Below are 56,974 nucleotides of genomic sequence, written 5' to 3' on the forward strand. Positions count from 1 at the left end.
TTAGCCATAATAAGAATAAACTCAATTTTATAATTCTAAAATGAGTACATTTTAGCTAAAAATAAGTTACAATTTCAAATATGCGTTGACTTTACTACAATTTTGTAGTATCATTTTCTATATAAGAATGTTAGTGTTACCTTGTTGTAATGCGGCATAATGTGTGTTTTAAGAAAATGTAATATATTTGTGGATATACTATTATCTAAAGAGTAGTTTGGCAGATACTCATTTTTACAGCAATTACAGTTGCTGTCTTTTTGCACGCACTTTATTTTATTTAGTTTTAGATTATGGAAACTCACATATTCGTTATTGTGAATGTGCAGTATATGGAATTGGAGTGTAACAGTTTGGAAAAGTTTGTAGTAAACGGCGGTAAGCCGCTTTTTGGCGAAGTAAATATAAGCGGTGCTAAAAATGCCGCAGTAGCAATTATACCGGCAGTAATTCTTTGTGACGAACCTTGTCAGATTGAAAATATACCAAATATCAGCGATGTTGCCCTTATCAGCAAAATTCTTCAGCAGATGGGTGCGCAGGTAAGACGAATTAATAAATCATCACTTTATATAGACCCAACACATATTTCAACACACTCTGCTACAACAGAGTTAGTAAGAGGTATGAGAGCATCTTACTACCTCCTCGGCGCTCTTCTTGGCAGATGTGGCAAAGCTCAGGTGGCTTTACCGGGCGGCTGTAACTTTGGCGTTCGCCCTATTGACCAGCATTTAAAGGGCTTTGAGGCTATGGGCGCAGTTACTCAGCTTGTTGACGGCGCTATTATTGAGGCAAATGCAGATAACCTCCATGGCGAGCACATTTACCTTGATGTAGTTTCAGTCGGCGCAACAATGAACATTATGCTTGCGGCATCTAAAGCCGAGGGTATGACAATCATTGAAAATGCCGCAAGAGAGCCGCATATTGTTGACCTTGCAAACTTCCTTAATTCAATGGGAGCAGATGTAAGGGGCGCAGGTACAGATGTAATTAAAATTCGTGGTGTAAAGTATCTGCACGGAATCACATATTCAATTATTCCTGACCAGATTGAGGCAGGCACATATATGTGTGCCGCAGCTGCCACAAGAGGCTGCATTACAGTAAACAACATTACTCCAAAGCACCTTGAGTCAATTACAGCCAAGCTGCGTGAAATGGGTGTTGTAATTACAGAGTATGACGAGGCTATTAAGGTTGACGCTACTAAAAACCCTTTAAAGCGCTGCAACATTAAGACTATGCCTCACCCCGGTTTTCCTACCGACTGTCAGCCACAATTTGCGGCGCTTTTAGTCAGCGTACCGGGTACAAGCATTATTAACGAAAATGTATGGGATAACCGCTATCAGTATGTAAGCGAGCTTATCAGAATGGGCGCACATATCTCTGTTGAGGGCAGACTTGCAATTATTGAGGGTGGCTCACCGCTTACAGCAGCACCTGTAAAGGCTACCGACCTTAGAGCAGGCGCAGCAATGATTATTGCAGCTCTTGAGATTAACGGTGTAACTGAGATTTCAAGTATTCAGTACATTGAGCGTGGCTATGAAGATGTTATCGAAAAATTCAGAGCCTTGGGTGCAGACATTAAAAAGGTTTACTATGCAGGTGAAAACGACGAGGAACTTCGTGCTTAAACCGAATAAATAATTTGCTAAAATAATTTAACCGCTTGAGTGTAAAACTCAGGCGGTTTTGTTTTGGAAAGTTTATTTTTTTCCGCTCTCCCCCATTACCCCACCAAGCACAAAAAAGCACCGTAATTAAACGGTGCTTAAAATACTGATATTTTATTGATTAGTCAGCTGTGTATGGGAGCAAAGCAAGGTGTCTTGCACGCTTAATTGCAACTGTAATTTCACGCTGATGTCTTGCACAAGTGCCTGTTACACGGCGAGGAAGGATTTTGCCTCTCTCTGACATATAACGGCGAAGACGAGCGATGTCCTTATAATCAATGTGTTCTACCTTATCAACGCAGAAACCGCAAACTTTCTTGCGAGCTTTTCTACCACGGTTAATTGGTCTGTCAGCCATTGTGAGAACTCCTTTCAATGAATTATATTATAATTCAGTTAAATTTAAAATGGTAAATCATCATCAAGTGGCATATCCTGAAAATCTGAATTTGAACCACTCTGATATGACTCAGCAGGAGCTTGTGCCTGCTGATACGGAGCTGAGCCGTAAGACTGGTTAGAGCCATAAGACTGCGCACCATATGATTGATTGTTGCCGTAAGACTGATTATTGTATCCGTTTGAATTGTTATCTCGGCGTTCGCCTGTGAACTGAACATTATCTGCAACAACTTCAACAATGTAACGGTTTGTACCGTCTTTTGCCTGATAAGAACGGCTCTGGAGCTGTCCCTCAACGGCAATGAGCGAGCCTTTGCCGAAATATCTGCAAACGAACTCGGCTGTTTGACGCCAGCAAACAATGTTAATAAAGTCTGCCTTGCGCTCTTCTCCGCTCTTAACATATGAGCGGTCAACAGCAATGCTGAATGATGTTACGCTGACACCGTTTGGTGTAGTTTTAAGTTCTGGATCGGCAGTTAATCTGCCCATTAAAATCACTCTGTTAAGCATTTTTAATTCCTTTCGTGTTCGGGAATAACCCTACCATAGATTCATTCGTTAATTATTCTTCGTCTTTTTTGATGATGATTGAACGCATTACGCCATCTGTAATCTTGTAGATACGGTCGAGCTCTGCAGGGAACTCAGCTGTGCTTTCAAAATCAAAGAGAACATAGTAGCCTTCGCTCTCCTTGTTGATGAGGTAAGCGAGCTTTCTCTTGCCCCATTCGTCAACATTCTTTAAAGTGGCATTGTTTTCGATGAGAGCCTTGAATTTCTCTACGATTTTCTGAACGTTCTCTTCGCCGTTCTTAAGAGAAATTACCATTACTGTCTCGTAATTAGCTGTTACTGCCATTATATTGCACCTCCTTCTGGACATTATGGCGGCTTTCGCCGCAAGGATTGTTATACTCTTTATGTTGCATAACAAGATAATTATATCATCTTTTCGGGGTTTGTCAATAATTTTCAGAAATAAATTTGCTGAAATTCCGCAATTCTTCTTTTAATATTGACATTTTTCTTCCTTATGATAACATATTATTAATAGCACAGGAGGAAATTATGGCAAAAGTAAAAATTTGCGGACTTAAAAATCCCGATGATATAAAATGTGTAAACACCCTTTCGCCCGATTTTGCCGGGTTTGTTATGTTTTTTGAGAAAAGCCATAGGAATATCTCGCCCGAAAAGGCGCAAAAGCTGCTCTCTGCTCTCGACCCAAAAATAAAGAGCGTAGCCGTTACGGTGTCGCCCACGAAAGAACAGCTTGAACAGATACACACCCTCGGCTTTGACTATGTGCAAATTCATGGCAAAATCAGCGAAAAGCTTTTGAGCGAGTGCAAAACCCCCGTTATTCGGGCAATTAATGTGAGCGGAATTGAAAGCATTGGCGATATTGAAAATCTTGACAATGTAAAAGGAATTTTATTTGATTCGGCAGTACCCGGCAGTGGCAAGAGTTTTGAATGGTCTATGCTTGAAAAACTCCCGAAAAACCAAAAAATGCTTTTCCTTGCAGGCGGACTTACTGCCGACAATGTAGCCAAAGCCGTTGCTCAGGTGCGCCCCCTTGCGGTAGATGTCAGCTCAGGCGTTGAGCTTGCCGACAAATCGGGCAAGGATTTTGAGCTTGTCAGAGCATTTATTGAAAATGCGAGAAATTCTAAATAATCACAAATAATCAAACATTATTCAAATCCACTTAAATATAATTACAAACAGGTGACTGAAATGAAAGAACACAATTATAAAATGAACATATCGCAGGCAGAATTTTTTAATATTCTCGGCAATCACGCCCTAAAAGATATGCCGCTTTCAAGCCTGAACAGAAACACCGCAAGCGATACAACACTTTACGGCTCTGTAAACGGTAAATCCGCAAAACTCTGTCCTCGCCCTGCCGACAAATACAAGCCTTTTAATCCGATAAATGAAATTAGAGCCGAAGAGCGTGGAACTCAGCTTGATGTATGCGTTAAATCTTACACAAACAAAAAAGATATAATATTTTGGATCGGTTTTCTTGTATTGGTTACGGTTTCAACCTGCCTTGTCCTTTTCCTGAGCTATCCCGAAATCTATACAGAACTGCCGTTTATATGGTTTTTGCCCGTATTCGATATAATTGCTGTTTCACTGCTATTCGGCTTTATGATAAAAAGCAGCAAAAATGTTTTCTTTAAACGCTTTGAAAAGATTTTCAAGGACTACATAGTGCAATAAAAAGTAGGTTCTATGGTAAATTTTATAAAATCAAAATTTAGTTCAACCCTTTTTAAAAGGTGCTGTTTTGAGCAGAGCCAACAAAAGGCAAGTGTAAGTTTAAAAAGGAAATAATTAAATAACTTATTTTGCCAAGTACAAATTTTATCAGAAAAATATAAGTCAGAGGTTTCAAGGTCACTGACCTTGGTCGTCTGAGGAAAAGGAATACTTAAGGGGAAAGGGACTCGAAATCTCTTTCCCCTTAAGCGTGCTTTCTTTTGGAGCTTTTCTTTTAACGCAAAAGAAAAGCGGAATGGCAGGCATTTTATTATAATGTATAAGTAGTTTACAGGAAACAAACTTATAAAATAATCTTTCTGACTTATTCCTACTTACGCAATTAAAAGGCTCTCGCCATTGTATTCAAGCCGCAAACGGCAAGCCATTTGGCTGTCAGACATTGTATAAAAGAAAACTATTTGCGGGCGTCACCCACAACCTTTGAAAAGGTTGACCAGACTTTTAACCTCGGGCAGAAAATTTTTCTTTCTCTTAACTTTGTTGTCCGACCGAAAGTCGGCTAAACCATATTCACCCCAACTTTTGAAAAAGCATCTTATTTTAATCAAAATAAAATCTGATAAATTTTATATTATAGAAATCGCAGGTTGTGAGGTCGTTGGTATCAAGCTCGTTTATGAGGATATAGTTGGCGGCAACTCCGAGCAAATATCCCGACTTGGTAACGATTGTGTTTGAGCCGACAAGAAAATCAATGGATACTCTCCTGCCGATTTGGGTGCGAATAAAGCCGTTGAGATACTGCACGCTTTCGGCTGTGACCTCGTACGGATTTTTAATATCGGTAAGCAGGCTCGCCGATGACATTGCAGTCTGATTGTTTTGCATATTTTGCATATTCTGTTCGTTTATCATTGCGGGGGTCGGCAATGTTTCGGGATTGTACGGCTGGGTTGCGTCTATGTTCTGAACTTCACGAACAGCCAAATCCTGTGCCGCCTCGTTGTACTGACTTTGTGCGGGACCGGTTTGTGTCGGCTGATTTTGAGCGGAATTTCTCATATTCTGCGCCTGCTGAGTAGGACTGAAACTATAATAATTCGGGCTTGTGGGGCTTACCAAGGTTGCAAGGTCGAGAACCGACGGAATTTCGTATCCGTATTGCTGTATGGTATTTGGAATCTGGTTGTTTATACAATTATAATTATTGCAGGCTGAGGGATTGGTGTCGAGATTATACAGAGTATTTGGGTTGAGCTGCAGCGCCTTTTTATTGTTGATGTAATTTACCAAAACGAACCACTCCTATGTGTTGTTGTAAGCCTGAGTCGGAGAGTAAAAGCAATGATTTCCGACACGATTGTAAATCACGCCGATATTTGTCGGAAAAAAGTTTGGGCAGGTTGAGGAATAGGGATTGAAAAAGAATAACGAATTGCCGACCGAGCTGTCGGTGTTGCCGGCAAGCGCCCAATCTGCAATTTCGTAGTGTATATCTTCGGGGACAATGTTATACACATTTTGCGGATTGTATTGTCCGCCGACAGTTGTTTTTAAGCAGGTAAACTGATTTGGCTGTTCAATAATTGCCCGCACATTTCCGCCGTTGCTTATTCGGGCAAACTCACCGTTAGGCACTGTTGACCTGTTGATGATAACGGACGCAACCGCCCTCATTCCCTCTACTCCCTCGCCGCCGCTCTCGCATTTTAACAACCGAGCAAACAATTCTCTTGTGTCAAAAGCCATAAAATCACCCGCCTTGCATATATTAACTCAGTATTGCTTATTCATTTCATTTTATGACAGCGTAATAATTTAGTTACAGCTCTTGACAATTTTCAGTTAAGCCGTTATAATAATTAAATGTAATATTTATTTGGAGATGTACCCAAGTGGCTGAAGGGTCTGGCTTCGAACACCAGTAGGTCGGTAACTCCGACGCGAGAGTTCAAATCTCTCCATCTCCGCCAAAAGAGACAAACAAGTCTAAAAAGCTTGTTTGTCTCTTTTTTATCCCACGAATAATCAAATATTATGTGTTTTGGAGCGATTTTAATAGAAAATCGCTCCATTTTTATGTTTAAATCAAAGATCAACTGAACTAACTCACTAATATGTAGGTTTTGCTTTTTTGCAATCCCACTAATATTTGTGTTTTATATTGAAACCTTACTTCAAACATATTATAATTAGAAAGGAAACAAAATCTATGAAATTATCATTAATCGAATCCCGACTTTTCGGAAGAATCTGTTATGGCTTTAAGAGAGACAAATATGGATTTGTTGAAATCGTGCCCGAACAGGCTGAAGTTGTAAAAACTATTTTCAGAATGTACAGAGAAGAAAATAGTTTAGAGGATATCCAAAAATACCTATTAAGCCGCTCCATTTTCTCTCCGTCCGGAAAGGTAAAATGGAGCAGAGATGTTCTCAACAAACTTCTTAATAATGGGAAATACACAAGAGGTATTATTGATTTTGAAGAATACTGCGAAGTGTATTTTTTAAAAGAAGGAAATTGTCGGAATCCTAACAAAGCGAGCGTGAAGAAAACATATGCCGAGAGCAACGAAAGAAGAACTGGAATGGGCATACGCAGTGACACGGGAGAAATTTTTAGAGCGTGTGAATAAGAAGTTTCCCATCAAGGCTGATGATTGGAACCGTTATTTAGACGGCATCTTTGAACTGATTTCAAATGACGAAGCACCACTGTATGAGCCAAAAATGAATGCGTATTTAGAAGAAACTGTAGCAAAGTATCTGCATCCGTCCGATGATTATGTTTCATTAACGGAAATAGCACGAAAATATGATGCAGCCAATCCGAGTTACCTAATACAAAGCTGACTGAGAAGCCGCAACACGGTTGAGTTTCTGGCAACATGGGAAAGAAAACATAATTCGAATTTTAATGAAGATGCTTTTCGAAGAATAACAGTCGATGCCAAAACTCCGCAGTTCACCTTGACGCCAAAGAAATGGATTGACCTGACAAATGCTATTGGCATAATATCCAAGCAAGGTAAAAGCGGCGGGACAATGGCACATCCGTTTATTGCTTGCGATTTTGAGATGTGGAATGATGCAGAGTTCAGATTTGAAGTAGTGAAGTTTTTCACAAGTTCCGAAATGGAGATTTTTGATTCAGATAATGCTGAGTAAAAGCTGATGTACCGTATTTGGGATTTACAGGATTTTATTAAGGAGTTGATAATAATGTCTGACTATCTATTTCCGGCATTGCAAAAATACTATAGTGCGCTAAATTCCCTGGAGCGATTTAACAAGGAAGCCAATTTTTTTGATAATATATCTGCCCTCGATAGTTTTTTCTCTGAGTATAGGAATGTCACATTTGTATTGCAAAAATCTATTGCACACACAGATTATAAAACTATTTATGAAAAGAACAGAGAAGAATACCTTTCATCTTGTAGGTGGATGATTGATAAAAGAAATGAAACGACGAAAGAGCACCCGTTTCAGCTTGTAAAGCAAATTGATATTCTAGTTTTCTTCCCGTTTGCTGGAATGCATGTGTTAAGTAAGACCTTTTCCGTTGAAAATGATGTGAAATTATCCGACCTCTTGGATGACTTGAAAAGTTTTTTTGTCAGTGTTAATCCAAATGAAATTTTTTTCTCTTCCGAGTTTTCTTTCTATGATAAAACTAGTAAAGAAGATGTATATGAAAAAATAATTGATGGAATACATAGCATGTCATGTTTTTTGAAAGCTATGTATAAAGAGGTAGGAGAACATAGTAAACTATCTGACATGATTATAGAAAAAATTTCCAAATTAAAGTTTTCACAAATCCCAAGAGACATGTATTTAATTAACGATTATGTATATTATCCTCAAAAGAATAAATTCGAGCGAGCAGAAAGATATGCAATGATAATGCATTCTGGTGATAAAAGAGATCGTGTGCGTATTCCGCTAAGCAATTTTAATCGCCATCCACTGTATTCGAAGATGGGAGACGATTATTTCAACAAGTTTGTATTAATGAATGTCGTAATTGGGACAACGAATCTTATGCCAACTTTTATGATAGTTTTTAGCGATAGTACGTTTGAACTTGACTCCTTCAATGGTGGACTTAAAACAACAATATATAGAAAAGTTAATGAGGTTGCAACACGTATTGCCAAAGAGGATATCGTTGCAGTATATTTCATGATGACATATACAATGCTCCCTTTGAAAGAAGAATATCTGCAAATGACTTCCAAAGAGCGTTTGGCTCTTAGTAATGATGATGTGCTGACTTTTATGGAAGTTACTATCACATCGAGTGAGAGGGAGTGCTATTTTGAGCAAACTAAAATTCAGGACAGGAAATATATATTTAACCAGATATTTAATCATGCTTCCTCATTAAATATAGGGAAAATGAATATGAGACCAATAGTAGAAGCTTTTAAAGCTAAAAGCATAGAATGAAAAAGCTTACATGAGTTCAAATCAAGACAGCGAAAACGCAAAAACATCTCTATTGTCTTGTCTTCACAAAAGCACTCGAGCAATCGGGTGCTTATTTTTTTTGGTAAAATGCGAAAAACGGCTTATTTGCTATGTTTTTCAATCACTCAGCCGATGCTTTTTGAGTGCCGTCTGTGCCGTTTCAAGCTGTGATTTGTAATTATCTCTTGCGGTTGTGATTTTTTCAACCTCTGCAACAGTCTTGTAATTTGCAAGCACCGCCTTGTCAAAATCCGCTTTTTTCTCTTCGGGTACGGTAATACCGATTTCAGAGAGAAGTGTGTGTATATTCTTCATAATAAAATCCTTTCTGCATAGCTTGTATTCCGCTTTGCCTGCGGTAGAAATTCAGCCGTATAAACCTGCGGCAGGGTAAAATAAAAGCACCTGTGCAGTCACAACACAAGTGCTTAATCAGCAATATTTTTATTTTTGGTATCCTGTACAGCAACCGCAAAGCCTCTGCCCATAAGGCTTTCCGCTCGTTCCTTGGTACATTCAAAAACCTCGTTTACTGGTCTGTTTATAGAGCCGTTCATCTTATCGTTGAACGATACTACTACCTTTACTTTCATTTTATCACCTCATTTCGGATTTAGGGTATTAAAAAAGCACTCAGCTTGTGCTAAGTGCTAATAATAAACTTATAAACCTGGTGTAATTTCTTTTATTCCCTTTGCGGTTTTATACATTCTTTGCATTATTGTATTTTCCGAAAGATATTCAAGTCCTTTGAGTGTAATGCGAATACCCTGATTATCAACTACTGTTCCACCGGTAACATCTTCATACACTCTAATTCCTTTTATATAGCCAATATCTGCCATCATTTCAAGATACCTTGCCCAACGCTCTTTGCTTATTTCAAGCGTATTGTGGTCGATTTGTGCTAAATCAAACTCCGGACAATCCATTGCTTTTTCCAAAGTTCGCAGTATCTTATAAATGCACTTAAAATTATCGTTCATTATAAATCCTCACTGTTTTTATGTATTAACTCTAAGGTAAATCTTCCTCGTATTTATAACCATTATTGCATTCTCGAAGTTTTTTCACATCGACAGGTCCCCATATATATTCCTTAGGGATTCCATCTGGAAATGCTTTGCAAATCAACGGGGCATTTTTATCTGTCTGTTCAATGCAATTTTTGCAACATGGACAATCAGCAATTATTACAGACACTATTTTTTCCACCTTTCAATAAATTCATTTACAAGATTTTGTTCATCTGCGTTTAAGGCTCCGCCACATCTTTTTTTAGCAAAAGCTTCAGCAATACATTCAGAGCCATCCAAAGACGCATTTGCATACTTGGAAACACCAAAAATATATCGTTCTGCAACCTCTTTGTTTCTCAACAAATAACCTGTATATGTACTAACATCTTGAAATGTCATAATATGAGCGAGCTCGTGTGAAATCAAACCCTCTACGCTATTTGAAGCCAATACTCCTTTGTCATAATTTTTTAAAATTCTCTTTTGGAAATTCTCTTGTGAGCCCATAAAATCATAATTAGTGTTAATGACTAAGTGTTTTATTAAGCTACCGTCACTACCACGAATAGGCTGAAATTGGAACGGTACGTTTTTATCAGATTCTCCAAGGGGCTTTGATACAATTTCATCTATATGAACATCATACTCTGCAGTTACCGAATCAATAGATTTAGATATTAATTCTTTTGTTTCAGGGGACATAGATTTAATTGTATTGGTTTCCGTCGGCAATTCTACTTTTTTTATTATACTATATTTAGAGAATTTTGCAACATTTTTAGCGGTGATTTTATTAACACTCTCTGCCTTTTTCGGGAGCTTTGAGCCTAAGGCGTTTTTGCCGCCAACCGTTACCCTGTCCCATTGTTGAGAAAGTCCGACGCTTTTTGAGAAGTTCACATATTCATCGGAAGTTTTTACATATCTTGCACGAGCGTTAATTATTGCTTGCTCGTCAGCCCCGCCCTCCTCAAGCAGTTTTATTTTCTGCCGCTGTGCCCGGCACATCTGCCCAAAACTTTTCGCATATCTCGCTTGCCACAAGTGCGTCATCTGTCCAAAATCCGCAGAGCGTCATACAGCCTTTGAGTATTTTTTGTAGGTTATCTGTGCCAGGCTTTGTAATACGATACTCACCGTCTTTGTGTCTGCCTTTTGGAAAAAGCCGACTTACCCTCAGCCTTACACCGCTATCATACGGCTTTGACGGTCTGTGCTGTTTTAGATGAGCCACAAGTAAAGCCTTAGCCGATTTTATTCTCGGTGAATTGTAAAATACCGGCTTGCCCCTAACGACCCTCACTCTGCGTTTCTGAACCGTTACAGTCGGCACTTTTTCCATTTTCATAAAAAATTATGTTACTGCTTTATCCATAGTAAAACCTCTGATTTTTGCTTTTATCCTTTGAAATGTAAATCTTATGCGTTCTTGTCATTTCGGCTATGCGGCTGCCTAATGCCTCGTCAATCGCCGCAATTTCGTTTATGGAAAGCTCGGAGCTTATCACTGTTGGCAGCTGCTCGTTGTAGCGGTGGTTTATGATTTTAAAGGTTGTATTCACATCGGCATTGCTTATTCCCTCGCCACTGCGTGTCTTGAAAAAATCGTCAATATACAGCACATCGGCATTTTTTACATTGCTCATAAGTTTTTCGTACTGCTCGGCGTTTGTCACCGCCTGCTTGATTGCCGTTATGTCGTCGCCCCAAAGCATATACCTTGCCGTCCTGCCCTGCTTTAACAGCGAACCGACTATTGCTGTGCAGATATGCGTTTTTCCGCAGCCCGACTGACCGCCGATGTAAAACCAATCTACGGGATTTGTTGCGAAATCCTCGGCGCATTTCTTTATGTAAGCCTGCCATTCGCTCTTGACAATATATGTTCCGAAATTGTACCTTTCAATCAGCCTTGCAAGTCCGCTTTTCTTAATTCTCTTAAGCTCTACTCTCACCTTTAAGCACTCGCAGGGTCGGCTAACCACCTCAAAGGTTTCTGTACCGCAAAAATCCCTTTTTACTGTGCTGTATATCGTACCCTTGTTTTTGCATTTATCGCAGTCATAGCCTGTCAGCCTGCCTGTTTGCGCATTAAAAATATCCGCCTCTCGCTGTGCCTTTTCCTCTGCCGTAAGCTCAGAGTACAACCTCGCCTGTGTTAAACGCTCCTGTGCTCCGTCTTTTGGCAGGTACTTTTGAATTATTCTTTCGTATGCCGTCAACCTCATCACTCCTCTTTAATAACCAACGGTCTATATAGTTTTTTATATCATCAAGCGATTTTCTGCTGTCGGGGTGCAGTTCAAAATACTTAGACATCTTTACGAGTTCGTTTTCAACATCAATCAATGTGTAAATATTTTTTAAATTATTCAACTGAGAAAATGTCACTTGATAATCACTTTCATCTTTCAACAATAAAGAAATAAAAACATCGGTTTTCTTTTCTTTTTCTTTTATTTTATTTACTTTTATTTGTGGCATATTTGTTGCAGAAACTTCGGTTTCTGTTGCAATAACCTTAGTTTCTGTTGCAGAAACACCGTTTTTGGGTGCATTTATTAAAGCCGCCTCGCAATTTTCTTTTCCGAGCAGCCAAAATTTTGATTTATCCACCTTGTTCCTAACAGTCACTGAATCGTAGCGTCGCTGAATTCCGACAGAGGTCATAACATTTTGCCGCAGGAGGTCTTTGTCAAATAAGCCTATATCCGCACAATAATCTATAACTTGTCCCACAAGGTTTTTGTTTTTAATCCATTTAGCACCAATGTCCCTGCACAAAGTCAAACACACCTGTTGTAAAGGCACATCAAGAAAATACCCGTTTTCGTAAACATACTGCAAACAGAAGTCGTATATCGTGTATCCCAACGGCCCGTATTGATTTAACAGATCCATTATTTTAAAATCGTTTCTCCTGTTTGTGTCTGACGGGTAATAGTCCAAGCCTTTTTTAGCCGGTCTTGCCATAGACATCAATCCTATTCAATTTAGTTTTTTAGTTTAATTTTATTTGTTTTAATTTTTATTTGCTTAATTATTCGCTCGTTTAATTCGTTCATTCGTTTTTATTTATGATTTGGATTTATAATTAAAAATCCCCCTATATCTATTATAGAACATTTGTTTGCATATTTCAAGAGCAACTTTTTCGCCCAAATCTTACCGTAACGCAGATAATCGGCATAAAACCGCACAATGATAATTTTGAAAACTATTACGAAAACATTGACATTATCAGCAAGGTTTACCCTGTGTTTTTAAGCGATACCGATTATCATGCTTATTACTACTATGACAAGGTAATGGAAAACTCTATGTTCCCACTTACCCTGGTAAGCGACAACTATACGCTTATGATTTCTTATGACCTGAAATACGCAAGCCGTCAATTTTCAAACTGAACGAATGTGGCTTTGCAAAACCGTTTTATGATTTTGCCTCGCATTTATGCGATACGGATATGGTGCTTTCAAATGACGAGAGCATAGAATTTATTGAAAACTGCATAAAAGACATACTATGACAAGCGGGTGTTGCTTTTTCGGCAACACCTTTTTTATTATAATTTTAAATAAATAAATCATAATAACAGCATAATGCTTAATTTGCGAGAGCATAAATATTTTGCAGAAATTTTGAAAACATATGCAAATTTTTGTGTAAGTTGATTGATTTTTTTAAAAAAATATGTTATAGTCTAAGAATAGATAACAAAACAGCGGATTTTATTAAAAATATTTTATATACATTTAGCAAAGGAGGATATGAATGGCAAAGGATATGCTGGAGGCTGTATATCAAGCCGAGGAGGAATGTAAACAGCGTGAAACCAATGCAAAGGCTAAGTCTGCGCAAAGAATAGAGCAGGCAAAAGCCGAGGCGGCACAGGCGGTACTTCTGGCAAAGGAAAATGCTCAGAAAAGCGCCGGGGTTCTTTTTGAAAAAACTATGAGCGAGAACAGACAGGAGCTTAAATCAGCCTGCGAAAAGGCTGATTTTGATTGCGAAATACTCTCGCAAACCGCAGACAAAAACCGCAGTCGTGTAATAGACGAGGCTATTAAAATACTTGCTTTATAGCTAAAAAAGCGTGGTGATAAACATTGGCAAAACTTAAAATGAAGTCGGTTCAGATTATTGCGCTGCGGCAGGACAGAAAGCGACTTCTCGAACATTTGCAGGATTCGGAACTGATGCAGATTGAAAAAACCGAAACCTGTAAAAAAGGGTACGGCAAAATTGATATGACCTCACAAATTCAGATTTTTGAGAGGAATGTTAATCTGAGCGAAAACGCTTTGAAAATTCTCGACAGATATTCTCCCGAAAAGAAAAGTATTCTTTCGGCTTTCAGCGGCAGACGAGAGATTGACCCGGACGAAATCGGAGTTATAGCCTCTCACGCAGGAGAAGTGATTGATGTATGCAACAGAATCTGCGAGCTTAACAAGAAAATTGCCGACAACGAGGCTGAGCGAATACGAATAAAAACCGCCCTTGCTCAGCTTGAGCCTTGGAAAAATCTTGACATACCCATAAATACGCAGGACACAAAGACGACCGCCGTATTTATCGGCACAATTCAAAAGGAATACAACGAGGTATCGCTTTCAAAGGCGCTTGCCGGGATTGCTCCAAAGCTTGACTTCGACATTGAAATTGAATTTGCAGGCGAGGGTCTTACCTGCCTTGTGCTGTTTGCCCCCGTTGCACAAAGGGAGCTTGCGGAAAGCACACTTCGTGACATTGGGTTTGCCAAGCCGATTACAAGCGGAAATCTTACACCGCTTGCCGAAACAAAACGGCTGACGGAGCAAAAACAAAAGCTGAGCGAAAGCAGTGAAAACGCAAAGAAAGAGATAATTTCTTTTGCAGACAGGCGCAAGAAAATTAAAGACACGCAGGATTACTTCAGAATACGAGCCGACAAGTATGCCGTTATCGGCGAGCTTTGGCACTCACGAAATGTATTTGTCATTACGGGATATATTCCTGAGGAGGACTGTCAGAAATTGGAAAGGCTTTGCGAAAGGGTTTCCTCCTGCTATATAGAATTTGGCGAGGCTGACGAGGAAAAAGCACCTGTAAAGCTGAAAAACAACCGCTTTGCCGCTCCTGCGCAAAGCATTGTCAATATGTACTCTCCGCCGTCACACTATGACATTGACCCTACCCCACTGCTTGCGTTTTTCTTTTACTTTTTCTTTGGAATGATGTTCTCGGACGCAGGCTACGGACTTCTCATGGTGATAGGCACGGCACTTGCAATTAAAATTTTTAAACCCGACACCCAAATGAAAAACAGCCTTAAACTCTTTCAGTATTGCGGAGTTTCCACCTTTATATGGGGACTTATTTTTGCAAGTTTCTTTGGTGACGCTCCCGCCACTCTCTACAACTACTTTACCGGCGGAAATATTACAATGAAAGAGATTTTCCCATGGCCCACCATTGACCCGCAAAAGGACGCACTTATGCTTATGATAATCTCCATAGCGTTCGGACTTGTTCACATTCTCGTGGGTATGGGCTGTAAATTCTATGTCTGCCTTAAACACAAGGATTACGGCGGCGCATTCTTTGATACAGGCTTGTGGATGCTTATGCTCGCAGGCTTTGCCGTTCTCGCTGTGGGTATGGCAGTGGGTCAAACCCTCATTTACATTGGCGCAGGCATTGCCATTGCTTGTGCTGTGGGACTTGTGCTTACTCAGGGCAGGCACAAAAAGGGATTTGGCAAGGTTATAGGCGGACTTGCTTCCTTGTATGACATTACGGGTTACATCAGCGACCTGTTAAGCTACTCAAGACTTCTTGCGCTCGGACTTACAACGGGCGTTATGGCGCAGGTGTTCAATATGCTGTCAACTATGTTTGGCAAAAGCTGGTTTGGCATTATTTTACTGATTATTGTGTTCGTGATAGGACACGCAATAAATATCGGACTAAACGCACTCGGTTCGTATGTTCACACAATGCGACTTCAGTATGTTGAAATGTTCGGAAAATTTTACGAGGGCGGCGGCAAGGAATTTAAGCCGTTTAAGCTCAACAGCAAATATATAAAAATCAAGGAGGATAAATCAAAATGAATGGAATATTTTTCGCACTTTTAGGCGCATCAACAGCAACAGCACTTGCAGGAGTAGGCTCGGCAAAGGGTGTAGGCTCTGCCGCACAAGCCGCAATGGGAGTTCTCTCCGAGGACTCGTCAAAGTTCGGTAAAATGCTCGTGCTCACACTTCTCCCGGGTACTCAGGGACTTTACGGCTTTATCGTAGGCTTTCTTATTCTTGTAAGCGGCGGTGTTCTCGGCGGCGATATGCCAACCCTCGGTCAGGGACTTGCCTACTTTGCCGCATCTCTTGCTATCGGCATCGGCGGTATGATTTCAGGCTTTGCTCAGGGCAGGGCTGCCGTATCGGGTATTGCACTCAGCGCAAAAGATGACTCCAACTTTTCAAAGGCTATGGTTTCCGTAACCCTCGTTGAGATTTACGCTCTTCTTTCGTTTATAGTTTCACTCCTCGTTGTTATTACTGTTCCAAGCCTTAATATTTAACAGCGATATGATTATTACGATAGAAAGGTGGAATCACTTTGAACAGCGGTGACAAAATTTTAAATCGCATAAAACTTGACTGTGACGCAAGGATTAGCGAAATTAATGCCGAAACAGATAAAAAATGCGCACAGACAGCGGCGCAGGCAAAGCTCGATTCCGATAAGATTTCTGCTGAAATTGCCGACAAAGCACAACTAAAGGTCAAGCAAATGAGGGCGGCGTCCAAAAGCCGCTGCGAACTTGAAACACGCAATGCCTTTCTGAAAAGGCGGCGTGAGGAGATTGACAAAACATACAATGAAATTTTAAATAAAATTAACAATCTTTCAGATGAGGAATACTTTGAACAGATTTACACATTTGCCAAAAAGCTCAGCGGCAAAAGCGGAGTTGTAATGCTCGGCAAAAGGGATTTAAACCGACTTCCCAAGAATTTTATCGCAAGGCTTGCAGACTGCGGCGTAAAGGCAGAGCTTTGCCCCACTCCCTGCGACATTGAAAGCGGCTTTATTCTCAAATGCGGCGACATTGAAGAGAATATGGATTTCTCGGCGATTTTGTCTGAAAAACGGGATATTATCGAGGATTTTATAAATCAAGAGCTGTTTAAGGCATAAGGAGGGTAAGGATGGCATTATCTTATGAATTTTCCATCGGCTCCGTCCGTACAAAAGAAAAAAATCTGTTTACAAACGGCGACATTGAGCATATGCTTGCCTGCGAAAGCGAGGGCGGGCTTTGCCGATACCTGAGCGACAAGGGATACGGTGACGGCAGCGACATTGAGGAAATTTTAAAGTCGCACAGCCAGAGCGTGTGGGACTATATAAGGCGAACCGCACCCGACTTTGCGGTATTCACTCCGTTTTTGTATCTTAACGATGTTCACAACATTAAGGCGGTTTTAAAGGGTACGCTTTCGGGCAGGGAGTATGCGCATCTCATTACAGAGCCGAGTGTTTTTTCGGCTGACACACTCACAACCGCAGTTGAGAACAGGAAATTTTCGCTCCTCGGCGAGGATTTAAGCGCCCCTGCCGACAAAGCCTATGAGGTACTCGCACATACGGGGGATGCAAGGCTCAGTGACGCAATTCTTGATAAGGCATTTATGGAGCTTATCATCAGGACGGCGGAAAAATCGGGCAGCGAATTTATGGCTCAATATTTTAAAACAACCGTTTTCTACAACAATGTAAAAATAGCCATAAGAGGAGCTAAGGCGGACTGCGACAGAGATTTTTTTGAAAATGCAATATGCGGGGTGCAGGATTTCCCTCGCACAAAGGTTATAGACGCAAGCGTAAAGGGAGTGGAGCCGCTGCTCGATGTTCTGAGTAAAATTTCTGCATACGGCTGCAGCAAGGCGGCAGAGGAATACAAGCACTCGCCGTCAGCCTTTGAACGATTTGCAGACAACACGCTTATGAGCCTTACAAAAGAAAAATGCAAAGTAAGCGGTGACGGCGCAGACCCCATAACGGGATATCTGATTGCGAATGAAACCGAAAAAAAGGTAATTCACATCATAGCAAGCGGTATACGCACCAAAACCGACTATCAAACTATAAAAGAAAGGCTGCGTGAGGTTTATGGCTAAAAACATTGCCGTTATGGGCGACAGCGAAAGCATTAAGGGCTTTGCGGCAATCGGTATGGATATTTATTCTTGCGATGACAGCGAAAACGCTCCGCAGCTTTTCAGAAAGATTGCTGACGGTGACAACTATGCGGTAATTTTCATTACCGAAGAAATGTTTGAACTTGTTGAAAAAGAGCGCAAAAGATATGAAGAAAAAATGCTGCCTGCCGTTATCCCTATCCCCGGTGTGAGGGGCAATACGGGCATAGGCACAAAGAGGCTGTCGTCTTTTGTAGAAAAGGCAGTCGGTTCGGACATTATCTTCAATGATTGAGGTGTAAATTTTGAAATCAGGAATTATAACTAAGGTGGCAGGCCCTTTGGTAATTGCCGAGGGTATGCGTGACGCCGATATGTTTGATGTTGTGCGTGTAAGCAGTCAGCGACTTATCGGCGAAATAATAGAAATGCATGGCGACAAAGCGTCAATTCAGGTGTACGAGGAAACTTCGGGACTTGGCCCGGGCGAGGCAGTGGAGTCCACAGGCGCTCCGCTTTCGGTTGAATTGGGGCCGGGACTTATCGGCTCGATTTACGACGGTATTCAGCGACCGCTAAACGAAATTATGAAGATTGCAGGCACTAACCTCAAACGAGGTGTAGAGGTTGCGTCACTCGACCATAAAAAGAAATGGCACTTTACTCCGCTTGTGAAAAAGGGCGACAAGGTTGTGGCAGGCGACACACTCGGTACAGTACAGGAAACTCACGCTGTACTGCACAAAATACTTGTGCCAAACAAGGTAAGCGGTGTGGTGGAAAGCATAAGCGAGGGCGACTTTACGATAGACGAAACGGTTGCCGTTCTTAAAACAGACAAGGGCGCTACTGATGTGACAATGTGCCAAAAATGGCCTGTTCGCGTGGGCAGACCGTACAAGAGAAAGCTCTCGCCCGATATTCTCCTTACAACGGGACAAAGACCGATAGATACACTCTTCCCACTTGCAAAGGGCGGTGTGGCGGCTGTACCGGGGCCTTTCGGCTCAGGCAAAACGGTGGTTCAGCACCAGCTTGCAAAATGGGCGGCGGCAGATATTATCGTATATATCGGCTGCGGCGAGCGTGGCAACGAAATGACGGATGTACTGAACGAATTTCCCGAACTGAAAGACCCACGCACAGGCAACTCGCTTATGGAGAGGACTGTGCTGATTGCAAACACCTCGGATATGCCGGTTGCGGCTCGTGAGGCATCCATTTATACAGGCATAACCATTGCGGAGTATTTTCGTGATATGGGATACACGGTTGCGCTTATGGCGGACTCAACCTCTCGCTGGGCAGAGGCACTCAGAGAAATGTCGGGCAGACTTGAAGAAATGCCGGGTGAGGAGGGTTACCCTGCTTATCTTGGCAGCCGACTTGCTCAGTTTTACGAAAGGGCAGGCAGAGTTATTGTAAACGGCAGTGATGACACAGAGGGGGCACTTTCGGTTATAGGTGCGGTGTCGCCTCCTGGTGGTGATATTTCAGAGCCTGTATCGCAGGCAACGCTTAGAATTGTTAAGGTGTTCTGGGGACTTGACGCAAACCTTGCGTACAAAAGACACTTCCCCGCTATAAACTGGCTTACAAGCTATTCGCTTTATACGGATCAGCTTGCCGACTGGTTCGCTAAAAATGCCGCTCCCGACTTTATGGAGCTGCGTGGCAGAATAATGTCGCTTTTGCAGGAGGAGAGCGAGCTTCAGGAAATCGTAAACCTTGTTGGTATGGACGCACTCTCTGCTCCCGACCGACTTAAACTCGAAACCTCAAGGTCTATCAGAGAGGACTACCTGCACCAAAATGCCTTTGACCCGACCGACACCTACACCTCGCTTAACAAGCAGGTGCTTATGATGAGGGCAATTCTCACCTACTATGACAAGGCAAGAGAGGCGCTTGCAAACGGCGGCGACATTGAAATGCTTGTTAATCTGCCCGTTCGTGAGCGCATAGGCAGATATAAATATGAGCCTGAGGACAAGGTTCATGACGAATTTGAATTTATTAAGGCTCAGCTTGAAGCCGAAATTAAGGAAGTTCTTGAAAGGAGTGAGGACTGATGCCAAAGGAATACCGCACAATACGAGAGGTTGCAGGCCCACTTATGATGGTAAGCGATGTTGAGGGCGTAACATATGATGAGCTTGGCGAAATTGAACTGCCAAACGGAGAAACCCGCCGCTGTAAGGTGCTTGAGGTGGACGGCACAAACGCACTCGTTCAGCTTTTTGAATCCGCCGCAGGCATTAACCTTGCCAATTCAAAGGTGAGATTTTTAGGCAGGTCTATGGAGCTGCCCGTTTCTCCCGATATGCTTTCAAGAGTTTTTGACGGACTTGGAAATCCGATAGACGGCGGCCCTGCGCTCATTCCCGAAAAAAGGCTCGACATAAACGGCACACCTATGAACCCTGCCGCAAGAAACTATCCGCAGGAGTTCATTCAAACGGGAATTTCTGCCATTGACGGACTTAACACCCTTGTACGAGGACAAAAGCTGCCGATTTTCTCGGCATCGGGTCTGCCCCACGCTCAGCTTGCCGCTCAGATTGCAAGACAAGCTGCCGTAAGAGGCAAAGACGAGCAGTTCGCCGTAGTGTTTGCCGCAATGGGCATTACCTTTGAGGAATCCGACTACTTTGTGCAGTCCTTTAAAGAAACGGGAGCGATAGACAGAACGGTAATGTTTGTAAACCTTGCAAACGACCCTGCCATTGAGCGTATAGCAACTCCGAAAATGGCGCTTACCGCCGCAGAATATCTGGCATTTGACAGGGGTATGCATGTACTTGTAATAATGACCGACATTACAAACTATGCCGACGCACTCAGAGAGGTTTCGGCGGCACGCAAAGAAGTGCCGGGCAGACGAGGCTACCCCGGATATATGTATACAGACCTTGCCACCCTGTACGAGAGAGCAGGCAGATTAAAGGGCAAGGAGGGTTCAATCACACTTATTCCTATTCTTACAATGCCGGAGGATGACAAAACTCACCCTATCCCCGACCTTACGGGATACATTACAGAGGGACAGATTATTCTTTCTCGTGAGCTTTACAGAAAGGGAATTACTCCGCCTATTGATGTTCTTCCGTCGCTTTCAAGACTAAAGGACAAGGGCATTGGCCCTGACAGAACCCGTAAAGACCATGCGGCAACCATGAACCAGCTTTTTGCCGCATATGCACGAGGAAAAGACGCAAGAGAGCTTATGGTTATTCTCGGCGAGGCGGCGCTTACGGATATGGATAAAAAGTATGCCGAATTTGCCGAGGCATTTGAGAGAGAGTATGTGTCGCAAGGCTATGACACCAACCGCTCGATTGAAGAAACGCTTGATATTGGCTGGAAACTTTTGCATATTCTGCCGAGGAGCGAGCTAAAGCGAATAAAGGACGATATGCTCGATGAATTTTACGGAAAAGAATGACGCATTGAAGGTGTTTACAGATGGCAGTTTTAAATGTTAATCCCACCAGAATGCAGCTTAGCAAGCTGAAAAAGCAGCTTGCAACGGCTACTCGTGGTCATAAAATGTTAAAAGACAAGCGTGACGAGCTGATGCGCCGTTTTCTTGACCTTGTAAAGGAGAACAAGGCACTCAGAGAAAAGATAGAAAACGAGCTTGCTGAGTGCGGCAACCACTTTGTGAACGCAAGTGCGGTTATGTCTAAAGAGGCGCTTGACGCCGCATTGATGTCGCCAAAGCAGAGAATAAACCTTGAAATTTCATCAAAAAATGTAATGAGCGTGGATATTCCGCAGTTTACCACAAGCACACGAACGAGCAGCGAGGGAGATATTTTCCCCTATGGCTTTGCTTTTACTTCGTTTGAGCTTGACGATGCGGTAATGAGCCTGAACGACCTATTGCCCGACCTTATTCGTTTGGCAGAGATTGAAAAAAACTGCGAGCTGATGTCGGCAGAGATTGAAAAAACACGCCGCCGAGTAAACTCGCTTGAGCATGTTATGATACCGAGGTATCAGGAAACGATAAAGTACATTTCAATGAAGCTTGAGGAAAACGACCGCAGCAGCCGAACAAGGCTTATGAAAGTAAAGGATATGCTGCTCGATAAGGCGCACCACTATTCAGAACATTAGAATTTACAACAATAAACCGCACTTATGTAATTGCATAGGTGCGGTTAGGTTTTTGATGAATTAATGCGCAAAGCATAGTTTTATAAAATATTTTACACTTAACATTGTGTAATAACAAAATAAAAGCCAGGCATTACAAAACTTTCTGCAATGTTTGGCTTTTATGTTATGTCAGCAAAAATCTGTTTACCTGCATAGTGCAAATTCGGTACGCTTTTTCATATCCTTTGCTCTTTCGTCCGAAACATAAATTCGTGAGCGTATTTTTGCCACGCAGTCATCATTGCAGGCATCAACAAACACGCTGAATACATTTGATTCATCTCTGAGAATGTAGTCGGCACATTTGCCGAGGATTTACCGCTTACATTAGGCGAGGCTGAAAATCCCTTTAAATCAACATTCATAATGCTTTTTATGGTGTTGATAGCCGCAAGTCCGTCTGCGCCTGCCTTTTCGCAAAGAGAGGCAAGTTTTGTCCACTCGTCTTCGTTACTGCCCATAATAGAGGCAATAATTACCTTGGTGGGATAATTTTCCTTTAGCTTTTTGAAAAAATCAAGATTTTCTTCAAGAGAATAGGTTGATATCTGTTCAATATTTTTAAAACCGACAAAAGCCGTGTCTTCCTTGTCAAGCTCTGAAAATCGGGAAGAAACCTCGTTTGGAGTAAACACACCGATTGTTTTAAACGCTACTCCTGCCCAGCCCTCGTCAAAAGCCTTGGCTACCATTTCGTAATTACTGCCGACTACCGAGGACGAAAGGAAAAATGGATTTTCACACCTTACTCCGCAAAGGTCTGTGCTCAAGCACAATGCGTAAAACGACAGCTATGTTTTGCCGACATTATTTTGTATGTTTTTATTTACAACAGACAACTTGCGCATAATATTGCCGTTGCTTAACGATATTTTACTATGTTTTGCATACAAAAAATTACGAACCTGTTTATCAGCTAAAAACAAGTCCGTAATTTTAAAAATCAAATCAGATTATAAATTGTTTTCCTTTGTCTTTCTTCTCTTATGCTTTTTCTCTGTGAGGGGAGTCATACTCTTGGCACAAATAAGCATTGTGGAAGAATTGTGGAGCAATGCCGACATTGACGGAGAGATAATGCCCAAAAAGCCCGATGCCATTAATGCCGAATTAAAGCCGACGATAAATCTGTAATTTCGGTTAATTCTGTCCATTAAGGCTGTACTTATGGTTCTGATTCTTGCAAGCTCTGTAAGGTCTGTACCCTTGATTGTAATGTCTGCGGTTTCCCTTGCAATATCCGAGGCATCTCGCATAGCAACCGATACATTCGCCGCCGCAAGTGCAGGGGTATCGTTGATACCGTCACCAACCATAATTACGCCCTTGCCGCTCTTTTTAAGCTCCTCAACATACTTATGCTTGTCCTCAGGCAAAACCTGACATCTGTATTCTGTAATGCCGAGCATTTCTGCGGTCATTTGTGCGGCTTTCTGGCTGTCGCCCGTAAGCATAATAACCCTTTCTATGCCCTGATTTCTGAGCATTTCAATGGCTTTTGCCGCCTCTGCCCGTGGTGGGTCGCTAATGCACAACGCACCCACAAGCTCGCCGCCTATGGCAAGATAAAGCACCGAGCAAGCGCCCGACTTTTCATCAATAATATTCTGCTGTTCCTCGGTTACGGTAATCTGCTCGTCCTCAACCACAAAGTGCTTGCTGCCGATTACTGTCTTTTTGCCATGGAGTGAAGTGGCTATTCCGTGAGCTACAATATATTCAACATCTGTATGCTCTTCTATGTGAGAAAGTCCTCTTTCGCTTGCGGCATTTACAACGGCATTTGCCACGCTATGCGGAAAATGCTCCTCAAGGCAAGCGGCTATTGTGAGAATTTCGTCCTCCGAATAATCGCTGAAAGAAATTACCTTTTCGAGTTTTGGCTCTGCGTTTGTGAGCGTACCTGTTTTGTCAAAAACAATGGTGTCAGCGTGAGCGTAAGCCTCAAGATACTTGCCGCCCTTTACTGTAATATCGTGGTCGGCAGCCTCTTTTATCGCCGAGATTACGGCTATCGGAGTAGACAGCTTAATTGCACACGAATAGTCTACCATAAGCAAGGATACCGCCTTGGTAATATTCCTTGTGAGAATTAATGTTGCCAAAAATCCCAAAAAGCTGAACGGCACAATGCGGTCTGCCAAGGTTTCGGCTCTGCTCTGCACTCCTGCCTTCAGGTTTTCGGAATTATCAATAAGCTCAATAATCCTGCTGATTTTTGTGTTTGACGAAAGCGCCTTTACATTAACAACAATGTTGCCGTCCTCAATCACAGTGCCGGCAAATACGGTTATTCCCTCTCGCTTGGCAACAGGCAGAGGCTCGCCTGTCATAGACGCCTCGTTTACGGTTGCCTCACCCGACACAACAACACCGTCAACAGGGATAACATTGCCTGTCTGCACTCTGATATTGTCGCCCTCCGAAAGCTCGGAAATAGGAATAAGCACATCCGAATTATCGGCGGTTACAAGCCACACCTTGTCGGTTTTAATTGCAAGGCTGTCGGTAAGCACAGCCTTTGTGCGAGCGTGGGTATAATCCTCAAGCATACCCGATACCGAAAGCAAGAACATAATAGTGCCTGCGGTCTTAAAGTTTCTTTGCAGCAGGCAGGTTGCAATAGACGCACCGTCAAGCACATCTACATTGAGCTTGCAGTTCCACAAAGCCTTTAAGCCTTTCTTTATGTATCGGATACTTCTGTAAATTGTAATTACAGTTCTGATTGGTGCAGGCAAAATTAAATTTTGCAAAAATCTTTTTGCAATGCACGAAATCAGATTTGTTTTAAAATTATTGTCAATATCCTTAACGCTGACAGTTTTCTTTGCCTTTACAGGCACAAGCGAACTGCGCTCTATTGAGGCAACCACATTGATTACATTCTGACGATAACCGCTGCTGTACATAACAAGGATACCGCCGTTTTCGGCATTTACCTCAACCTTTTTTACATAGCTTTTTTCAATTAATAAATTATAAATATAACCCTCATACGCCTTATCAAAAGCATATGCGCCGCAACGAAATCTGATTCGCTGCGGCTTATCATACACAATAGAATATTTCATTATTCTTCAACTTCTGCTTCAGTTTCTTCTGCAATGCCTGCCTCGGTCTTTGCGTCGTAGCAAAGGTCGGCTGCCTCATCCTTCATACTCTGGAACTTAGCTTTTGCGTCCTTCTGGAGCTTCATACCCTTGGCAAGACCTGTTACTGCTGCGCTGCGGGTCTTTGGTGAAGTAAATACTTTTTTACCAACGATAACTGCTGCCGCACCTGCAACAACACACCATAATTTTTCATTTTTTAAAAAATTCTTCATAACTGTTCCTCCTAAGATTTTGATAATTATATTATACTCATTTGTCGAAATTTGTCAATAATACAGACGAAAAATCATCTGTCTTTTGTAGACTATCCCAAACTGACATCTAAAATCATCATAATTACAAACCCAACGGCAACACCTATTGTGCCGACATTTGAGTGGTTTCCGCTTTGCGATTCGGGAATAAGCTCCTCTGTAACAACATAAATCATTGCTCCTGCCGCAAATGACAAAAGATACGGCAATATTTGCGTTACAATTCCTGCAAAAATCAGTGTAATTATCGCACCTATCGGTTCAACAACACCCGAAATCACACCGTAATAAAACGATTTTATTTTGGAACAGCCGCCGTCCTTGAGCGGCAAAGATATTATTGCGCCCTCAGGGAAATTTTGAATTGCAATTCCTATGGCAAGCGAGATTGCGCCCGCAACGGATATGCCTGTATTCTCGGTAAGTGCTCCTGCAAGCGTTACGCCCACCGCCATACCCTCCGGAATGTTGTGCAGGGTAACCGCAAGCACAAGCATGGTGTTTTTGGAAAGCCTTGTTTTTACGCCCTCGGGTTTGTCGCTGTTTAAATGCAAATGCGGAATTACGCTGTCGAGCAAAAGCAGGAAAACTATGCCGAGCAAAAAGCCGATTGCAGACGGCAGCCACGCAACTGTATTTTGCTTTTCCGCCATTTCTATTGACGGAATTATCAGCGACCATACAGACGCCGCTATCATAACGCCTGAGGCAAATCCGAGCAAGAATTTTTGGAATTTCTCGTTGATTTTATTTTTGGTAAAGAAAACCATTGCAGAACCCAAGGAAGTGCCCAAAAACGGAATTAAGAGTATTGCTGTTTCTTGTAAAAGCATTTTTCACCGCCTTTCACCTAATTTTATGCTAAAAGATAAGCGAATATCTTTTATTGCTAAATTTTCCGGCCTGCCGCCTGCTGACGGGCATTAACAAAGCTCCTGTAAATGCCGCCCTCCTGCATAAGCTGAGTGTGTGTGCCGAGCTGAGCAATTTTGCCGTTTTCCACAACTGCGATTTGGTCTGCGTTGCGAACGGTTTTTAGCCTATGCGCAATCATAATGATTGTTTAGGGCTTTGGTTTTTTCGACCGCATTTTTAAAGTTTTCTTCATAGCCGATAAACATTCCAAGGGTTGAGCAAAAGCCGAGCACGCTGAAAGTAGCCTTGTGCGAAAATGCCGTTGAAACTGAATGAAAAATCTCAGCTATAACAAACGAGCCTGCAATCATTGCAATTTCAATAAGATAGGTTTTTAGGTCTTTTTCACCGTTTATCAGCCTGTTGATAACATCGCCGATGATAAAAAACGGTATCAGCTTGAACAGTACATTAAAAACCGCAAGCACAATGCTGAGCGCATAGAGAATTTTTTGCTTGCCTGCCCACTGCATAATCCAAGCTGCCGGGGATTTTTCTTTTTCCATTATTTCACTCTCCTTTAAATTCAGTTAGTTTGAGCTAACTTTTTGTTTAAAAAAATTCGTATCAGTAAGTAGATACGAAATTTTTTATTGATTTAAAACGAAATTCCAAAAAGTTTTTCCCAACCGCCGGTATAAAACTTTTTCAGCATTTTTACACGCTCAACAGCCTTGCTTTTTTCCATATCGTGAGCCACAATCTCAAACATTGCCGAAAACATTCCGCTTGACACCATATGGACAAAGTCTTTGTCAAGCCTCGGAATATTTGTACCGCTGTTTCTCATATCCTCAATAAACCTAAGTGTTGAGTCGGTTTCCTTTTCAACAAGATTATGAATAAACGAAGTAAAAGGTGTGCCGTCTGCCTTGCACAGCAGCAGCTTAAAATTATCATAATGCTCGTAAATGTAATCAAGCATTTCGGAAATAGAATCGGTAGAAACCCTTATCATTGCTTTTTGCTGTTCTTCGCTCGTTAAGGTTTGGAAATTCTGCAATGTAACATCGTAAATTGAATATATTTTGTTTGCATACGGTTCAACAAGGGCGGCAAAAAGCGATTCTTTAGTAGAATAATACTTGTAAAAAGCACCCGTAGTCAGTCCTGCATTTTTAACTATCTGCCTTAATGAGGCATTGGCAAAGCCTTTGTCCATAAACTCAGCAAGCGCCGCCTTTTCAATTTTTATCTTTGTGTCTTCATTGCCTGTCATTTACTTTACCTCACAACAAAAAGATAACAGCGTTATATAACACTGTTATCTTAACATCAATTTATTGATTTGTCAATATGCAGTCTAAAAAATATTGTTGTAAAAAACAAGCGATAGCTGAAAACTACCGCTTGTAAAAATATGCTGTTAATTATTTATAATAACAGTTATGTATAATAGGATATATATTGCAGTCTGTATTAAATATCCATTGCAATGTATAATTGAATCTCGGTTGCATCAAAAATTGTGAGCTTACCGTCGCTGTTCATATCAACACAATTAAAGAGTTCTCTGTTTGTTTCATCTATATAGGCCGAGCCGTCATTATTTAGCTGATCAACCAAGTGTCTTTGCAAATATGTAACATCGTTTACATTTACAATGCCGTCTTGGTTTGCGTCGCCTTTTAAATATTGCTTATTCTGAACAAGAGCATATACACTCAAATGGTTGGTGGTAAATACATAACATCCGTCTATATATTCTGCGTTCATATCTTCGGCTGTGCCGTCATCCTTTAGCCACATTACCTTGCAATCTTTTACATCACTTGGAATTTTTATTGTTATTGCTCCGTCAGGCTGTATAGCTATGCCGTCCTTTTGCAAAGTAATGTCATATGTAGCAACTGATTTTTCATAGGTATTTTCCAGCTTACTTACATTTAAATCGGCATTACTATTTACCACACCACTGACTGATATGCTTGTAGCTTTGTCGGTTAATGTTCTTTCCTCAGCAAGATTTATAAATTCAAATCCATTATTAAGAGCATATTCTTCTGCAGCTGTATTTTTGTAACCGTAAATTGTTAAATTGTCGCAATACATAAACGCACATTCCCCAATGCTTGTAACACTATCAGGGATTGTTATGCTTGTCAGACTTTTGCAATTTCTAAATGCTCCTTCTCCTATGCTTGTAACACTGTCCGGAATTGTTATGCTTGTCAGACTTTTACAACCGTAAAATGCTCCGTTACCTATGCTTGTAACACAATCAGGGATTGTTATGCTTGTCAGACTTTTACAACCATAAAATGCCTTCTTCTCTATGCTTGTAACGCTATTTGGAATGGTTATATTTTCTAGACTTGTGCAATTTTCAAATGCACTCCCACCTATGTTTGTAACACTGTCCGGTATTGTTATGCTTGTCAAACTTGTGCAATTTTCAAATGCACTCCAACCTATGCTTATAACACTGTTTGGAATGGTTATGCTTGTCAGACTTTCGCAATATTCAAATGCACTCTGGCCTACGCTTTTAACACTATCCGGAATTGTTACGCTTGTCAGACCTTTGCAACATTGAAATGCACTTTCTTCTATGCTTGTAACACTGTTTGGAATTGTTATACTTGTCAGACCTTCGCACCATTCAAATGCACTTTCTTCTATGCTTGTAACACTGTTTGGAATTGTTATACTTGTCAGACCTTCGCACCATCCAAATGCACTTTCTTCTATGCTTGTAACGCTGTTTGGAATTGTTATACTTGTCAGATTTGTGCAATCATAAAATGCTCTGTAGCCTATGCTTGCAACACTATCAGGAATGACTATATTAGTATTAGCAGGCATATCGCCTTTATATCTATATAATATTTTTCCAATATATACTATACCATCCGGCTTAGAATCATACCAAGGTGTATTATCGAAAGCCTCTAATCCAATACTTGTAATACTATTTGGTATTGTTATACTAGTCAGACTTGCGCAATCATAAAATGCACACCAGCCTATGCTTATAACGCTGTCTGGAATGGTTATGCTTGTAAGACTTGTGCAACCGTAAAACGTATAATTTCCTATGCTTGTAACGCTGTTTGGAATGGTTATGCTTGTAAGACTTGTGCAACCGTAAAACGTAAAATTTTCTATGCTTGTAACGCTGTTTGGAATGGTTATGCTTGTAAGACTTGTGCAACCGTAAAACGTATAATCGCCTATGCTTGTAACACCATTAGGGATTGTTATGCTTGTCAGACTTGCACAATAATAAAATGCATCATCGCCTATGCTTGTAACGCTATCAGGAATTGTAATATTGGTCAAATTTTCACAGAAGCAAAAAGCTTTGTAGCCTATGCTCGTAACGCTGCACGGAATGGTTATGCTTGTCAGACTTTTACAACCGTAAAACGTATAATCTCCTATGCTTGTAACGCTGCACGGAATGGTTATGCTTGTCAGACTTTTGCAATTTCTAAATGCTCCTTCTCCTATGCTTGTAACGCTATCAGGAATTGTAATATCGGTCAAATTTTCACAATCACCAAAAGCATCGTTGCCTATGCTCGTAACACTATCAGGTATTGTTATACTTGTTATACCTAAACCATCAAATGCGCAGTCACCAATTCTCGTAATACCGTTGGAGATATTTACAGTATTTATATTTAATTTTAAATACCAAGGACTATTATAGTTGTATGCAACATTATAATCTTCAATATCGCCCTCACCAGAGATATATAATTTTCCGTCGCTATAAAGAGTCCAATAAACTTTATCTCCACATTCTCCTTTATCTATTACAGTAGACGGTAAGTTATATCCAACATTTACCGTCTGCGTTGCGGTAAAGCCGCCGTCTTCTGTTGTTGCGGTTACAATAACCGTACCTTTGCCCTTTTGTGAGGCAAAGCCTCCGTCGGACGGAACACTGAGTATAGACGGGTCAGAGCTTGTGTACACTACTTTTTTATTGGTAGCATTTTGAGGATAAACATCAGCGTTAATTAAACAGATATCCTCTGTACTGTTTAAAGTAATTTCAGCATTTTTAAAGGAAATACCCGTAACAGGGATATTTACTTCCGAGTCACCTGATTGAATAGCATCAACAAGCTCGTCAAGTCCGGTAGATTTATAATAATTATCGGCTGATTTTTCTAACAATTCAAGAAGTTTTTTTCTGTTATTTATCTGAGTGTCGCAAAAATTATTAAGCTCGGCGGCATTTTCTATGTTTTCCTTGAAAAATATCTGCTCAACTATGCTATGAATCGGTCCGCCGTCAACAATACCGTCAATAAAGGTTTTTGTATAATCCAATCCATACACCTGATACTCTATGTATGCTTTGTAACACTGAATAAGAATTTCTGCATTTTCAACGGTTCCGTTGCTTTTATAATCGTTATACGATTTATCTAATGCACTTCTGAAATATGTATCAACTATATACAATACAAGTAATTTGAAATTATTTGAGGCAGTTTCGCTGGAGTTAAACAATACATCCAATGTCATTTTTTCAATATCTATCGCAGCTAATATCGGAGCAATCGGACTGTCTTTTACAATTAAGTCCCAGGCTGTATCCAAAAAATTATTCCAGATTTTTTCCATTAATTTACCGCTTACATAATCTATTGATGTTTCTTCCATATGTGCTATTATATCATCAACAGCCTTTGTAAAGTATTCATTGTCTGTAACTTTTGATTTCGCCAATTTTAACATCTCAATGCGCTCAGATTTTGCATTAAGCAAAACTTGATATTCAGAAACTGCTTCAACTAACTCAACAGCATTTGAGCAGCCTGATGACAATGTACCCAATAGCTCTTTACTTATTTTTATGTCATCAATATTTGAAATAATGTTTTCATACTCATCTTTTGGTATTTCTTTTAGCTGTTTTAAAAAATCCTTATATGACGGATTTTCAAATTTATCAATATATTTATCAGCTAACTTGTCATATATTGATGTAGCTAAACTCATTTCCTGACTGTTCAAAACTCCGGAAGTATCTAACTGCTTTTGATCATATTTTAAAAAGCCCATAAGCATAACTTCATAAAAATATGATGGATTTCTTTGAAAATCAGAATTAAATGCAGCATTCCAAAAGTTTGAAGTCCAACAAAGCACACCATCATCTAACATAAGCTCCGTTAGAGTGTAGTAAAGCGGATCCTGCATACTTTTTAATAAGTTATAATAACTATCTCCATCATTGTTATAACCGTTTGCTATAATATTTGCCTGAAATAATGGTACACCGGTTTTTTCAACACCGCTGCTTTGAACATTCGTTGTAGTTTCTGCGGCATTTACTGATGTAGGAATAAGCCACATACTACTGAAAGTAATTATTCCGGCAAGTAATATTGATAATATTTTTTTCAAAGTTAATTCCTCCTTAAAATAATATTAAATAAATTAGCCTTTTGTTGAAATATAAATCTGAAGTTCGGTTACATCTGCAACTGTGAGCTTGCCGTCCTTGTTCATATCAATGCAGTCAAACAACAGCTTGTTTGTTTCGTCAATAAAAGCCGAACCGTCGGTGGTTTTTTTGCCTGCAATGTGCATTTGCAAGTATGTAACATCATTTACATTCACAATGCCGTCTTGGTTTGAGTCGCCTGTAACGGCTTCATCATCCAATGCAATAAATTCAAATCCATTATCCAGAGCATATTTTTCGGCAGCAGTATTATTGTAGCCGTAAATTTTAAAATCATTTACATGTATATTTCCACCCATTCTAAACAAGTATCCAAATGCGTCAGAATCGATAGTTGTTAATTCTGTTGGTAAAGTCACCTTTACCAAATTAGGGCAATCCATAAACGCACCGTAGCCCACTGTTGTTATGTTTTGCGGCAACGATATATACTGTAAATTTGTATCATCTCTGAACGCATATGGCAATATGTCAGTAACGGTATTTGGTATGTCATAAGTACTTTGCATTTTATTAGGATATTTTACAATTTCTGTTTTATCTTTATTAAGCAAAATTCCATCTACGCTTGAGTAATATTTATTGTTGCTATCAACATTTATACTATAAAGCTTAGTATCGAGCAAAAAGCAAAACACACCAATATATGTTACGCTTTCCGGTATTTCTATACTTTCAAGATTACAGCAATCCCAAAACGCATAATTTCCAACACCTGTAATACCCTCACCAACTATAACCTTCTTAATTCGATTACGGTCCTCATACCAAGGTATTCCTTCTTCGTCATAACCTGATTCATCTTCGTTGATAATTCCGCTTCCACTAATGTGAAGTGTTCCGTTTAAATCAATATTCCACTTAATATCGTTTTGACTTTGGAAATCCGCCAAAGCAACAGGTGCATTGCTGTCAACAGTAGCCGCACTTACTGATAAAGCCGAAAATGCACTTACGGTCATTAATGCTGATAATATTATTGCTGTTATTCTTTTTGTATTTTTCATTGTAATCTCTCCTATCAGTTATTTTTTGAAATATAAATTTGTAAAGCAGTAACATCTGTAACGGTGAGCTTGCCGTCCTTGTTCATATCAATGCAGTCAAACAACAGCTTGTTTGTTTCGTCAATAAAAGCCGAACCGTCGGTGGTTTTTTTGCCTGCAATGTGCATTTGCAAGTATGTAACATCATTTACATTCACAATGCCGTCTTGGTTTGCGTCGCCTGTGAGAATTGTTTTATTAAGTACCAATGCGTAAACGCTTAAGTGGTCTGTGGTAAATACATAACAGCCGTCTGTATATTTTGCGTTCATATCTTCGGCTGTACCGTCATCCTTTATCCACATTACTTTGCAATTTTCTGCATTGCTTGGAATTTTGACAGTAATTGTGCCGTCAGGCTGAATAACAGCACCGTCCTTTTGCAAGGTTATGTCATATGTTGCAACTGAATTTTTAAATGTGTTTTCAAGTTTAGTTACATTTAAAACAGCATCATTTTGCATAACACCACTGACGGTTATACCTGTAGATTTATCAGAAAATATTATATCATCTGCAAGACTTATAAATTCAAAACCATTTTCTTTTGCATAAGTTTCAGCATCTGTACCTTTATAACCCTTGATTGTAAAATCATCAATTTTTATATAATTACCTGTTTCAGTATCTTCATAATATCCCATAGCATAGCTAAGAATTTTTACTACATTTTTAGGAATCATTACACTTTTTAGATTCATACAACCCATAAAAGTATCACTGTTAATATAAAGTACTTTTTTGGGAATGGTAACATTTGTAAGGGTGCTACAATTTTTAAATGTGCCTGCACCTATAGTTATTATATCATCTGGAATTGTAACACTTTTTAAATTTTTACAATTTGAAAAAACATATTCTCCAATTTCTTTAACACTATTTGGTATAGTAATATTTGTTAAGTTTGAACAATCAGAAAAAGCATAGGTACCAATTTCTTGAACACCATTTGGTATAACAATATTTTTTAAACCTGTGCAACCTGTAAATGCAGCTCTGGAAATAATTGTTACACTGTTTGGAATACTAATACTTAAAAGATTTTTACAGTCATAAAAAGCACAGATTCCGATATTTGTTGTTCCTTGTTTTAATTCAATTTTTGCATTTTCAGGCATATTCCCTTTATATGTATGTGCCATTTTCCCTATATATATAACACCATTTGGTTGATTATTATACCATTTTGTTTCTTTAAAAGCATCACTTCCAATATATTTAATATTATCAGTATTCAAAAATCTTATATTAGAAAGGTTACTACAGTTTTTAAAAGCATTCCAACCAATTAACGCAACATTCTTTGGTATTGTAATATCAGTAAGATTTAAACAATTTTCAAAAGCGCCACTAAATATATTAATCACACTATCCGGTATGGATATACTTGCAAGACTTTCGCATTCTGAAAAAGCTCCACTGTCAATTTCAGTAACACCGGCGGGGATTGATATATTTGCAAGATTTTTACATCTATAAAATGCATTATTTGGAATCCATTCGATACCGTTTGAAATCATTACATTAGTTAAATTTTCACATTGACTAAAAATACTATATCCAATTTCAGTAACAGTGTTTGGAATAATTATGCTTTTAAGATTTTCACAATAAGAAAAAGCACCTTCTTTGATAATAATTACACCATTAGAAATGTTTACAGTAGTTATTTCTGTACAAGACTCAAAAGCCCATTCACCAATACTCGTAACCTTTTTCCCGTCAATCTCTTCAGGAATAGTTACATCACTATCATTACCCACATACTTAGATATCTCAACTGTACCATCATCAAGTAATGAGTATTCATAGTCACCGCTTGTTACAAAAGTATCATTTGCCGAAACAGACGAAATATTACTTTCACTCACAGCCGCACTTACGGGCAATGCAGAAAAAGCACTTGTCATCATAAGTGCAGACAGTATTACGGCTGTTATTCTTTTTGTATTTTTCATTGTAATCTCTCCTATCAGTTATTTTCTGAAATATAAATTTGTAAAGCAGTAACATCTGCAACGGTGAGCTTGCCGTCCTTATTCAAATCCAAGCAGTCAAATAATGCTTTGCTTGTTTCGTCAATAAGAGCCGAACCGTCTGTATTTAAGCTGCCGGCAAGATGTCTTTGCAAATATGTAACATCGTTTACATTTACTATACCGTCTTGGTTTGAGTCTCCTGTAACGACTTCATCATCCAATGCAATAAATTCAAATTCATTATCTTGTGCATATTTTTCTGCAGCTGTATTTTTGTAGCCGTAAATTTTAAAATCAGCAATTTTAGATGCCTCAAAGTACATACTATTAGGATATAAGTCATTATAGCCCAATGCGTATTCATTAATTTCAGTTACGCTTTTTGGCAAAGTAATTTGTGTTAAACTACAATCGCAAAAAGACATTGCGCCTACAATTTCTAAATTATCCGGAATATTAATATTTGTAAGACTTGTGCATCCGTTAAATGCATATATTCCAATCTCTTTAAGTGATGACGGAAGATTTACTTTACTTAATTTTTCACAGTCCTGAAATGCCTGTGTATCAATCTTAGTTACCGTATTCGGAATATTTACATTTTCTAATTCGTAACACTGAGAGAACAAGTTATCGGGAATTACATTAAGTGATTTTGGAAGTTTAGCTGTTTTTAACTTTTCACATCCCGAAAAAGCTCCCCCACCTAAGTTGCTTACACTATCAGGTACTACAATGCTTGTAATGCCTGTATTGCAAAATGCCCTAACTCCAATGTAGGTTACACTGTTTGGAATTGTAATATCGGTCAAATTTTCACAGAAGCAAAAAGCATCGTCACCAATATTTGTAACGCTGTCCGGAATGGTTATGCTTGTCAGACTTTTACAACCGTAAAATGCTCTCGAACCTATGCTCGTAACGCTGTCTGGGATTGTAATATCGGTCAAATTTTCACAGTTGCTAAAAGCATCATCGCTTATGCTTGTAACGCTGTCCGGAATGGTTATGCTTGTCAGACTTGTGCAATCATAAAATGTCCAACTACCTATGCTTGATACTACTTTTCCGTCAATTTTTTCAGGTATGGAAACATCTGTATCACTACCCAAATACTTAGCAATTTCAACTGTACCGTCATCAAGAACAGAGTATTTAAAATCTCCACTTACTAAATTATCATCTGCCGAAACAACAGGTGCATTGCTGTCAACAGTAGCCGCACTTACAGATAAAGCCGAAAATGCACTTACGGTCATTAATGCTGATAATATTATTGCTGTTATTCTTTTTGTTTTTTTCATTACAATCTCTCCTTAGAAAAATAATAAAATATTAATTTTATTTACACAAATATTAAATCTGCTCATTAATAATTATACAATATTTACAATGTATTGTTTCAATCAATTGTTACATTAAATGTATTATTTTTTACATATTTCTACAAAAATAAATAAATTCTTTTATTTTCTATTCAAATATGATATACTTATTGCATAATTAATTTGTTTAGGGAGTGAAAGCGCATGAATGTTTTGATATGTGACGATGATATATTAATTAGCAAAAGTTTATCAGATTATATTTGCAATAAATTCAATTACAAAACATTTATTTCCTCAAATCGTACTGATACTATTGACATTGTAAAAAATCACAACATTGACTTGCTTATTATTGATATTATTTTGGGTAATGACAATGGAATTGCTCTTTCAAAAGATGTAAAAAATATTAATCCGAATGTTCAGATTATCTTCATAACAGGCTACGGAAATACATATTACAACGATATTTTTGATAATATAAATCCTCAGGGATTTCTTGAAAAACCAATTCAGTACAATGTCTTAAACTTTTTTATAAAGCAGATTGAGAATAATTATAAAAAGAAAAAAGCAAAGTTAAAAATCTCATATGATTTTAAGGAATATATTATCCCCACAGATAAAATTTTTTACATTCAAAGCTCAAAGCGAATTTGCGAAATAATCACTGAAAGTGAAACCTTCCGTTGCTACAAAAAGCTTTCCGAGTTTTCCGAAGAACTTCCGGATTTTTTCATAAGGTGTCACCAAAGCTACATTGTAAATATAAATTATGTAAAATCACATGAAATCGGGCAATTCACTCTTATAAACGAAATAATTGTCCCGATAAGCAATTCTTATGCTAAAGAGGCTAAGAACCTATATCTTATGAATTTGGGAGGATAAGCAATATGTTACTTGTTTGTCAAACTATATTAGACCTGATTACAACAGTTACATTTCTTCAATTTCCGCTACAAATGCTCAATTTGAAAAAGGACAAGCCTATCTATAAAATAATACTCACAATGTTCGTTGTCTTAACAATGGTTATCTCCTTTTTATCTCGAATAAATGAAGAAATCAATCGAAATCCGTTTAAACCAATTATTATATTTGGTATGTTAGCAGTCTTATTCTATGTATGTTTCAGCAATAAAATATCTCAAAAAACAATTGCTTATGTTCTTTTTCTTGCTTCAATGTGCATAACTGAAATTACTGTAATGGCACTGTTTACATTTATTGGCTTTTCTTTGCGTTATGATAAGGTTGCAAATGCTTGCAGCAATTTTGTCGCAATTCTGGTACTTTGGATTTTCCTTGTAATATGCAAAAAACTTTTCAATAAAAATCTCAAAAACAAAAATTATTCATCAAAAATGTGGCAATTTGATATTATTATTATTTCACAACTCATGTGCAGTTCAGCCATAGCAATATCGGTATACAATAATAACAATTTCGAACTTACAAGTGCCAATATTACATTATGGATTTTTATTTTTGGAACAATTATATGTATGATTATCGGAGACATAGCTCTATACAAGATATTGCTTGTAAATTCAGAAAATCACGAATTGAAAGAGGCTTTGGAGCTTTCTAATTTAAAAAATGTGTTGGAACTTGATTACTATAACAAACTGAAAACAAATATCGCAGAAACAAGAAAAATAAACCATGATATAAGCAATATGGTTACGGTTATGAAAACATTGGTCGACGGTAACGAAAGCACAAACAAAGAGCAGGCAAAAGTGGTAATTCAAGAATTAACAGATACACTCGAAAATAATAAAATCAGAAAATTTTGCGAAAACGAATTGGTAAATATCATTATAATAAACAAATACGATAAAATTAAATCCAACAACATTGAGTTTTCCTGCAATCTGAATATTCCGAATAATATAAATATCAAAAGCACTGACCTTTGCAGAATGTTCACAAATATAATTGACAATGCGACTGAGGCCTGCATAGCTGCAAAAGATAAATCTAAAGCATTTATTATTCTTTCTGCGCAAATTAAAAGCAATAATTTTGTTGTAAAATGTATAAACTATTGCGACACTAATATTCCCAAAGATACTGAAAATCTAACTTCGACAAAGCCAAACCACCATGGACTCGGTATTGAAATATTAAAAAACATCGCCAAATCTTACTCTGGCGATGTTACGATAAGCTGCAAAGATAATACTTTTACAATAGTTACATTACTAAAAATCTAAATAAATACATTATATAACTAACAAACCCGTTTTCTAAACTAACAATAAATTAGCCTTATGAAACGGATTTGTTTTATTTTGCTCAATTTACTTTTTGACTTAATTTCATTCCGAAATCGTTTTTACAAAGAATATAAAATAAACCAGGTGGCAAAGCCATACTGTTGCTAAAAGTATGCAAGGGACGAGTATGCCCTTTATCAGCATTAGCACAAAGCCGAATGTCATAAGTACAGTGACCGAAGTTATGATTTTTACCTTTGTTTTTGTGGTCATTCCCTTTTTGTTTACAAATGACTCAAGGTTCTTTTTATACATTTTTGTATTAACAAACCAATTATGCAATCTTTGCGATGAATTTGCAAAGCAGAACACAGTTGCCAAAAAGAACGGCACTGTCGGCAAAATCGGCAATACTATTCCCACACAACCGAGTGCAAGCGATATACAGCCTAAAACTAAAAATAATATTCTTTTTATTTTCATCTTCTTTCCTCCGAATTTAATAATTTTTGCATAAAGCATTAAAGCCGATATGTTATTGCAAAGTTAGCTTTGGCTAACTTTCAGGTATATTATTGCTTGTTTTTATGCGGCGGTACGGTGCATAAGCAAAGCCGCCGCACCGCCTTAGTTAAATATGGTTCTATAATAAATATAATGGGAATGATGCTGTCTTAAAAATTTTAGCATACTTTAAAGTTTTCCCCTATGTGAGGGGAAAACTTGATAAATTCGTTCTTAACCCAACTTTTGATAAAAAGCCATTATTATAAAATCAGTCTTTATTTGCGAGATTTGCAAGCTGTTTTTTCTCTTTGCCGCTCTCTATAAGGTGGCTGACCGCCATAACAGGGTGATAAAAAATCATTCTCGGGCCTGAAAAACGCATAACCTCTCTTATCTTTTCACGCATTTGCGGCTTGTAGCAATGCACCTTGCAGTTTGAGCAAAAGGTTTTGGTTTCCATAAAAGGGCATTTACTGCTCCTAAGCTGAGCATAATCCTTTAAAGCCTTGCAGTCGGCGCAAATCTCGCCCTTGGTCTTATGCTTTTTATGGCAGTACAGGTCAATCATTTTGGAAACGACCTGCTTTTCTCTTTCCCTTTTTTCGTCAACACCGAGTTTTCTGCTCATCAGCTTGTCCTCCCGTTCTCCACGCAATAAACGGTGTCGGCAATCTTCATTGTTGACTCTCTGTGCGATACAAGCACTACGGTTTTATTTTCTCTTTCCTCATTAAGCGATTTAAGAATAACCGCCTCGTTAAGGCTGTCGAGGTTGCTTGTAGGTTCGTCAAGGAGCATAAGCGGCGCATTGTGCAAAAACGCCCTTGCAAGTCCTATTCTTTGCTTTTCGCCGCCCGACAGAGTGTCGCCGAGTTCTCCTACCATGGTATCGTAACCGTTTGCCAGGCTCATAATAAAATCGTGAACAGAGGCTTTTTTGCAGGCATTAACAATTTCCTCATCTGTTGCGTCAAGCTTTGCAATTCTGAGATTATTCTTAATGCTGTCGTGGAAAAGGTGGGTATCCTGCGTAACATAGCTTTCTATATCCCGTAAATTCGAGGTGTTTATATCCTCTATGCTTGCGTCTGAAATTTTAATATCACCCTTTTGCACCTGCCAAAATCTCATCAACAGCTTTAGCAAGGTTGACTTGCCACTGCCGCTCTTGCCTGTAATTCCGACAACGGTATTTTCTTTAATATCAACCGATACATTGTCAAGTATTACCTCATCGCCATACGCAAAGGTAACATTCTCCGCCTTTGCGCCATTAAAATCAATATCTTTCTTCCCTGTAATCTCCTCAACAACAGGCGACTCGTCAAGAATATTAAGCACTCTGTTGCCTGCCGCAAATGTATTCTGCAATGTACTGCCAAGGTTTGCGAGCGACACAACAGGGCCAAACGAGCTCATAAGTGCAAGTACGGGGATAATTACACCGTCAAGACCCACCATATCTTTTTGATACAGAAGTGCCGCCGCAACTAACAGCATAATATCAAAAGCAAAGATTACAGTATTGGTTACAGCCGTACTTGTGCCTGTTTTTTGTTTCATTCTCTTTTCGGTTGCAAGCAGTTCTTCGGTTTTTTCATTCATCTTTTGCGCACGATTTTTTCCGCCGCCAAACTGAATTAACTCCGAAATGCCGTACAGGCTGTCAAGCACAAAGGCGCTTAGCTCGCCCGATTTTTTGCGGAATTTTTCGCCGTCACTGCCACTGCTCTTTGAAACCGCAACCGGCACTATTACCCCGACAGTGATATATGCCGCAAGTGCGAGCATACCGAGAATTACACTGTACGAGCCGATAAACACAACCATAATAATGCAAAAGATAACAGCTATTGCAATCGGAGAAATTGTGTGGGCATAGAATACCTCAAGCAATTCAATGTCTGAGGTTATGATTGAAATAAGGTTGCCCTTGTCCTTTCCCTCAAGCTTTGCCGGGCAAAGTCTGCGCAAGGCTATGAACACTTTATCTCGGATAAGCGCAAGCAATTTAAAGGCTATGTAGTGATTGCTCGCCTGCTCTGCGTACCTTAAAACACCACGCAAAAGTGCAAATACACCTGCAAGAATAAAGGTGGTGAGCATTGAAATACCCGTAGAAATATTGAGCGCATCAAGGATAGCGTATCCGCCGAGTATTGTTATAAAGGCGGCGCACAAATTACCGATTATGCCCATTGCTATTGCAAGCGCCATAAAGCCTGCGAGCGGCTTTACAAGTGCCGAAAGTCTGAACATAATGTTTAAGTTACTTCTCTTTTTCATTGCTCACACCCCCTTTGTGTAGTTTTCAAGCTGAATTTGCGAATTATAAAGATTTGCGTACACGCTGTTGTTTTTCAAAAGCTCTGTGTGTGCTCCGCTTTCTATTATGTTTCCGTCCTGCATTACATAGATATTGTCGGCATTCACAACATTTGCAAGCCTGTGCGAAATAAGAATAACTGTTCTGGTTTTGGCAAGTTTAATAATCTGCTCCATTATATCGTTTTCGCTCTCAATATCTATGTTTGAGGTTGCCTCGTCAAAGATATATATGTCGCTGTTGTGCAGTAATGCTCTTGCAAGCGCAAGTCGCTGGCGCTGACCGCCCGAAATATTGCTTGCCTTTTCATTAATAAAGGTATCGAGTCCGTTTTCGCTCTTTAAAAAGTTTGCGAGATTAACCTGCTCAAGCACCCGCCAAAGCTCTTCGTCTTTAACATTCGCCGCCATTAAAAGGTTCTCCCTCACCGTACCCTTAAAAATATAGCTGTTGTGACCGATATATGTAATAGATTTCATCAGGCTGTTTTCGTTTATTTCTTTTATAGAAATACCGCCAATCGTCACACTGCCGCCAAAGCCTTTATTCTTTCCTGTAAGAATTGAGGCAACAGTAGATTTACCGCAGCCGCTTTTGCCTACAACAGCTGTAAAACTGCCCTTTTTAAAGCTCATATTTACACCATGCAAAATCTCTCTGCTTTCATCATACGAAAAGCTGAGGTTATTACATTCAATGTCGGTATTATCTGTGATTTTTTCTTTTGCGGAATTTTCTTCTTTAATATCAAGAAGATTAAAGATTTTATCGCTTGCCGCCATACCATTCATTGCTATGTGGAAAAAGCTGCCGAGCCGGCGCATTGGAATAAAGAAATCTGCCGAGAGAAGTATTATAAAAAGACAGCCCGAAATATCAATGTGACCGCCTGCAAACTGCGTTACGGCAAGAATCATTCCGACAGCCGCACCGCCGTATGCAATCAGATCCATAATTGTAATTGAATTTAACTGCATAGTGAGGACTTTCATTGTTATTTTTCTGAACTTTTCAGCCTCTATATTCATCTCGTCATTTTTAAATTTATCGGACTTGTAAATTTTGAGAGTTGTAAGTCCCTGCAAATTTTCGAGGAAAGTATCACCCAAGGCAGTGTACTGACCCCAATACTTTGAGAGTAATTTTTTCGCCCATGTTTGTACGGCGGCAATCGCAACGGGAATAAGCGGCACACACACAAGCAGTACAACTGCCGACAGAACATTTACAAAACAGGTTACGATAAACAATGTAAGCGGCGCTATCATTGCATAAAAGAACTGCGGAAGATATGCGCCAAAGTAGGTTTCAAGCTGTTCTACACCCTCTACCGACACCTGCACGATTTCCGAGGTTTTTACTTTTTCGTTGTACGATGCTCCGAGCCTCAGCACCTTTTCAAAAATAAGACTTCTCAGCTTTTGCTTAACTTCCTTTGAAGAGAGAAAGCTCATTTTTGAGGAAATTTTAGTGCATACAAATTGCACAGCCACGCACAATAAAATTACAGCGACAAGAAAAACAATATCGCCTGCCTGCGGTTTTGCATAGGCAAGTTTGCCCACAAAGGCTGCGATACTGCCCATAATTACAACATTGGAGCAGAGTGAAACCCATTGGCTCGCCACATTGCCTGCAATATATTTTTTGCTTTCTGCGACTGTTGCAATAAGCCGTTTATTTATCATCATAAGCATACCACCTTTTTAATTAGTTTTAACTAACTTATTAAACCACAAATCTGCAATTTTTTCAAGTGGAAATTATGTTTAGCGATAAAAAGTGTAAATGATATGCAAGTGTTTGCAGTAAGGTGAAAATTTATTGGCTCTTTGTCAAAAGTCGGGATTAAGAACAAAGTTATCAAGGCCTCCCCTCAAGCGGAAGGCTTTTTAGTTTGATAAAATTTTTAAGATAGCATCATTTCACAACATTTATAATAGAACCAAATTTATTTAACTAAACCCTAAAACCAAAAAAACAGATGCAAAGCATTAAACTCTGCATCTGTTTATGTATTGGGGATTATTATAATTTTTGAATAACGATTTTTCTGTATGTGTTAAACTTAACCCACTTTGCGAAAAATTCGGAATCGTTAATATCTTCAAGATTTTTGTATTCGTCAAGCATAGCCTTGATTTTTTCATCGCTGTCTGCAAGAATTTCAAAGCCTCTGCCGTTAATAACAGGAACACCGCTGTATTTGTAATCATCAACCGAAGTAATGGCTGTAATCGCCTTATTGCGAACGCTCACTGCCACCAAATCACGAAGTACAATAATATCAAAGCTGTCGGGGTATGAGTAGCTGTCGCCGCTTGTAGAAATTTCGTCACCGACAGTGTAGGTTTCTCTTACAGGCTGATATTTAAGTACATTAAGGCTTGTGGTATCGTAATAAAATTCCTCGAAAATGTCGCCTCTTGCCTCAAGATTTTCAAACTTAAACGATGCCTTTTCAGAGCCTGCTACACACTTCTGGCTTACCTTTTCAACCACACCGCATGCCGAAGTCATATTTGTTACACGATTTATAAGGATAAGCTCGCCCAAGGTTTTGTGAGCAGAGAATAAGTCGGCAACAATCGGCTCGGTAAGCAAAAGATTACATACCGCAATGCCGTTTTTATTTAAGGTGTCTGCCTTGATATGCTCGCCTGTATTTACATCAACAGCATATTCAATGCCTGTAATAATACCGCTGATTGTCTTTGTACCGAGCTTTACAAGGTAGTCTGTACCCACTGCGAGCGGCTCATCGTCCATCCAAAGAATTGACACATTGAGTTTCTGATAAGACGCAAGTTTTGTGTCCTTTGCAATTACACAGCCTCTTGAAACATCAACCTCTTTATCAAGTGTAATTGTAACAGGCTGACCCTTAAATGCGGTTTTTACATCTTTGCCTGCCGCAAGCAACTGCTTAACCTTAGCTTTTTCATTGCTCGGCAATGCAATAATTTCATCGCCTACATTTACACTGCCCGACTCAATCTGTCCCTGAAAGCCTCTGAATGTGTGGTCAGGACGGCAAACTCTTTGAACAGGCATATAAAAGCCCTCTTCCTCCTCCGAGGCTGATACATCAACCTTTTCGAGGTATTCAAGGAGCGGCACTCCGCTGTACCAAGGAATATTCTTTGACTTTACGGTTACATTGTCGCCCTCTGTTGCAGAAAGCGGAATAATGTAGATATTCTCAAGCGAAAGCTCTTTTTTAAGCTCGTCAATCTGTGCTACGATTTCGTTAAAACGCTGTTCACTGTAATTTACAAGATCCATTTTGTTTACTGCAAAAACAAAATGTCTTATACCCATAAGTTTGCAGATTCTTGCGTGTCGTCTTGTCTGCACAAGCACACCCTGAGATGCGTCTATAAGAATTACGGCGAGGTCGGCAAATGACGCACCAACCGCCATATTTCTTGTGTATTCCTCATGGCCGGGAGTATCGGCTACAATAAAACTTCTGTTGTCTGTTGTAAAATAACGGTACGCAACATCTATTGTGATACCCTGTTCACGCTCTGCCATAAGACCGTCAAGCAAAAGCGAATAGTCAATGTCGCCGTTACGGCTGCCAACCTTGCTGTCAAGCTCAAGTGCCTTTTCCTGATCGGCATATATTAACTTTGCGTCATACAGAATATGACCTATGAGTGTGGATTTACCGTCATCCACACTTCCGCAGGTAATAAACTTTAATAAACCTTTCATTAGAAATAGCCCTCCCTTTTTCTGCGTTCCATACTGCCTGCCGCCTCGTTGTCAATAACTCTTGAGGTACGCTCGGAGGATACGGAGCTTAAAGTTTCGTCTATGATTTCGTCAAGGGTTGTGGCGGTTGACTCTATGCCGCCTGTAAGCGGATAACAGCCGAGTGTTCTGAAACGAACCGACTTGTACTCCGGTACTTCGCCCTCTTTAAGCGGAAATCTGTCGTCATCAACCATTATAATATTGCCGTCACGATATACAACAGGTCTTTCCGCCGCAAAATAAAGCGGAACTATGTCGATATTTTCTCTCTTTATGTACTGCCAGATGTCTTTTTCTGTCCAGTTTGAAATTGGGAAAACTCTTATGCTTTCGCCCTTGTTGATTTTAGTGTTGTAGAGTTTCCACATCTCGGGGCGCTGATTTTTAGGGTCCCAGGCCTGCGCCTGATTTCTGAAAGAGAAAATTCTCTCTTTTGCTCTCGACTTCTCCTCATCTCGTCTGCCGCCGCCGAATGCCGCTGTAAAGCCGTACTTTGTAAGTGCCTGCTTTAAAGCCTGCGTTTTCATAATATCCGTATAAGCAGCGCCGTGGTCAAACGGATTGATACCCTGCTTTATTCCCTCTTCGTTGGAATAAACAATCATCTCAATGCCAAGTTTTTTTGCTGTATCGTCACGGAATTTAATCATATCCTTAAACTTCCATGTAGTGTCTATGTGCATAAATGGGAACGGCGGCTTTTCAGGGTAAAAAGCCTTCATTGCGAGGTGGAGCATAACAGAGCTGTCCTTGCCTATTGAATAGAGCATAACAGGCTTTTCGCACTCTGCGGCTACCTCTCTGATTATATATATAGCCTCTGCTTCAAGCTCATCTAAATGTGAAAGCTGACTCATTCTTATTCCTCCTCAGTACTTATTCGATTCCTTTTGGTTAATATCTATCTTAATGGTTTCACCCTCGGGCTTGTCGATTATCCAGCTGAGAATATCGCCGTTTTTCTCGGTATGAACAAGACTGCCCATACCGCCGATATCTGCGCCAAGATAAAAGCTGATTGCATATGCAGGACATTCCTTAATACATGAAGTACAACCCCAGCAATCCTTTGGATACTTAATGTATGCACGGTTGTCGCTGTCGAGCTTAATAAGACTTCCAGGGCATACATTGCGGCATCTTCCGCAACCTATGCACTTTTGCTTGTCAATCGCAATGCTCATAGCTTTTACCTCCCTCTACCAAATCTCGGATAATAATTTTTATCTCGCCGTTTTCAAGGCGTGAATTTACATATTTATTAAAGTTTTCGTTATCCTTGTTCGGATAATCAAGGTTTTCCGCAAAGCTGTGCCAACGGGTTTCCTTTCTTGCCTTTAAGTGAGCAATTACACTTCTGCAAACCGTAAGTCTTTCCCTAAGCTCGTAGATATACATAAGCTCCTGAAAATCTTCCGCATATAAACTGTCTGAAAGTTTAATAAGCTGTTTGATTTTGTAGTCTGCAATATCAAGCTGTTTTTCGTTAAAACGATAGTTTGTTTTTATACCGCCTGCATAGCTGTCCATTACGGTCTGCATTGCCTCTTCAAGCTGTTCCGTTGTATAACGGGTATCTTTTTTTGTTAAAAATCCTTCAACTTCGTCAATGTGCTTATCGGTTATTTCTTTGTCAAGCTGTGGAGCTTGTGTGTGGCTGTTCACATACTCAACAGCCGACATACCGGCAATTTCGCCCTCGGCAAGTGCACCCGTTACATACTTTTGCGGACAGCCGCCTGCAACATCACCGCCTGCAAACAATCCGTCAATTGTTGTGGCTCTCTTGGTGTCAACCCAATAGCCACTCGCTGTGTGACCGCCTACAATGTACGGCTCTGTGCCCTCGATTTCAACATTCTGCTGTGACGGATTTTTGCCGCTTTCTATCCACTTAATTGTCTGTGACGGCGCCATATTCAAATACGCCTTTAAAAGCGACTCGTCCTGCTCGGCTGTTATACCCTCTGTACGAAGGTAGCAAGGGCCTCTGCCCTCTTGGTTTTCGTTTACTGTGCCGTAAACTCTCTGTGAAGTTGTAAGTCCGTAGTTGGTTTCGTAAACCTCGCCGAGCGAATTTACCTGTTTTGCACCGACGCCCTGTGCAAGTGTGCCTGTCGGAGCGATGGTGTCTTTACAGCGAAGTGCGATAAAACGCATTTCAAAGGTGGTCATCTCTGCGCCTGCGTTAATGCCCATTGCATAGCCTGCACCTGTATTAAACGGCGGATACCACATTTTGTGTCTTGAAAAGCCCGGATTATTCGGCTTGTAAAGACCTGCCGCACCGCCTGTGGCAACGATAACCGCCTTCGCCTTGATTATGTAGAAAGTATCGTTTTCAATGCCGATACCGTAAGCACCGTTGATTTTATTGTTTTTTACGGCAAAATCTGTAATGTTTACTCTGTTGAGAATTTCAACATTCTTTGTTTTTTCAACAGCCGAGGCAAGAATAGGTTTAATATTTTCACCGTTTATTTTAAGGTTTCTATTACCCCTTGTAACATACTTACCGTTCTTATCCTTTAAAATAACAAGACCTAACTTTTCAAGCCTATCCGTTACCTCATTCAGCTTTTCGGACATTGTAAGGAGTAAATCTTCTCTTACAATTCCGTCAGCGTCTTTTTTAGCGTAATCAACATAATCCTGCGGCTTTCTTCCCTCAACGATGTATGCATTAAGAGCGTTTACTCCTGCCGCAAGACATCCGCTGCGCTTGATGTGTGCCTTTTCACAAATCAAAACCTTTTTATCTGAATTTTCCGAAATAGTGAGTGCGGCATAACAGCCTGCTGTACCTCCGCCTATTATCAGAATATCTGTACTTAATTTTTCAATTTTCATAGGCTGCCTCTCCCTTTTACACTCACCTTGTTTTCATATCATTTTATTTTTTCAAGATAATCTTCCGCAGATAATACGCAATTAGCACCGTCCGATACGGCTGTTACAACCTGTCTTAACTTTTTGGTACGAACATCGCCTGCAACAAATATTCCGTTTGCCGAAGTTACTCCGTCCTCATTTGCAACAATATAGCCGTTATCGTCAACTTCAACCAAATCCTTGAGAACAGCGGAATTTGGTACACTGCCGACTGCAACAAAAACGCCGTCAACTTTGATGTCGGTTTCTGCGCCGTTTTTATCAACTGTGATCGACTCAACCTTATTACTGCCGTTAATCTTTTTTATCTGAGAATTAAGCAATATTTCCACATTAGAAATATTCTCAACTTTTTGCTGTAAGGTTTTGTTGGCTCTGAATTTATCTCTGCGATGAATAAGATAAACTTTTTTCGCAAACTTTGAAAGCAAAGCCGCATCGCCAAGTGCGGTATCTCCGCCACCTGCAACAGCTGTGATTTTATCTTTATAAAATGCAGCGTCACAAACTGCGCAATACGATACTCCTCTGCCCGAAAACTCTTTTTCACCCTCAACACCGAGCTTTCTGCGTTCCGTACCGACCGCATAAATTACAGTGTGAGTTTCCAATGAATTTCCGTTGTCAAGCTCAATGCTGTAATCAGCGCCCTGCTTATTTATGGCAACAACCTCACCCTCCAAAAACTCTGTTCCAAGGCTTTCTGCGTGTGATCTGAATTTTTCGCCCAAATCAAAGCCGTTTTCGCCGTATAATCCCGGGTAATTATCTACACGCTCGCTTTCTGCAATCTGACCTGTGCCAAGGTAGTTTTTCTCAACCACAACTGCCTTAAGTCCTGCTCGTTGAGCATAAATTGCCGAAGAAAGTCCTGCCGGACCGCTTCCGATAATAACTATGTCGTACATATTACACTCCTTGTTTAGTAAATAACCAATTCTTCCTTTTCTGAATTTGTGCCGTTGATTTTAAATGAATTTAGCACGGGATTTTCTCTGTCCATAAGTGACAAAATCATATAGCTTGCCTTGCTGTCATATGCAAGTCGCTTGTCCTCATCGGACGGTCTTGACGGAGATTCGGGATGTGAATGCCAGTTACCGAGCGGTACAAAACCGTTCTGTCGCATATTCTTTACCGCCGCAAGCTGTTCCTTTGGGTCAAGTGAAAAATGCTCGTTTGAGTGGTCGATGTTTGTGAGGAGATAAACCTTTTTAATCTCCTTGTTTTCGCCGTCAACCGTACCCGCAATCAATCCGCAAGCCTCGTTAGGCAGCTCGCTTTCTGCGTGAGCCACAATTTTATTATAGTCAGCTTTTGATAATTTAATCATAAATGAACACCGTCACATTCTGCCTGCTCGTAGTCGATAAGCTCGGTAATTGTAGGATGGTCGCCGCAAACCGCACAATTATGTGTGTTTGACGGAAGTTTTATCTTACGAAATTCCATTTTGAGTGCGTCGTAAGTAAGTAAATAGCCTGTGAGCAAATCACCCTTGCCGAGAATATACTTAATAGCCTCCATTGCCTGCAAACTGCCGATAACGCCGCCCATTGCTCCGATTACGCCTGCCTGCTTACAGGTAGGGACTGCGTCCTTTGGCGGCGGGTTTTTAAATACACAACGGTAGCAAGGGCCTTCACCGGGCACATATGTCATAAGCTGTCCCTGAAATCTGATAATACCTGCGTGTGAAAAAGGTTTTTTAGCCATTACGCAAGCATCATTGATAAGGAACTTCGCAGGAAAATTATCTGTACCGTCAATGATAAAATCGTAATCTTTGATGATATCCATAATATTTTCGCTTGTAACAAAGGTATGGTAAGTTTTTACCGTAACATCGGGGTTCATAGCCTCCATAGTTTCCTTTGCCGATTCTACCTTTGGCTTGCCTACATCTTTTGTAGCGTGAATAATCTGGCGCTGAAGATTTGAAAGGTCAACCTCGTCTGCGTCTGCAATACCGATAGTACCGATACCGGCAGCTGCAAGGTACATTGCTACGGGAGCGCCAAGTCCGCCTGCGCCAATGATAAGTACCTTTGCGTTGAGCAGCTTTTTCTGTCCCTTTGCACCAACCTCTTTGAGGATAATGTGGCGAGAATAGCGCTCCAGCTGTTCGTTTGTAAATGCCATTACTGACCGCCTCCCATGAAATAAAGAAATTCTACTACATCGCCGTCCTTGAGTACGGTTTCCTCAAAAGTACCGCTTGCAAGGAATTCGTCGTTTACACTTACTGTTACATACTCAGGTGTTTCTACATCTTCGTCAATAATAAGCTGTGCTACTGTAAGTCCCTCTGCTACTTCCTTTTTATTGCCTGCAACTGTGATTGTCATAATAATAACCCCTTTAAACTGATTTTTCAATAACTTCTTTAATTTCTGCTTGTTTTACTGCGCCTCGCAGTCTTGAAACCTCTTCGCCGTTTTTAAAAAATACCAAAGTCGGCGCTGCCTGCACCTCGTATTTTTCGGCAAGCTCGGAATCAAAATTTATATTGATTTTAACAATTTTGAGCTTTTCGGCATATTCTTCTTCAAGTGCGAAAAGTACCGGTGAAAGTCTTTTACAAGGCACACAGCTGTCTGAATAAAAATCAGCGAGTACAGTTTTATCTGCCTGTAAAACTTCTTTTTCAAAATTGTCTTTACTGATTCTTGTCGGCATTTAATCACCAACCTTTTTTACAATAAGATTATAAGTGCCGTCCTCATTATCTATGAGCTTTAAAATCTGGTGTCCCTCTTCCTTGATACTTCTCGGAACATTCTGAACAGGTTCACCGTCATTCATCTTAACACTCAAAATCTGACCGTCGTCAAGCTCCTCAAGAGCAACCTTTGCCTTTACAAATGTTGTCGGACAAACAACATCGGTAATATCTACTGTATCGTCAATAATAAAATCAGCCATTGTATGCCTCCAAAATTCTTTCTTCAAATTTTTCTCTGCCTACTCTGTCAATTGTGAACTTAAAGCGTTCGCTCGGCTTTGCGTTTTCTTCAAAGAAATTAACAGCCGCATCGCAGATTTTCAAAAGTGTTTCTTTATCTTCAAAAAAAGGAATGATTGTTTCACCTTTGTTAATTGAGTTGCCGAAAAGTCCGCCGAATGAAACTATGTAACCGTGAACGGTATCCCACGCCTCTGTCGGGCAAGCCTTAAAGCATCTGCCGCAGAAATTACATTTTGACTTGTCAACGGAAATTTTTCCGTCCTCAAGAGTGATAGCACCCTGTCGGCAAGCCTTTACGCAAACGCCGCAGCCTATACAGTCGCTTTCTCTCCAGTCAACCTTTATTCCGCCCTTAATTCCCAGGTCGTTTTCCTCTGACTTAAGGCAGTTGTTCTGACATCCTGTAATACCAAACTTAAATTTATGCGGAAGTTCTTTTGCAAAATATCTGTCGTCAAGTTCTTTTGCAAGTGAATATGTATCAATACAACCGCTCGGGCAAATTGCCTGTCCCTGACAAGCTGTAATTGTTCTTACTCTCGGACCGCATACACCGGGTTCAACATCGCCCTCGGCAAGTGCCGCCTTTACATTTTCAACATCGTCAAGTTTAATAAACGGAATTTCAACACTTTGTCTTGAGGTAAGATGCACATAGCCGTCACCGAAATTTTCTGCTACTTCTGCAATCTTGGCAAGTTGTTTTGCCGTAAGATTTCCGCCTACCACTCTTAAACGAAGGGAAAAATTATTTTTTTGTTTTTGGCGCATAAATCCGCCTTTTTTTAATGTTGAATAATCAACTGCCATTGTGAATCCCCCAAAACTAATTGTTTATTTTACTTATTGCATTTCCGAAGTCCTCAATCAGATCTGCAATGTCCTCTATACCAACGCTGATTCGGATTGTATCGTCAAACACACCTGCGTTCTCTTTCTGCTGTTCTGTACTGTGTGCGTAGATTGTGCTTGACGGATGAATTACCAATGTTCGTGTGTCACCGATATTTGTTGCGTTTGTCGCAAACTTCAAATTATTTATAAGCTCAAATGCTTTTTCTTTACTGCCGGCTCTTATTGTAAGAATCGCACCGCCTTTGCCTTTTAAAAGTTTTTGTGTAAGTGCGTAATACTCTGAACTTTCAAGTGCCGGGTAATTAACCTCAATATCTTTACAGGTTTCAAAAAATTGTGCAAGTTTCAATGCGTTGCTGCAAAGACACTCCATTCTCAGTCCCAATGTTTCAAGACCGACAGAATTTAAAAATGCATTAAACGGAGCAAGACAACAACCGAAGTTTCGCCATATACCGTTTCGCAGTTTTGCAAGATACGAAAGTTTACCGTATTTTTTGTATTCTTTCATACCTTTGAATTTCTCTGTATCCCATTCAAATTTACCGCTGTCAATTATTATACCGCTGATTGCGTTTCCGCCGCCGTTAATATACTTTGAGGTTGAATGAACAACAATGTCAGCGCCGAAATCAATCGGGTGAACAAGATACGGTGTTGCCGTGGTGCTGTCTATAATGAGCGGTATGTTGTATCTGTGTGCAAGATTTGATACCGATTCAATATCCACAACATCAAGTTTCGGATTGCCGATAAGCTCCGCAAACACTGCCCTTGTGCGTTCGTTGATGAGCGGTTCAACATTCTGCGATGTAACCTCGTCTACAAAGTGAGCGGTTATACCGAATGCCTCTAAATCCTTTAACAAATCAATAGTTCCGCCAAAAAGACCTGCGCCTACTATAATTTCATCACCGGACTCCAATATATTAAGAAGTGCCATTGTAACTGCTGCCATACCTGACGAACATGCAACAGCACCTGCACCTTTTTCAAGGGCGGCAATTCTGGTTTCAAATGAAGTAACCGTAGGATTGCCTATTCTTGAATAAGCATATCCCGGCGCTTTATTGTTGAACACTTTTTCAAGCTGTTCGGCAGAGCTGTGCGAAAATGCACTTACCTGATAAATAGGAGTCATAGTAGAGCCGGACGCCTTATCACCGCTAAAATTCTTGTGCAATAACGCTGTATTAAACTCCATAAGCTTCCCATCCCTTTTAAATCATATTTGCTTAGTCAATGCTTATCCTGCAAAAAGCTTATCTGCAAGATGATATTGTAGATTATAGCGCATTTAACTTAGTATTTCAATAGGTTTTGTAGGATTTTCCCTTTTTTACAAATTTTATTCCATATAATGCTAAAATCTGTCATTATATACAATGCTTATTTGTTTAGTAGGTATTGATTTTTTCCTTAAGAAATGTTAATCTATATTTAATACGCTTAGTCAGGCATATTCTGCTCCAAAACAGGCTTTTCTTCTGTATAAGGAGCTGATTAATTGAAAATATCAACAAAAGTGGAATTTGGCATTATTGCGATAATCGACATAGCGGTGTATTCTCAAAACGGGTGTTCGGTCACCGCTCCCGATATTGCCAAGCGGCACAACATATCTAAAAAATACCTTGAGCAAATACTGCCGTCACTCACCTCCACAAATCTGATTCGTGGACAAAAGGGACTTAACGGCGGTTACGTAGTTGCAAGAGATTTGAGTAAAATTACTTTTAAAGACATTATAAACGCTCTCGACACAAGGGTGCTTAACGATGTTTACTTTGACAGTCGAGATAAAAACGATATGATGACGGAGCTTATAAACGACAGATTGTGGAGTGCAATGTCATCTTACCTGCAAAATTACGCAGAAAGCATTACTCTGTCAGAAATTGCGGAACATTACAAACAAAACGAAATTATTGCACAGGCTAAGGCTGTGTAATAAAGAAAAAAAGTGCAGCAAGATTATAGAATTGCTGCACTTTTTCTTTTCGTTATTATTCTAAACTTTTGATTGCATTGATTGTTTTATCTATATCCTCATCGGTATGTGCAAAAGAAACAAACATTGCCTCAAATTGTGACGGCGCAGTATAAACGCCGCTGTCCTGCATATGTCTGAAATACTCGGCAAAGCGAGCGGTATCGGCGGTTTTGGCTGTATCGTAATCCTTTACCTTTTCGCCTGTAAAGAACACAGTCATAATCGAGCCGACACGATTTACATTGAGTCCCGACTCCTGCATTGCGTTTTCAAGCTGAGCAGAAATTTTTTCGAGCCTTGTGTAGATTTCGTCTTGATTTTCCTCAAGAATTTTCAGAGTTTCAATTCCTGCGCTTACGGCAACGGGATTGCCCGAAAGTGTGCCTGCCTGATACACCGAGCCGAGCGGAGCAACGCACTGCATAACCTCTTTTTTGCCGCCGTACACAGCCAAAGGCATACCGCCGCCGACAATTTTGCCGAGGGTGGTGAGGTCGGGTTTAACATTGTAATATTTTTGAGCGCCGCCAATGCTGAGCCTGAATCCTGTAATAACCTCGTCAAAAATAAGCAGAGAATTATACTTTGTTGTAATCTCTCTTAAAAACTGCAAAAATCCCTTTTCGGGCGGCACAACGCCCATATTTGCGGCGCATGGCTCTACAATAACGCAGGCAATGTCATCGCCGTAATCTTCAAACAGCTTTTCAACAGACTTTTGGTTATTGTATTTGGCAAGCAGGGTGTTGTCGGTGTATCCCTTTGGCACACCGGCGCTGTCGGGAATTGAATTTGTGAGAAGTCCCGAACCCGATTTAACAAGCAAGCCGTCTGAATGGCCATGGTAGCAACCCTCAAATTTAACGATTTTGTCCCTTTTGGTGTAGCCCCTTGCGGCACGGATTGCACTCATAACCGCCTCTGTACCCGAATTTACAAGTCTGAGCATTTCCATTGACGGAAAATGCTTTTTAATAAGCCTTGCAAGCTCAATTTCGCCGCTATGGCAAGCGCCAAAGGTAAGTCCTCTTTGACAGGTTTCGGTTACTGCATTTATCACTCTTTCGTTTGCGTGACCGAGAATATTAGGCCCCCACGAGCAAATGTAGTCTATGTACTCATTGCCGTCAACATCATAGATTTTTGAACCCTTTGCGTGGTCGATAAACAGCGGCGCTCTGCCAACCGCACGGCACGCACGAACAGGGCTGTTTACTCCTCCGGGCATAAAGTTCTGAGCTTGGGCATAAAACTTTTCCGAATTTTGAATATTCATTTTTGCCACCTCTTACTTGTAAAATTCGTCAATCCACTTTGCGGCGTCAAGTGCGTGATATGTAATTATAATATCTGCACCCGCTCTTTTCATAGCAATTAAATTTTCGGAAACAATTTTCTTTTCGTCAATCCAGCCTTTTTCTGCCGCCGCCTTAACCATTGCGTACTCACCGCTTACATTGTACGCAACAAGCGGCAAATCAAAGCGTTCGCTTGCGGCTTTTATCACATCAAGGTACGCAAGGGCTGGCTTTACCATAACCATATCTGCGCCCTCGTCTATATCGTCTGCAATCTCTCGCAGTGCCTCTTTGCCGTTTGCATAGTCCATCTGATAGCTTTTTCTGTCGCCAAATTCAGGTGCGGACTCGGCTGCATCTCTGAACGGTGCATAGTAAGCCGAGGCAAATTTTGCACTGTAAGAAAGAATCGGGGTATCTGTAAAGCCGTTTTCATCAAGGGCATTTCTTATAGCGGACACTCTGCCGTCCATCATATCAGACGGAGCAATAATGTCCGCACCTGCCTTTGCAAGGCTTACCGCCATTCTTGAAAGCAGTGGCAGGGTTTCGTCATTCAATATTTTATGACCGCATACAACACCGCAATGTCCGTGACTTGTATATTCGCAAAGACACACATCGGCAATTATAAGCATTGACGGATACTTAACCTTTATATAGCGGATTGCCTGCTGGGTAATTCCGTTTTCGTCATAAGCGCCGCTTGCAAGCTCGTCCTTATGCTTTGGAATACCGAAAATCAAAATTCCCGCAATCGAACTCTCGCTTATTTCCGCTAAAATTTCATCTGCTCTGTCAAGTGAATACTGATAAACATTCGGCATAGAGTCAACAGGCTTTTTTATGTTTTCGCCCTCGGCAATAAAAATCGGATAAATCAAATCGCCCTTGTCTACCCTTGTTTCACGCACAAGACTGCGTATGCCCTCGTTTGTTCTTAGTCTTCTGAATCTTCTCATTAAAAATCACTCTCTTTTTTAACATCTGAAATAATTGTATTAAGAATACCCACTACATCCTTGGTCTTTGCAATTTTGCAGTCGGCAATGTTGTACTGATGCAGTGCCTTTGCGGTTATCTCGCCAATGCACACAATCTTTGTGCTTTCGGCAACTGTGTATCCGCTTTCAAAAAATGCGTTCACACCCGATGAGCTTGCAAAGGTTATGTAATCGGAGGTAATAATTCCGCCCTCCGACCTGCTCTCCGACTGAATATCATAGGTTTTTACATCGTCATAAATTATATTATTGCGACTTAAAATTTCAGTAAGTTCTTTTGAGCCGTTCTCCGCACGCAAAATAAGCACTTTTTCGCTTTTGTTTACGGTTTGCGCCAAAAGAATTCCCAAATCAACCGAAGTATAAACCTTTGGAATAATATCGGCAAAAATCCCGTATTTTTCAAGAATACCTGCCGTACCGCTGCCGATAACGGCAAATTTTACATTGCTCAGCCTGCGAACATCAACCCTCAGCGCTCTTAGCCTTTTTATAAAAATCTCTGCGCCGTTCATACTTGTAAGCACAATATAATTATAATTATCAATATTTTGCAGTGCGTTGTCAAGCTGTTTGTTCTGCCTGTACTCCTTTACGCTCAAATAATCAATGCAATTAATTCTTGCACCGAGCGCCATAAGCTCTCTGCCGAGCTTTGACGAAAGTTTATGAGTACCTGTAACCGCAACGGTTTTATTTTTCAGCGGCTTTTCTATTGTAGCGGAAAAGTCAAACCCCACTGCCTCTCCCACAACTATTATTGCCGGCGGCTCAACTTTGCTTTGCTCTGCAAGACTGCAAATATTTTTTAAAGTACCTTTTACCGTGCTTTCCTTTGCATATGCGCCGTTTGACACAATGGCAACGGGAGTGTTTTCGTTCTTTCCGTTTGCA

General features: G+C 40.1%; 61 protein-coding genes, 1 tRNA gene and 1 pseudogene (1 of these 63 only partly in view). 21 read left to right on the top strand and 42 right to left on the bottom strand.

Going from position 1 to position 56,974, the window contains the following annotated elements:
• The first annotated feature begins 353 nt into the window (after window positions 1-353).
• On the top strand, window positions 354-1,646 hold the full coding sequence (locus DXC23_RS04005; RefSeq protein ID WP_117704871.1) for a UDP-N-acetylglucosamine 1-carboxyvinyltransferase: 1,293 nt from the start codon (window positions 354-356) through the stop codon (window positions 1,644-1,646).
• 160 nt (window positions 1,647-1,806) lie between these two features.
• On the opposite strand, the gene rpsR is transcribed toward DXC23_RS04005, so the two are convergent.
• From rpsR to rpsF, 3 genes are read right to left on the bottom strand one after another with little or no spacing between them, the layout of a single operon-like run.
• A complete protein-coding gene (gene rpsR / locus DXC23_RS04010; RefSeq protein ID WP_117704872.1) occupies window positions 1,807-2,046 on the bottom strand; it encodes a 30S ribosomal protein S18 in 240 nt (79 codons plus the stop codon).
• A 44-nt stretch (window positions 2,047-2,090) separates the two neighbouring features.
• The gene (ssb, locus tag DXC23_RS04015) at window positions 2,091-2,603 is read right to left on the bottom strand and encodes a single-stranded DNA-binding protein (RefSeq protein WP_117704873.1); all 513 of its coding nucleotides are present in this window, start codon (window positions 2,601-2,603) and stop codon (window positions 2,091-2,093) included.
• 52 nt (window positions 2,604-2,655) lie between these two features.
• Entirely contained in the window at window positions 2,656-2,952 is a 297-nt protein-coding gene (rpsF, locus tag DXC23_RS04020; RefSeq protein WP_117704874.1) for a 30S ribosomal protein S6, read from the bottom strand.
• 209 nt (window positions 2,953-3,161) lie between these two features.
• Between rpsF and DXC23_RS04025 the strand changes: the two genes are divergently transcribed.
• Window positions 3,162-3,773 carry a phosphoribosylanthranilate isomerase gene (locus tag DXC23_RS04025; RefSeq protein WP_117704875.1) on the top strand — a complete coding sequence of 204 codons (612 nt, stop codon included), beginning with the start codon at window positions 3,162-3,164 and terminating at the stop codon, window positions 3,771-3,773.
• Between the two features lie 60 nt (window positions 3,774-3,833).
• Complete coding sequence (locus DXC23_RS04030) at window positions 3,834-4,328, top strand: hypothetical protein (protein ID WP_117704876.1); 495 nt, start codon at window positions 3,834-3,836, stop codon at window positions 4,326-4,328.
• 603 nt (window positions 4,329-4,931) lie between these two features.
• On the opposite strand, the gene DXC23_RS04035 is transcribed toward DXC23_RS04030, so the two are convergent.
• Together DXC23_RS04035 and DXC23_RS04040 are read right to left on the bottom strand one after the other, a co-directional pair.
• Window positions 4,932-5,624 (bottom strand): hypothetical protein, encoded by a 693-nt coding sequence (locus DXC23_RS04035; RefSeq protein WP_117704877.1) that lies wholly within the window; start codon window positions 5,622-5,624, stop codon window positions 4,932-4,934.
• Between the two features lie 12 nt (window positions 5,625-5,636).
• The gene (locus DXC23_RS04040; protein WP_117704878.1) at window positions 5,637-6,080 is read right to left on the bottom strand and encodes a cell wall hydrolase; all 444 of its coding nucleotides are present in this window, start codon (window positions 6,078-6,080) and stop codon (window positions 5,637-5,639) included.
• 132 nt (window positions 6,081-6,212) lie between these two features.
• Here DXC23_RS04040 and DXC23_RS04045 point away from each other — a divergent pair.
• From DXC23_RS04045 to DXC23_RS04065, 5 genes are all read left to right on the top strand, one after another.
• Window positions 6,213-6,304 (top strand) — tRNA-Ser (locus DXC23_RS04045).
• Between the two features lie 239 nt (window positions 6,305-6,543).
• Window positions 6,544-6,969, top strand: a complete 426-nt coding sequence (locus tag DXC23_RS04050) for a recombinase family protein (protein WP_117704879.1) — start codon at window positions 6,544-6,546, stop codon at window positions 6,967-6,969.
• Window positions 6,962-7,186 carry a hypothetical protein gene (locus DXC23_RS04055; protein ID WP_117704880.1) on the top strand — a complete coding sequence of 75 codons (225 nt, stop codon included), beginning with the start codon at window positions 6,962-6,964 and terminating at the stop codon, window positions 7,184-7,186. Before DXC23_RS04050 ends, DXC23_RS04055 begins: the two co-directional genes overlap by 8 nt.
• Window positions 7,187-7,501 carry a KilA-N domain-containing protein gene (locus DXC23_RS04060; protein WP_117704881.1) on the top strand — a complete coding sequence of 105 codons (315 nt, stop codon included), beginning with the start codon at window positions 7,187-7,189 and terminating at the stop codon, window positions 7,499-7,501.
• A gap of 54 nt (window positions 7,502-7,555) precedes the next feature.
• Entirely contained in the window at window positions 7,556-8,788 is a 1,233-nt protein-coding gene (locus DXC23_RS04065; RefSeq protein WP_117704882.1) for a hypothetical protein, read from the top strand.
• 138 nt (window positions 8,789-8,926) lie between these two features.
• On the opposite strand, the gene DXC23_RS04070 is transcribed toward DXC23_RS04065, so the two are convergent.
• The 7 genes from DXC23_RS04070 to DXC23_RS04100 all read right to left on the bottom strand — a co-directional run bounded on the left by DXC23_RS04070 (window position 8,927) and on the right by DXC23_RS04100 (window position 12,801).
• The gene (locus tag DXC23_RS04070; protein ID WP_199523039.1) at window positions 8,927-9,124 is read right to left on the bottom strand and encodes a hypothetical protein; all 198 of its coding nucleotides are present in this window, start codon (window positions 9,122-9,124) and stop codon (window positions 8,927-8,929) included.
• A 113-nt stretch (window positions 9,125-9,237) separates the two neighbouring features.
• Window positions 9,238-9,402, bottom strand: a complete 165-nt coding sequence (locus DXC23_RS12385) for a hypothetical protein (protein WP_158552425.1) — start codon at window positions 9,400-9,402, stop codon at window positions 9,238-9,240.
• Between the two features lie 69 nt (window positions 9,403-9,471).
• On the bottom strand, window positions 9,472-9,795 hold the full coding sequence (locus tag DXC23_RS04075) for a YjcQ family protein (protein WP_117704883.1): 324 nt from the start codon (window positions 9,793-9,795) through the stop codon (window positions 9,472-9,474).
• Between the two features lie 216 nt (window positions 9,796-10,011).
• Complete coding sequence (locus tag DXC23_RS04085) at window positions 10,012-10,872, bottom strand: hypothetical protein (RefSeq protein ID WP_158552426.1); 861 nt, start codon at window positions 10,870-10,872, stop codon at window positions 10,012-10,014.
• Window positions 10,799-11,176 carry a RusA family crossover junction endodeoxyribonuclease gene (locus DXC23_RS04090; protein WP_242997397.1) on the bottom strand — a complete coding sequence of 126 codons (378 nt, stop codon included), beginning with the start codon at window positions 11,174-11,176 and terminating at the stop codon, window positions 10,799-10,801. The genes DXC23_RS04085 and DXC23_RS04090 overlap by 74 nt, the downstream gene beginning before the upstream one ends.
• A 19-nt stretch (window positions 11,177-11,195) precedes the next feature.
• Complete coding sequence (locus tag DXC23_RS04095) at window positions 11,196-12,050, bottom strand: DnaA/Hda family protein (protein ID WP_158552427.1); 855 nt, start codon at window positions 12,048-12,050, stop codon at window positions 11,196-11,198.
• On the bottom strand, window positions 11,965-12,801 hold the full coding sequence (locus DXC23_RS04100) for a DUF4373 domain-containing protein (RefSeq protein WP_158552428.1): 837 nt from the start codon (window positions 12,799-12,801) through the stop codon (window positions 11,965-11,967). The genes DXC23_RS04095 and DXC23_RS04100 overlap by 86 nt, the downstream gene beginning before the upstream one ends.
• Before the next feature lie 284 nt (window positions 12,802-13,085).
• Here DXC23_RS04100 and DXC23_RS12390 point away from each other — a divergent pair, with 284 nt between their 5' ends.
• The 10 genes from DXC23_RS12390 to DXC23_RS04145 all read left to right on the top strand — a co-directional run bounded on the left by DXC23_RS12390 (window position 13,086) and on the right by DXC23_RS04145 (window position 22,142).
• Window positions 13,086-13,235 carry a hypothetical protein gene (locus DXC23_RS12390; RefSeq protein WP_158552429.1) on the top strand — a complete coding sequence of 50 codons (150 nt, stop codon included), beginning with the start codon at window positions 13,086-13,088 and terminating at the stop codon, window positions 13,233-13,235.
• A gap of 367 nt (window positions 13,236-13,602) precedes the next feature.
• Window positions 13,603-13,914, top strand: coding sequence for a hypothetical protein (locus DXC23_RS04105; RefSeq protein WP_117704887.1), 312 nt, complete (start codon window positions 13,603-13,605; stop codon window positions 13,912-13,914).
• 23 nt (window positions 13,915-13,937) lie between these two features.
• Complete coding sequence (locus DXC23_RS04110) at window positions 13,938-15,926, top strand: V-type ATP synthase subunit I (RefSeq protein ID WP_117704888.1); 1,989 nt, start codon at window positions 13,938-13,940, stop codon at window positions 15,924-15,926.
• Complete coding sequence (locus tag DXC23_RS04115) at window positions 15,923-16,396, top strand: V-type ATP synthase subunit K (protein WP_117704889.1); 474 nt, start codon at window positions 15,923-15,925, stop codon at window positions 16,394-16,396. Before DXC23_RS04110 ends, DXC23_RS04115 begins: the two co-directional genes overlap by 4 nt.
• Before the next feature lie 38 nt (window positions 16,397-16,434).
• Window positions 16,435-17,016: a V-type ATP synthase subunit E gene (locus DXC23_RS04120; RefSeq protein ID WP_158552430.1), complete on the top strand. Its 582-nt coding sequence runs from the start codon at window positions 16,435-16,437 to the stop codon at window positions 17,014-17,016.
• An 11-nt stretch (window positions 17,017-17,027) separates the two neighbouring features.
• Window positions 17,028-17,999, top strand: a complete 972-nt coding sequence (locus DXC23_RS04125) for a V-type ATPase subunit (RefSeq protein WP_117704891.1) — start codon at window positions 17,028-17,030, stop codon at window positions 17,997-17,999.
• Window positions 17,992-18,315, top strand: coding sequence for a V-type ATP synthase subunit F (locus DXC23_RS04130; RefSeq protein WP_117704892.1), 324 nt, complete (start codon window positions 17,992-17,994; stop codon window positions 18,313-18,315). The genes DXC23_RS04125 and DXC23_RS04130 overlap by 8 nt, the downstream gene beginning before the upstream one ends.
• Before the next feature lie 10 nt (window positions 18,316-18,325).
• Window positions 18,326-20,092, top strand: coding sequence for a V-type ATP synthase subunit A (locus tag DXC23_RS04135; protein WP_117704893.1), 1,767 nt, complete (start codon window positions 18,326-18,328; stop codon window positions 20,090-20,092).
• Complete coding sequence (locus DXC23_RS04140) at window positions 20,092-21,465, top strand: V-type ATP synthase subunit B (RefSeq protein ID WP_117704894.1); 1,374 nt, start codon at window positions 20,092-20,094, stop codon at window positions 21,463-21,465. Before DXC23_RS04135 ends, DXC23_RS04140 begins: the two co-directional genes overlap by 1 nt.
• Window positions 21,466-21,485: 20 nt before the next feature.
• A complete protein-coding gene (locus DXC23_RS04145; RefSeq protein WP_117704895.1) occupies window positions 21,486-22,142 on the top strand; it encodes a V-type ATP synthase subunit D in 657 nt (218 codons plus the stop codon).
• Between the two features lie 350 nt (window positions 22,143-22,492).
• On the opposite strand, the pseudogene DXC23_RS04155 reads toward DXC23_RS04145, so the two are convergent.
• The 11 genes and pseudogenes from DXC23_RS04155 to DXC23_RS04200 all read right to left on the bottom strand — a co-directional run.
• Window positions 22,493-22,975 (bottom strand): annotated as a pseudogene (locus DXC23_RS04155) (hypothetical protein); the annotation flags it as partial.
• Window positions 22,976-23,137: 162 nt separating this feature from the next.
• Window positions 23,138-25,258, bottom strand: coding sequence for a heavy metal translocating P-type ATPase (locus tag DXC23_RS04160; protein ID WP_117704897.1), 2,121 nt, complete (start codon window positions 25,256-25,258; stop codon window positions 23,138-23,140).
• Complete coding sequence (locus DXC23_RS04165; RefSeq protein ID WP_117704898.1) at window positions 25,258-25,512, bottom strand: DUF1490 domain-containing protein; 255 nt, start codon at window positions 25,510-25,512, stop codon at window positions 25,258-25,260. Before DXC23_RS04165 ends, DXC23_RS04160 begins: the two co-directional genes overlap by 1 nt.
• A gap of 92 nt (window positions 25,513-25,604) precedes the next feature.
• A complete protein-coding gene (locus DXC23_RS04170) occupies window positions 25,605-26,387 on the bottom strand; it encodes a ZIP family metal transporter (RefSeq protein WP_117704899.1) in 783 nt (260 codons plus the stop codon).
• A 56-nt stretch (window positions 26,388-26,443) separates the two neighbouring features.
• The gene (locus DXC23_RS12395) at window positions 26,444-26,608 is read right to left on the bottom strand and encodes a hypothetical protein (protein ID WP_158552431.1); all 165 of its coding nucleotides are present in this window, start codon (window positions 26,606-26,608) and stop codon (window positions 26,444-26,446) included.
• Complete coding sequence (locus tag DXC23_RS04175) at window positions 26,595-26,975, bottom strand: ABC transporter ATP-binding protein (RefSeq protein WP_117704900.1); 381 nt, start codon at window positions 26,973-26,975, stop codon at window positions 26,595-26,597. The genes DXC23_RS12395 and DXC23_RS04175 overlap by 14 nt, the downstream gene beginning before the upstream one ends.
• 92 nt (window positions 26,976-27,067) lie before the next feature.
• A complete protein-coding gene (locus DXC23_RS04180) occupies window positions 27,068-27,688 on the bottom strand; it encodes a TetR/AcrR family transcriptional regulator (RefSeq protein ID WP_117704901.1) in 621 nt (206 codons plus the stop codon).
• A gap of 200 nt (window positions 27,689-27,888) precedes the next feature.
• On the bottom strand, window positions 27,889-31,836 hold the full coding sequence (locus DXC23_RS04185) for a leucine-rich repeat protein (protein ID WP_117704902.1): 3,948 nt from the start codon (window positions 31,834-31,836) through the stop codon (window positions 27,889-27,891).
• Window positions 31,837-31,869: 33 nt separating this feature from the next.
• Window positions 31,870-32,904, bottom strand: coding sequence for a leucine-rich repeat protein (locus DXC23_RS04190; protein ID WP_117704903.1), 1,035 nt, complete (start codon window positions 32,902-32,904; stop codon window positions 31,870-31,872).
• A gap of 14 nt (window positions 32,905-32,918) precedes the next feature.
• Window positions 32,919-34,901: a leucine-rich repeat protein gene (locus DXC23_RS04195; RefSeq protein WP_117704904.1), complete on the bottom strand. Its 1,983-nt coding sequence runs from the start codon at window positions 34,899-34,901 to the stop codon at window positions 32,919-32,921.
• Between the two features lie 14 nt (window positions 34,902-34,915).
• Window positions 34,916-36,226 carry a leucine-rich repeat protein gene (locus tag DXC23_RS04200; protein WP_117704905.1) on the bottom strand — a complete coding sequence of 437 codons (1,311 nt, stop codon included), beginning with the start codon at window positions 36,224-36,226 and terminating at the stop codon, window positions 34,916-34,918.
• A 225-nt stretch (window positions 36,227-36,451) separates the two neighbouring features.
• Between DXC23_RS04200 and DXC23_RS04205 the strand changes: the two genes are divergently transcribed.
• Window positions 36,452-37,141 (top strand): LytTR family DNA-binding domain-containing protein, encoded by a 690-nt coding sequence (locus DXC23_RS04205; protein WP_117704906.1) that lies wholly within the window; start codon window positions 36,452-36,454, stop codon window positions 37,139-37,141.
• A 617-nt stretch (window positions 37,142-37,758) separates the two neighbouring features.
• A complete protein-coding gene (locus DXC23_RS12400; protein ID WP_158552432.1) occupies window positions 37,759-38,472 on the top strand; it encodes a GHKL domain-containing protein in 714 nt (237 codons plus the stop codon).
• A 105-nt stretch (window positions 38,473-38,577) separates the two neighbouring features.
• On the opposite strand, the gene DXC23_RS04215 is transcribed toward DXC23_RS12400, so the two are convergent.
• The 16 genes from DXC23_RS04215 to DXC23_RS04290 form a co-directional block, all read right to left on the bottom strand.
• Window positions 38,578-38,958 (bottom strand): YbaN family protein, encoded by a 381-nt coding sequence (locus DXC23_RS04215; protein ID WP_117704908.1) that lies wholly within the window; start codon window positions 38,956-38,958, stop codon window positions 38,578-38,580.
• A gap of 292 nt (window positions 38,959-39,250) precedes the next feature.
• Complete coding sequence (locus DXC23_RS04220) at window positions 39,251-39,610, bottom strand: nitrous oxide-stimulated promoter family protein (protein ID WP_117704909.1); 360 nt, start codon at window positions 39,608-39,610, stop codon at window positions 39,251-39,253.
• Complete coding sequence (gene cydC / locus DXC23_RS04225) at window positions 39,610-41,268, bottom strand: thiol reductant ABC exporter subunit CydC (protein WP_117704910.1); 1,659 nt, start codon at window positions 41,266-41,268, stop codon at window positions 39,610-39,612. Before cydC ends, DXC23_RS04220 begins: the two co-directional genes overlap by 1 nt.
• A 3-nt stretch (window positions 41,269-41,271) precedes the next feature.
• Window positions 41,272-42,996: an ABC transporter ATP-binding protein/permease gene (locus DXC23_RS04230; RefSeq protein WP_117705067.1), complete on the bottom strand. Its 1,725-nt coding sequence runs from the start codon at window positions 42,994-42,996 to the stop codon at window positions 41,272-41,274.
• A gap of 340 nt (window positions 42,997-43,336) precedes the next feature.
• Window positions 43,337-45,028 (bottom strand): GTP-binding protein, encoded by a 1,692-nt coding sequence (locus DXC23_RS04235; protein ID WP_117704911.1) that lies wholly within the window; start codon window positions 45,026-45,028, stop codon window positions 43,337-43,339.
• Window positions 45,028-45,927 carry a sulfate adenylyltransferase subunit CysD gene (gene cysD / locus DXC23_RS04240; protein ID WP_117704912.1) on the bottom strand — a complete coding sequence of 300 codons (900 nt, stop codon included), beginning with the start codon at window positions 45,925-45,927 and terminating at the stop codon, window positions 45,028-45,030. Before cysD ends, DXC23_RS04235 begins: the two co-directional genes overlap by 1 nt.
• Window positions 45,928-45,939: 12 nt before the next feature.
• Entirely contained in the window at window positions 45,940-46,254 is a 315-nt protein-coding gene (locus DXC23_RS04245; RefSeq protein WP_117704913.1) for a ferredoxin family protein, read from the bottom strand.
• Window positions 46,238-47,920 (bottom strand): adenylyl-sulfate reductase subunit alpha, encoded by a 1,683-nt coding sequence (locus DXC23_RS04250; RefSeq protein ID WP_117704914.1) that lies wholly within the window; start codon window positions 47,918-47,920, stop codon window positions 46,238-46,240. The genes DXC23_RS04245 and DXC23_RS04250 overlap by 17 nt, the downstream gene beginning before the upstream one ends.
• A 38-nt stretch (window positions 47,921-47,958) precedes the next feature.
• The gene (gene trxB / locus DXC23_RS04255; RefSeq protein WP_117704915.1) at window positions 47,959-48,870 is read right to left on the bottom strand and encodes a thioredoxin-disulfide reductase; all 912 of its coding nucleotides are present in this window, start codon (window positions 48,868-48,870) and stop codon (window positions 47,959-47,961) included.
• Window positions 48,871-48,884: 14 nt separating this feature from the next.
• A complete protein-coding gene (locus DXC23_RS04260; RefSeq protein WP_117704916.1) occupies window positions 48,885-49,295 on the bottom strand; it encodes a M67 family metallopeptidase in 411 nt (136 codons plus the stop codon).
• Window positions 49,292-50,104: a thiazole biosynthesis adenylyltransferase ThiF gene (gene thiF, locus DXC23_RS04265; RefSeq protein ID WP_117704917.1), complete on the bottom strand. Its 813-nt coding sequence runs from the start codon at window positions 50,102-50,104 to the stop codon at window positions 49,292-49,294. Before thiF ends, DXC23_RS04260 begins: the two co-directional genes overlap by 4 nt.
• Window positions 50,104-50,310 carry a sulfur carrier protein ThiS gene (gene thiS, locus DXC23_RS04270; protein WP_022235256.1) on the bottom strand — a complete coding sequence of 69 codons (207 nt, stop codon included), beginning with the start codon at window positions 50,308-50,310 and terminating at the stop codon, window positions 50,104-50,106. The genes thiF and thiS overlap by 1 nt, the downstream gene beginning before the upstream one ends.
• 13 nt (window positions 50,311-50,323) lie before the next feature.
• A complete protein-coding gene (gene trxA, locus DXC23_RS04275) occupies window positions 50,324-50,641 on the bottom strand; it encodes a thioredoxin (protein WP_117704918.1) in 318 nt (105 codons plus the stop codon).
• Entirely contained in the window at window positions 50,642-50,887 is a 246-nt protein-coding gene (locus DXC23_RS04280) for a sulfurtransferase TusA family protein (protein ID WP_022235254.1), read from the bottom strand. It abuts the gene before it with no gap.
• Complete coding sequence (locus DXC23_RS04285) at window positions 50,880-51,740, bottom strand: 4Fe-4S binding protein (RefSeq protein WP_117704919.1); 861 nt, start codon at window positions 51,738-51,740, stop codon at window positions 50,880-50,882. Before DXC23_RS04285 ends, DXC23_RS04280 begins: the two co-directional genes overlap by 8 nt.
• 16 nt (window positions 51,741-51,756) lie before the next feature.
• Window positions 51,757-52,989 carry an aminotransferase class I/II-fold pyridoxal phosphate-dependent enzyme gene (locus DXC23_RS04290; protein WP_117704920.1) on the bottom strand — a complete coding sequence of 411 codons (1,233 nt, stop codon included), beginning with the start codon at window positions 52,987-52,989 and terminating at the stop codon, window positions 51,757-51,759.
• Window positions 52,990-53,292: 303 nt separating this feature from the next.
• Here DXC23_RS04290 and DXC23_RS04295 point away from each other — a divergent pair, with 303 nt between their 5' ends.
• Window positions 53,293-53,736 carry an Rrf2 family transcriptional regulator gene (locus tag DXC23_RS04295; RefSeq protein WP_117704921.1) on the top strand — a complete coding sequence of 148 codons (444 nt, stop codon included), beginning with the start codon at window positions 53,293-53,295 and terminating at the stop codon, window positions 53,734-53,736.
• Between the two features lie 55 nt (window positions 53,737-53,791).
• Here the strand turns inward: DXC23_RS04295 and hemL are convergent, their stop codons facing one another.
• The 3 genes in view from hemL to cobA are tightly spaced (at most 12 nt apart) and all read right to left on the bottom strand, a layout consistent with a single transcriptional unit that may run on beyond the window.
• A complete protein-coding gene (gene hemL / locus DXC23_RS04300) occupies window positions 53,792-55,054 on the bottom strand; it encodes a glutamate-1-semialdehyde 2,1-aminomutase (protein ID WP_117704922.1) in 1,263 nt (420 codons plus the stop codon).
• A gap of 12 nt (window positions 55,055-55,066) precedes the next feature.
• Window positions 55,067-56,038 (bottom strand): porphobilinogen synthase, encoded by a 972-nt coding sequence (gene hemB / locus DXC23_RS04305; RefSeq protein ID WP_117704923.1) that lies wholly within the window; start codon window positions 56,036-56,038, stop codon window positions 55,067-55,069.
• Window positions 56,038-56,974, bottom strand: the 3' portion of a protein-coding gene (cobA, locus tag DXC23_RS04310) for a uroporphyrinogen-III C-methyltransferase (RefSeq protein WP_117704924.1). It continues 548 nt past the right edge of the window; only the last 937 of its 1,485 coding nucleotides appear in the window; the start codon falls outside the window, past its right edge; the stop codon is at window positions 56,038-56,040. The genes hemB and cobA overlap by 1 nt, the downstream gene beginning before the upstream one ends.

It is taken from the genome of Eubacterium sp. OM08-24 (assembly GCF_003438075.1).
GTDB lineage: Bacteria > Bacillota > Clostridia > Oscillospirales > Acutalibacteraceae > Ruminococcoides.

What these genes read in the sequence shown, in the direction of transcription:
- hemL (WP_117704922.1), bottom strand. Translation starts at nt 55,054, where the DNA reads ATGAATATTCAAAATTCGGAAAAGTTTTATGCCCAAGCTCAGAACTTT.
- DXC23_RS04040 (WP_117704878.1), bottom strand. Translation starts at nt 6,080, where the DNA reads ATGGCTTTTGACACAAGAGAATTGTTTGCTCGGTTGTTAAAATGCGAG.
- rpsR (WP_117704872.1), bottom strand. Translation starts at nt 2,046, where the DNA reads ATGGCTGACAGACCAATTAACCGTGGTAGAAAAGCTCGCAAGAAAGTT.
- DXC23_RS04140 (WP_117704894.1), top strand. Translation starts at nt 20,092, where the DNA reads ATGCCAAAGGAATACCGCACAATACGAGAGGTTGCAGGCCCACTTATG.
- thiF (WP_117704917.1), bottom strand. Translation starts at nt 50,104, where the DNA reads ATGGCATTTACAAACGAACAGCTGGAGCGCTATTCTCGCCACATTATC.
- cysD (WP_117704912.1), bottom strand. Translation starts at nt 45,927, where the DNA reads ATGAGTCAGCTTTCACATTTAGATGAGCTTGAAGCAGAGGCTATATAT.
- DXC23_RS04285 (WP_117704919.1), bottom strand. Translation starts at nt 51,740, where the DNA reads ATGGCAGTTGATTATTCAACATTAAAAAAAGGCGGATTTATGCGCCAA.
- DXC23_RS04125 (WP_117704891.1), top strand. Translation starts at nt 17,028, where the DNA reads ATGGCATTATCTTATGAATTTTCCATCGGCTCCGTCCGTACAAAAGAA.
- DXC23_RS04070 (WP_199523039.1), bottom strand. Translation starts at nt 9,124, where the DNA reads ATGAAGAATATACACACACTTCTCTCTGAAATCGGTATTACCGTACCC.
- DXC23_RS04090 (WP_242997397.1), bottom strand. Translation starts at nt 11,176, where the DNA reads ATGAAAATGGAAAAAGTGCCGACTGTAACGGTTCAGAAACGCAGAGTG.
- DXC23_RS04235 (WP_117704911.1), bottom strand. Translation starts at nt 45,028, where the DNA reads ATGAAAGGTTTATTAAAGTTTATTACCTGCGGAAGTGTGGATGACGGT.
- DXC23_RS12400 (WP_158552432.1), top strand. Translation starts at nt 37,759, where the DNA reads ATGATTATCGGAGACATAGCTCTATACAAGATATTGCTTGTAAATTCA.
- DXC23_RS04145 (WP_117704895.1), top strand. Translation starts at nt 21,486, where the DNA reads ATGGCAGTTTTAAATGTTAATCCCACCAGAATGCAGCTTAGCAAGCTG.
- DXC23_RS04130 (WP_117704892.1), top strand. Translation starts at nt 17,992, where the DNA reads ATGGCTAAAAACATTGCCGTTATGGGCGACAGCGAAAGCATTAAGGGC.
- DXC23_RS12395 (WP_158552431.1), bottom strand. Translation starts at nt 26,608, where the DNA reads ATGATTGCGCATAGGCTAAAAACCGTTCGCAACGCAGACCAAATCGCA.
- ssb (WP_117704873.1), bottom strand. Translation starts at nt 2,603, where the DNA reads ATGCTTAACAGAGTGATTTTAATGGGCAGATTAACTGCCGATCCAGAA.
- DXC23_RS04175 (WP_117704900.1), bottom strand. Translation starts at nt 26,975, where the DNA reads ATGGAAAAAGAAAAATCCCCGGCAGCTTGGATTATGCAGTGGGCAGGC.
- DXC23_RS04200 (WP_117704905.1), bottom strand. Translation starts at nt 36,226, where the DNA reads ATGAAAAAAACAAAAAGAATAACAGCAATAATATTATCAGCATTAATG.
- DXC23_RS04160 (WP_117704897.1), bottom strand. Translation starts at nt 25,258, where the DNA reads ATGAAATATTCTATTGTGTATGATAAGCCGCAGCGAATCAGATTTCGT.
- DXC23_RS04165 (WP_117704898.1), bottom strand. Translation starts at nt 25,512, where the DNA reads ATGAAGAATTTTTTAAAAAATGAAAAATTATGGTGTGTTGTTGCAGGT.
- DXC23_RS04190 (WP_117704903.1), bottom strand. Translation starts at nt 32,904, where the DNA reads ATGAAAAATACAAAAAGAATAACAGCAATAATATTATCAGCATTAATG.
- DXC23_RS04220 (WP_117704909.1), bottom strand. Translation starts at nt 39,610, where the DNA reads ATGAGCAGAAAACTCGGTGTTGACGAAAAAAGGGAAAGAGAAAAGCAG.
- DXC23_RS04105 (WP_117704887.1), top strand. Translation starts at nt 13,603, where the DNA reads ATGGCAAAGGATATGCTGGAGGCTGTATATCAAGCCGAGGAGGAATGT.
- DXC23_RS04260 (WP_117704916.1), bottom strand. Translation starts at nt 49,295, where the DNA reads ATGATTAAATTATCAAAAGCTGACTATAATAAAATTGTGGCTCACGCA.
- trxA (WP_117704918.1), bottom strand. Translation starts at nt 50,641, where the DNA reads ATGCCGACAAGAATCAGTAAAGACAATTTTGAAAAAGAAGTTTTACAG.
- DXC23_RS04250 (WP_117704914.1), bottom strand. Translation starts at nt 47,920, where the DNA reads ATGAAAATTGAAAAATTAAGTACAGATATTCTGATAATAGGCGGAGGT.
- DXC23_RS04245 (WP_117704913.1), bottom strand. Translation starts at nt 46,254, where the DNA reads ATGAGCATTGCGATTGACAAGCAAAAGTGCATAGGTTGCGGAAGATGC.
- DXC23_RS04100 (WP_158552428.1), bottom strand. Translation starts at nt 12,801, where the DNA reads ATGGCAAGACCGGCTAAAAAAGGCTTGGACTATTACCCGTCAGACACA.
- DXC23_RS04075 (WP_117704883.1), bottom strand. Translation starts at nt 9,795, where the DNA reads ATGAACGATAATTTTAAGTGCATTTATAAGATACTGCGAACTTTGGAA.
- DXC23_RS04180 (WP_117704901.1), bottom strand. Translation starts at nt 27,688, where the DNA reads ATGACAGGCAATGAAGACACAAAGATAAAAATTGAAAAGGCGGCGCTT.
- DXC23_RS04280 (WP_022235254.1), bottom strand. Translation starts at nt 50,887, where the DNA reads ATGGCTGATTTTATTATTGACGATACAGTAGATATTACCGATGTTGTT.
- DXC23_RS04065 (WP_117704882.1), top strand. Translation starts at nt 7,556, where the DNA reads ATGTCTGACTATCTATTTCCGGCATTGCAAAAATACTATAGTGCGCTA.
- rpsF (WP_117704874.1), bottom strand. Translation starts at nt 2,952, where the DNA reads ATGGCAGTAACAGCTAATTACGAGACAGTAATGGTAATTTCTCTTAAG.
- DXC23_RS04170 (WP_117704899.1), bottom strand. Translation starts at nt 26,387, where the DNA reads ATGCTTTTACAAGAAACAGCAATACTCTTAATTCCGTTTTTGGGCACT.
- DXC23_RS04290 (WP_117704920.1), bottom strand. Translation starts at nt 52,989, where the DNA reads ATGGAGTTTAATACAGCGTTATTGCACAAGAATTTTAGCGGTGATAAG.
- DXC23_RS04230 (WP_117705067.1), bottom strand. Translation starts at nt 42,996, where the DNA reads ATGATAAATAAACGGCTTATTGCAACAGTCGCAGAAAGCAAAAAATAT.
- cydC (WP_117704910.1), bottom strand. Translation starts at nt 41,268, where the DNA reads ATGAAAAAGAGAAGTAACTTAAACATTATGTTCAGACTTTCGGCACTT.
- DXC23_RS04030 (WP_117704876.1), top strand. Translation starts at nt 3,834, where the DNA reads ATGAAAGAACACAATTATAAAATGAACATATCGCAGGCAGAATTTTTT.
- DXC23_RS04195 (WP_117704904.1), bottom strand. Translation starts at nt 34,901, where the DNA reads ATGAAAAATACAAAAAGAATAACAGCCGTAATACTGTCTGCACTTATG.
- DXC23_RS04205 (WP_117704906.1), top strand. Translation starts at nt 36,452, where the DNA reads ATGAATGTTTTGATATGTGACGATGATATATTAATTAGCAAAAGTTTA.
- DXC23_RS04025 (WP_117704875.1), top strand. Translation starts at nt 3,162, where the DNA reads ATGGCAAAAGTAAAAATTTGCGGACTTAAAAATCCCGATGATATAAAA.
- DXC23_RS04215 (WP_117704908.1), bottom strand. Translation starts at nt 38,958, where the DNA reads ATGAAAATAAAAAGAATATTATTTTTAGTTTTAGGCTGTATATCGCTT.
- DXC23_RS04050 (WP_117704879.1), top strand. Translation starts at nt 6,544, where the DNA reads ATGAAATTATCATTAATCGAATCCCGACTTTTCGGAAGAATCTGTTAT.
- DXC23_RS12385 (WP_158552425.1), bottom strand. Translation starts at nt 9,402, where the DNA reads ATGAAAGTAAAGGTAGTAGTATCGTTCAACGATAAGATGAACGGCTCT.
- hemB (WP_117704923.1), bottom strand. Translation starts at nt 56,038, where the DNA reads ATGAGAAGATTCAGAAGACTAAGAACAAACGAGGGCATACGCAGTCTT.
- DXC23_RS04115 (WP_117704889.1), top strand. Translation starts at nt 15,923, where the DNA reads ATGAATGGAATATTTTTCGCACTTTTAGGCGCATCAACAGCAACAGCA.
- thiS (WP_022235256.1), bottom strand. Translation starts at nt 50,310, where the DNA reads ATGACAATCACAGTTGCAGGCAATAAAAAGGAAGTAGCAGAGGGACTT.
- trxB (WP_117704915.1), bottom strand. Translation starts at nt 48,870, where the DNA reads ATGTACGACATAGTTATTATCGGAAGCGGTCCGGCAGGACTTTCTTCG.